The following is a 56,433-nucleotide window of genomic DNA, read 5'->3' as shown; positions in this document are numbered from 1 at the left end:
CTGCGACTTCGCGCGCTTCGCGCCCGACTACAAGACCGTCAAGCGCGGCAACTTGTGGGGCCTGCCCTTCAACTCCACCGCCTTCGTGATTGTCTCGGTCATCGTCACGGCCGGTTCGATCGAGGTGTTCGGCGAGGCCATCACCGACCCGGCGGAACTGGTCGCCAAAGTCGGCAACACCTGGGTACTGGCGCTGGCCGCCCTGACCTTCGCCATCGCCACCATGGGCGTCAACATCGTCGCCAACTTCGTCTCACCCGCGTACGACCTGGCCAATGTCTGGCCGCAGAAGATCACCTTCAAGATCGGCGGCATGATCAGCACGGTGGCCGCGCTGGTGGTGACACCGTGGAACCTCTTCTCCAACCCCACGGTCGTCCAGTACTTCCTCGGCGGCCTCGGCGCCTTCCTGGGACCGCTGTTCGGCGTGATCATGCTCGACTACTTCTGGGTCAAGAAGGGCCGCATCGACGTCGACGAACTCTTCGACGCCCGGCCCGGATCCCGCTACTACTACCGCAAGGGCGTCAACCCCAAGGCTCTGTGGGCCTTCCTGCCCGCGGCCGGCGTCGCGGCGGTGTTCGCCCTGGTGAAGGACTTCAGCGACGTGGCCCCGTACTCGTGGTTCATCGGCACGGCGCTGGCGGCCGGGCTGTACGCACTCCTGTGCCGCGACGAGCGGGCCGAGTCCGCCAACGCTTCTGCGGCGGGCTGAGCGTGCGGATCGTCGTCACCAACTGCAACACGACGCAGGGGATGACCGAGGAGATCGTCCGAGGTGCCCGGGCCGCCGCAGGCCCGGGCACCCGCGTGCTCGGACTCACCCCCGCGTGGGGCCCCGAGTCGGCGGAGGGCTGGCTCGACAGCTATCTCTCTGCCGCCGCCGTCCTCGACACCCTGCGGACCTACGAGGGTCCGTACGATGCCGTCGTCATGGCCGGGTTCGGCGAGCACGGGCGGGAAGGCGTACGGGAGTTGGTGGACGTACCCGTCGTCGACATCACCGAGGCCGCCGCGCACCTCGCCTGTCTGCTCGGCCGGCGGTACGGGGTCGTCACCACCCTCGAACGGTCGTGCGGCCAGATCGAGGACAGCCTCGACACCGCCGGCGTCGGCCGGAACTGCGCCGTTGTCGTCGGCACCGGGCTCGGCGTCCTTGACCTCGGCGACGACCGGCGGACAGAGGAGGCGTTCGTCGCGGCGGCCGAGCGGGCGGTGGCGGCGGGGGCCGAGGTACTGGTCCTGGGCTGCGCGGGGATGACGGGGCTGCAGCGGGCGGTGGGGGAGAAGCTGGGGCTGCCCGTGGTCGACGGGGTGGGCGCGGCGGTCAAGCTGGCGGAGTCGCTGGTCTCCCTGGGACTGACGACGAGCAGGGCGGGGAGCTATGCGAAGCCGTTGCCCAAGAGGCGGGGGTGGGGGCGGCCGGTGGAGTGAGCGCGGGGCGCGTGGGTGGGGTGATCCTGGCTGGGTGGCTGGGTGGCTGGGTGGCTGGGTGGCTGGGTGGCGCTGTGCGCGGTGGTGGACGGAGGTGACCGCAGACTCCGGGGAGGTCGGATCGTCGTCATGGCCCGTCGGCTACGGGAACGGGGGCGCCTGTACCCAGGTCGCCCAGCTCGACGCGGGCAACTCCGGCTGGATTCTGCAGCCGACGGGTGTGGAGTGGGCCGACGGGTTCGCCCTCGGTGCGGACGCGGAGACGTGGTGCAATCCACCGGCGCGGGTCCTGGGGACACCGCCCACGACGGTGACTGGTCGTCGCCCGCTCGTGGCCGTCGTACGCCCTCGAACTCGCCCGCGACGCACGGCCGTGAGCGTTACGCGCGCGGCTGCCAGACGTACCGCACATCCGGCTCGCGCTCCTCGTTTCCGCTGCCGTCCGTGTGCTCGGCGGCGACGAAGCCGTGGCGTTCGTAGAAGCGGTGGGCGGGCTTGTTGATCTGGAAGGTCCACAAGGACAGGCCGCCCGGAGCGCGTTCCTTGGCGAGGGCGACGAAACGGTCACCGATGCCGCGCCCCCGCCAGTCCGGAGCGAGGTACAGCTGGGACAACAGGTCGCCGGCCAGCACCATCATCCCCACGATGCCGTGCCCCTCCGACTCCGCGACCCAGGTCTCGCGGTCCGGCACCACCACGTCCCGGACGTGGTTCCGTACGGCGTCGTCTGAATGCGGCCTGACCACGGTGGGCAGGGCGGCGTCGAAGGAGCGCAGCCAGACGTCGGCCACCTGGGAGGCGTCGTCGGCGGTGGCACGGCGGAGGGTGATCTCCGGATCCGGGACGGCGGCTGTCGCCGTGATCTCCACCAACTGCCCCTGGTATCCCAGGCATGCCACTCCGATCAGCGTCGACGAATGCGGTCCGACGGCCAGGCCGGACGCCTCGACGACCTCCCAGACGGCGGACAGCACCTCGGGCTTGCTGCTCACGACGTACACATCGGTCGACAGAACATGCGTGAAGTCGCTGCCCACCGACCGCAGTTGCTCGCCCAGGTTGGCGATCACCTGTTCCGCCTGCCGTACCGGATCGCCCGCGCCGACGATCCGTCCCTCCGCGTCCAGCGGCACGGAACCGGCGAGAAACGCGAGGCGCGTGCCCGCCTCGACGACGGAGGCGTGGGAGTACGTGGGCGGCGGAAACAGGCCGGGGACGGTGACGCGCTTGACCATGGCGGGCTCCTGGGGTGCGAGATGAGGCGAGGCGGCGGATCACGGTTATGCGGAGAGGGCGCGCCGTCCTCGGGGCAACCTGCTGATCATGCGGGGCGAAGGGTGGCGGACGCACCCGGATTTGGCATCGCCCGGCGTCCGGCTACCGCTGTGCCGGCGCCTGTCAATCGGGGCGCGGGCGCGACGACGGGCCGTACAGGCCCGACAGCCGCCAGCCGTCCTCGCGTGCCACCCGTTCGAAGACCTCGATCTTCCGCGCGAGCCCCTCCGGCTCGCCGATGTCGCACCACCCGCCCGCGACGGCCTTTGTCCATTCCTCTTCCCCTCTCACCAACGGCCGTCCGCGCACGGCGAGATGCAGTGCGAGCGTCGACCGTGCGTAGTGCCGGACCACGTTCCGCTCGTTGCCGATACGGCTGTACTGCTCGGTCTCGCGCAGCCGCAGCCGTCCGTCGACGGCATCGGCCACCAGCAGCGGGACCATGACACCTGCCTCGCGCTGTTCCGGTTCGCGTCCCGTCACGAGGAACGTCAACTCGCCCCCGTTCTCCCTGACTTCGTACCGGGGCAGGTACGAGAGCCGGGCGAGTCCGAGCGCGTGCTTCCACGACGTCACCCACAGGCCCCGGTTGAGGTAGTAGCGAACGCTGCGCTGCCAGGTCCAGCACGTGTCGAGGCGGAAGCCGTGCAGGTTCTCGGCGCGGCACGCCTCGTACACCGTGTCCAGCGTCGCCGAGGCGAGGCCGCGGCGCCGGGCGACGGGGTGGATGTACAGCGACGAGACGCGCAGCGAGCCCACGCCGCTCGGCCAGGTGTCGACGGCGACCGTCCCGAGCGGCCCCCTCGGCAGTCCGGCCCTTCCCATGAGGGCCGGGTCCCAGATCCAGTACCTCCTGCAGTAGTCGTCGTTGTGTTCGTACGCCCGTCCGGACGCCCCCAGCCGGACGCGCAACCGCTTCTCGTGCGAGCCCGTGAGCGAGTCCGGGTCGGCGCACTCGCCGAGGGCGCCCTCGGCGAGTGAGGCCAGGTCCCAGCGTCCGAACCGGTGCCCTTCGGTGTGCCCGACCGGGCGCAGGCCGGGGCAGACCGACAGACGTTCGTGCACACGTCGGGCGTGATCGTCTTCCATGGCCGGAGCGTATGGACGTGGGTGGTACGCCTGTACGGCTCGGGGAGGGATCTCATGGAGGGGTTCACCTTCGCGGCGTACCCGCTCATTGATCGCGCGTTTGCCTCTCGCACTCCTGTTCAAGTGGCGGGTATGCCTCGGCGATGGCCGCGCAGACCCGCCGGCGGAGCAGTTCCTCGGCCTCGGCGCGGCCGGAGTCCTGCTCCCCTCCGGGCAGACCGTCCAGGAGCTGGTCGTAGTGACTCATCCGATACCGCAGATAGTCGACCTTCCACGGAGCCAGCGAGACACGGCCGGCACAGCCGGTGTCCTGCACGGAGTTGTCGCCCGCCAGCTCGATCGGGCCGCCGGTCGCCGCCTCCCGTCGTGCCCGGTGCTCCACCGCCCGGAGGGCCAGCTTGCCCGGATCCAGTCGCGGTACGTCGATCGGCTCGGTCCTGATCCGCTCCAGGATCTCCAGTCGCCGTCGGAGAACCGCGTTCCGCACGGCTTCCGACCGTCGTGCGGAGGACTCCGCCACCCTCCGGAACTCGTCGGTGCGTTCGGCCGTGTCGACCCGCTCGACCCGGTACAGCCGGACCTGCGGCGCGGCCCTGAGCCGCGGATTGACGCTGAGCCGGTCCGGTGTCCCGAGCAGGCGGTGCACCATTGCGCCGGTCCACCCGCGAGCCCGTAGCCCCGCCAAGGAGACGTACCGCTGCCCGTCCTCCTCATAGCCCTCATAGCCCTGATCACCGGCATGGCAAGCCATGGCCACCTCCCCCGTAGCACTCGGTCGTGACGCTCTGTGACGACACCTCCCATTGAAGCGCCCCCCACTGACAATCGGTCCCGGCGTCCCCTCCTGTTGCGTTCATAAAGAAACCGCCTCTCCCGCGAACCGTCACACCCCCGAAATGATTGGGCCCCTTCTCCTGCGGCAACCCGATCTACGGTGAACACCACAGCCCGGCCGACGTCGCCCGAAGGCAGCACCCCCGCCCTCGCCCTGACAGGAGCCCCGTGCCACGCCCCAGCAGTACGCGCCCGCGTTTCGCCCTGCCGCCCTGGCTCGCCCACGCGCTGCGCGCGCAACGCGGGCCCGTTCCCTGGAACGCGGTCATCCGGGGTGCGCTGGCCGCCGGGCCGTTGCTGCTGGCCGGAGTGCTGGCCGACCGCACCTCCCTCGGCGTCGTCGCCGCGCTCGGTGCCATGCTCGCCGGGATCAACGACCGACCGGGCAGCCGGCGTTCCTCCGTCAGGCGGCTCGGCGTACCCGCGCTGGCCGGGGCCGTCGGGCTGGTCGTCGGGACGTACGCCGGGCAGCATGTCGGAGCCGTGGTACTGACCCTTCTCCTCACCGGCCTCGGACTCTTCGCGGGCGGCATCAGTGCCATCGGGCCCGTCGCATCCGGCGCCGGTACGCAACTGCTCGTCGCCGCCGCCATCGGGGCCGGGATGCCGTTGCCCGAACCGGGCTGGCAACGCGCCCTGTTCTTCGTCGCGGGCGCCGGCTGGCTGCTCGTCCTGCGGCTCGCGCTGCCCACACCCGGCGCCACTGCCGGTGACTTCCGCTTCGACGGGGAACGCGCCGCCGTCGCCGCCGTGTACGACGCCGTCGCCCACCTCCTCGACGCCGCCGGAACCGACGAGGCCGGCACCCGGCGCGCCGCCCTCACCGCCGCCCTCGACCACGCCCAGGACGCCCTCGGCGGGCCCCGGCTGCGCCAGTACGCCAGTTCGGCGGACGAGCGGCGCCTGCGCACCCAGTACGCCGCCGCGCTGCCCCTCGCCGAGGCCGCGACCGCCCTCGCCTGGACCGGCGACGCCCTGCACGCGCGCGCGGGAGAAGGCCCCCGGCGCCTCGCCGCCGCCGTACGGACCAACACGCACACCGGGCCGCTGCCCGCGCCCGCCCGCAGCGCGCCGGGGCTGCGCGCCCTCGACGACGCGCTGCTGCACGCCGCCGACGCCTTCGACCGGGGCGGCGACGCGCACGACCTGCACACCCGGCGCCGTAGCGTCGCGTTTCTGCTCCGCACGGCCGTCGACTCGGGTGGGCGCGAGTACGGGCTGCGGGTCGCGCTCTGCTTCGGGGCCGGTGCGGCCGTCGCCCAGGCGTCGAACCACGCCCACTGGTACTGGATTCCGGCCACCGCCGTCTTCCTCGTCAAGCCCGATCTCGGGCCGCTCGTCTCGCGTGTCCTGTGCCGGGCGGCCGGGACCGTCCTCGGGGCCGTCGTCTTCGCCGGGCTGGCCGCCGTGCTGCCCAGGCCGGAAGGGCTGGTCGCCGTCGTCGCGGTCAGCGGGGCGCTCATCCCCGTCGCCACCCGGCACTTCGCCGCCCAGACCGCCGTCGTCACTGTGCTCGTCCTCGCCCTCGTGATGGCGGGCGGGGAGCCCCAGGCCTCCTGGAGCCGGATCGTCGAGACCCTGGTGGCCTGCGCGATCGTGCTGATCGTGGGGCATCTGCCGATGCCCGGACAGCGCGGCGGGGCCGTCAAGGCGCGGCTGGCGAGGGCCGCCGAGGCCGCCGAGGCGTACCTCCAGCAGGTGATGAGCGGCTCCGACGACCGGCACGCGCGCTGGGTGCTGCGCCGCGAGGCCTATCGCGCGCTCGCCGAGGCCCGTACGGCCATCGGGCACTCCGCGGCCGAACTGCCCGCCCTGGCACGACACACCGAGGGCACGGGGGACGTCGCCGCCACCCTCGAACGACTTGTCGACACCACGACCGCCTGCGCCGTGCACCTCGACGACACCGGCCGCCTCACCCGCCGGCACACCGAACACCTCACCGAACTCCTGGACGAACTCGCCGAACGGCGGGAGCGCGCCGGGCTGCGGATGCGGATACCGGCAGCGGACGAGACGTCCCTCGCCGGTTGACGGCAGCCGGGGCCCGCCAGGGTCAGTCGATCCGTGCCCACACCGGCGCGTGGTCCGAGCCCGGTGCCCCTTGTCGCGCATCCGGGTCCGGGCCGACCGAGGGGAGGACCGGCGCCCCGTTCCTCGGCAGGCCGGTGCCCGCCTCCGTCGTGCGGTGGACCAGACGGTGGCTCAGGAGGACGTGGTCGATCAGTTCGCGGCGGCCCGAGTTGACGCGGGAGTACCGCTGCCCGGCAGGGATGAGCGGGGCCACGTCCCACAGCCGTGTCGCGTCGTCGTGGTCGTAGCCGGGCGTGCCGATCTCCGAGCCGGGCGGGCCGAGGAGGATCTGCGTGGTCGCGGCCTGCACCTCGTCGTTCAGATCGCCCAGGACCGCCACGTCGCGTGTGCGGCCGGCGCCGGCGAGCAGACCGTCGGCCAGGGCCCGCAGCCCGGCCGCCTCGGCGGTCCGCCGGTACAGGGCGTACGCGCCGTAGCGCGCCCGTTCGCCCTCGTCGAGCGGATGGAAACGGCCGTTCGGATACGACAGCAGCTTGGACTTGAGATGGGCGACGGCCGCCCGCAGCGGCCCGCCCTCCGTGTCGGCCTCCACCGCCAGGAAGCCACGGCCCGCCTGCGAGACCTCCAGGCCCGAGTCGTCCACCTGCACCGGATCGAGCTTCGCCGGGAACGCGTTGGTGTCGGCGAGCACCTCGAACGGCACCCGGCCGAGGAACCCGACCCGGATGCCCCGGTTGTCCGGGAGCCGCGAGGTCGCGACGGTCCAGCCGCCGCCCAGCAGGCCGACCAGATCACTCAGCGCCTCGGTGTCCCCGACCTCCTGGACGGCGAGCAGCGTCGGGTCGAGCTCCGTGATCACGGCGGCCAGAGCGGCGAGTTTCGCCTCGTACGCCGCCTTGTCCTGCGGCCCGAACGGGCCGCCCGGGCGGTAGAGGTTCTCCAGGTTCCAGGTGGCGACGATCATGCCGGGCTCCCCCTCAGGTTCCAGCAGGTTCCGGCAGTTCTGGATGCCGTGCGTCCAGGGTGCCCACGCAGCGGCCCTCGGCGACAGAGCCGCGCCGGGATGCGCGGTTCACGTCACCCACCGGCACGACCGCGTCGTACGGTGGCCGTATGACGCCTTCTCCCGCTGCTCCCGCGGACCTCGTCATCACCGGCTGCACCGCCCTTCTGCACACGGGAGGGCAGGACGCGGACCAGCGGATCGAGTTCGTCGAGGACGCCTCGATCGTCGTACGCGGAGGGATCATCGAGGCGGTCGGCGTGGGTATCGATCTCCCGGACGCCGTCGAACGCATCGACGCGCACGGGCAGTTGGCCATGCCGGGGCTCATCAACTGTCATACGCACGCCCCGATGGTCGCGCTGCGTGGGATCGCCGAGGACCTGCCCACCGAGGAGTGGTTCAACGACGTCGTGTGGCCGATCGAGTCCAACCTCACCGCCATCGACGTGGAGTTGGGCGCGCGACTCGCCTGCGCCGAGATGATCCGCGGCGGTGTCACCTGCTTCGCGGACCACTACTTCTCGATGGACACCGTCGCCGCGGTGGTCGAGGAGTGCGGGATCCGGGCGCACCTGGGAGAGGCGTACTTCTCCTCGCAGGGGCCTCAAGGGCGGGAGAAGTCACTGGAGTTCGCGCTGCGGCACCGCGGTGGCGCCGACGGCCGCATCACCACCGCCCTCGCCCCGCACGCCCCGTACACCGTCGACGACACCGACCTCGCCGCCACCGCCCAACTCGCCCGCGAACACGGCCTGTCCGTGCACATCCACGCCGCCGAGAACCGCGATCAGACCGACACCAGCCTCGCCCGCCACGGCCTCACCCCCATCGAGGTCCTGGCCCGCACCGGCGTCCTGACCGGCGACCTCGACGTCCTCATCGCGCACGGCACCGGCATCATCGAGCGCGACCTCCCCGTACTGGAGCGCACGAACGGACGTACCGCCGTGGCGACCGCGCCCCGCGGATACCTCAAGTTCGCCTGGCCGACCACCACTCCGGTTCGCGCCCTGCGCGAGATCGGCGTCCCGGTCGGGCTCGCCACCGACGGCGCCGCCTCCAACGGCTCGCTCGACGTGTGGGAGTCCATGGCGCTCACCTCGCTCATCCAGAAGTCGACCGAGGGCGACCCACGCTGGCTGACGTCCCGTCAGGCCCTCGACCACGCCACGTCGCAGAGCGCGCGGGCGGTGGGCCTCGGCGAGCAGCTCGGCAGCCTCGCACCCGGCCGGAAGGCCGACATCGTCCTCGTCGACCTCACCGGGCCGCACACCCAGCCCGTGCACGACCCCGCCGCCACCCTCGTCCACAGCGCCCGCTCCTCGGACGTCCGTACGACGATCGTCGACGGCCGTGTCCTCATGCGCGACCGCGAGCTGCTCACCCTCGACGTGCCGGGAATCGTCCGGGAGTTGGGGGAGCGGCTGCCCGCGCTCGTCGACCGGAGCCACGGCAGGCGGATCCAGGAATACGACACCTGAGCCGTCGCCGGAGATATTTCCCCAGCGGCGATGAGTTCCGCGCGCCCCGCCGGTCCACCCCTGAGAACGGACCGTTCCACAACGGGGCCTGGAGGGGCGATGACACTTCCGCGGATCGTTTCGCGCGACGAATGGCGGGCGGCACGCGAGGCGTTGCTGGTCAAGGAGGAGGTCGTCACGCGCGCGCGTGACGCGCTGAACGCCGAGCGGCGCACCCTGCCCATGGTCGAGGTCGGCGCGGAGTACGTGTTCGAGGGCGGCGACGGCAAGGCGACGCTCCTCGACCTCTTCGAGGACCGCCGCCAACTCGTCGTCCACCACTTCATGTTCGCCTCCGAGTGGGACGAAGGCTGCGCCGACTGCTCGGAGTTCCTCGACAACGTCGGTCACCTGGCGCATCTGCGGGCCCGCGACACCTCCTTCGCCGTCGTGTCACGGGCGCCGTACACCAGGATCCTGCCGTTCAAGGCGCGGATGGGGTGGACGGTGCCCTGGTACTCGTCGTACGGCAACGACTTCAACCACGACTTCCTGGTGACGTCCGAGAGCGCGGGGGAGGTCGTCGAGCGGGCCGGCGTGAGCTGCTTCCTGCGGGACCGCGACCAGGTCTTCCACACGTACTCGGCATACGGACGCGGCCTCGACGGCCTCGGCTCGGCCGGCAGTTTCCTGGCCCTCACGGCCCTGGGGACGCCCGTCGACGGGGAGCGCGTGCGCCATCACGACGAGTACGAGGACTGATGCGGAGGGTGATAAAAGGGGCGTAGTGGATGTAACAGGGTGAGGCGATCCTCACATCTGTCGGTGAACGAGTGTCAACTACGTCTCAGTACGGTCACTTGGCGAGGCCCTTTCCCCATGATGAGCGTTTAACTCTATGAGATCAGCGCTACATGGAGGTTCAGGGTGAACGGGCGAAAGGTGCTCGAACGCTTTCCGGCCGGCGGACCACGCGGTTCCTGGCCGGCGGAGGAGTTCGCGCAGATGCGACGTCTGGAGGGCCAGGCCGCGGAGGTCGTCATGGACCTCGCGACGGACACGTTCCTGGTGATCGTCCGGGGCGGGTCCATGGGGGAGTGACCTCCGCCATGTCCTGACTTCGGTCGTCAGCTGGGCCGGTTCTGTCGTACCGCCAGCCGCCACAGCGAGGTGACCTCGGCGGAGCGCGCGGCATGCAGCGGGTCGCTCGCGTCGTGCGCCCGGGGATGCCGGGGCGTGGTGTCCAGGCGGCCCACAACGTCGAGCCCCGCCTTTTCGAAGAGCTCCAGCAGATCCTCCCGGGTGCGCAGCCCGAGGTGCTCGGCGAGGTCCGACAGTACGAGCCACCCCTCACCGCCCGGTACGAGGTGCCGGGGCAGCCGGCGGAGGAACTCGCGCAGCATCCGGCTGCCGGGGTCGTACACCGCCGACTCCAGCGCGGACGTGGGCTTCGCCGGGACCCACGGCGGGTTGCACACCGCCAGCGAGGCACGCTCGCCCGGCGGGAAGAGATCGGCCTCGACCAGCCGTACCCGGTCGGCGAGTCCCAGGCGCTCCAGGTTCTCCGTGGCGCAGGCCAGCGCACGCGGGTTCTGGTCCGTGGCGACGACCTCGGACACCCCGCGCCCGGCCAGCACGGCCGCCAGGACACCGGAACCGGTGCCGATGTCGAAGGCGGTGACGGCGCCACCGGCACCGGTGGCGACGGGCAGCGGAGCCTCGGCCACCAGGTCGACGTACTCCCCGCGCACGGGGGAGAAGACGCCGTAGTGCGGATGGATGCGGGCGCCCAGCGCGGGTACCTCGACGCCCTTGCGGCGCCATTCGTGGGCTCCGGTCATGCCCAGCAGCGCGGTGAGCGAGCAGACGAAGGGCCGGTCGAGAGGGCAGCCGGCCTCCGCGCACGCATCCCGGACGTCGGGGGCGCGCCGCAGGGGCAGCACGGCGCCCTCGTCCACGGCGACGAGCAGCCGGCCCAGCAGCCGGGAGCGTACGGCCCGTGACTGGCGCTGCTGGTTGAAGGCGGTCGCCGGGTCGTCCGCGAAGGGGCGGCGCTTGCGGTCGGCCCGGCGGCCCAGCGCCGACAGCAGCTGCCGGGCGTTCTGGAAGTCGCCGGTCCACAGGATCGCCGTACCGCCGAGGACCGTGCGGTAGGCGGCGTCCGCCGTCATGCGGTCGTCGGCGACCAGAACCTCACGCGGTGGAGGGGTCCCGTTCTCGCTGTGCCACCAGGCGGTACGGGCGCGGCCGTCGCCGTCCGTCCAGGAGATCTGCTGTTCGGCGGTGGTGGGACGGGTGGTGTTCGCCTGCTCGGACTTCGCCATCGGACTCTGTTCGTTTCCCTTCGTGACCGACTGTCCAAGGTACGCGAGCGGAGGACGGCCGAAGGGACGGCGGAGGCGGAGGGGTGGGGCGGGGACTCAGGCGCTGATCGGCCTCGACCACGTCGGAGTCGTCCCCGTCACCTGGCACAGGGCGAGGTAGAGCGGTATCGGCGGGGTGTACGGGAGGGTGTCGTCCGGCCGGTGCAGGAGCGGCGGGACGCACGGGGCATCGAGGACCACGGCTCCGGTGGCGTAGTGCGCCGGGGCCGGCCACTCCAGGGCGTAATCGGAATCGGCGGGGACGAGCCACCACCAGTGGTCCGCGTCGGCGTACACACAGCCCAGGCGTGGCAGCCGGGGCAGCACCCGGGGGCCGAAGCGGGCGGGTACGGACACCGCGTCGTATCCCAGGGGGGCGGTCATGCCGTCCGGTATCGGAAGGTGCAGGGGGGTCCTGGGGCTGCGCAGGGCACGCTTCGTGCGTATCAGCGTGTCCATGGTGATGACCCGGCCCCCCGGTGACGTACCCCTCACACCCATTCGGCCTCTGCTTCCGTCCCCGTTGTCGCCGTTGCTGTGTGCCCGTGGACCCCCCGGAACCCATGGCGCGCGTGCGTGTCGTCGGCGGGCTCCGGTTCCGGGTCGCCGACCGGGGCGGGGCGGGGCGGTGGCGCGCCCCAGCCGAGGTCGCCGCGGGCCTCCGAGCCGCCGTGGGCATCGGTGGCCGTGTCGGCGGCACGGGAGAGTTCGGCCCAGACCAGCAGGCCCGGGCCGTGTTCCTGGGCACCCCAGGCCCTGCACATGGCCTCGACGAGGAACAGCCCCCTCCCCTGTTCCTCCTCGGGCCGCTGCGGGGACTGGTGGGGCACACCGGGCGCGCAGCCCTCGTCGCGCACGGCTATGCGCACCAGGTCGTCACCGTCGTGCAGCTCGCAGACGATGTGGCTGCTCGCGGTGTGCACGATGGCGTTGGTGACCAGCTCGGTGACGACCAGGGCCGCCGTGTCGCACGTGTCCTCGCAGACCGACCAGCCCGTGAGCCGGGCGCGCGTCAGGCGCCTGGCCTGCGCGGGCGAGCCCGGATGGGCGGCCAGCTCGAAGCGGAACCGGCGCTCGGCAGCCGTGCCGGGGCGCGGCACCGCTGCGGCCCCGGGACCGGAGCGGTCCGCGGAGGCGTCTGTTCCTAAGGGCGGGGACGGAATCACGCTTGCCACTATCTCCCCGCCGTGAACACTTGGCAAGTGTCACTCTGAAAAATGCAGAGTGCGGTGTGACGGAGTGAAACGGCGTGGCACACTGCTCGCAACAGCACGCGGAGCGGCGCCAGTTGGGACTTTCGGCAGATTTTCGAATAAATCTTCGAACAGAGTCTCCAGGTGGCGCCGCCGGGCTGTCAGGAATCTTCACCGGACTGTGCCGGTGCTCGATGGAGGTGGAGCGTGAGCGAACCGCGGTCCGCGCCGACGGTCGGACAGGTCGTCCTCGGCCGGCGCCTGCTGGACCTGCGCGAGCGTGCGGGCCTGCGGCGCGAGGAGGCCGCGCGCATCCTCCGGGTCGCCCCCGCCACCGTCCGCCGCATGGAGATGGCCGAGGTCGCTCTCAAGATCCCGTACCTCCAGCTCCTCCTGAAGTCGTACGGCGTCTCGGACGAGGAGGCCGACGGGTTCGTCCAGCTGGCCGAGGACGCCAACCAGCCCGGATGGTGGCAGCGGTTCCACGACGTGCTGCCCGGCTGGTTCTCCATGCACGTCAGCCTGGAGGGCGCGGCGAGCCTCATCCGCCAGTACGAGCCCCACTTCGTCCCCGGACTGCTCCAGACCGAGGAGTACGCCCTTGGTGTCCTGAAATCGGGCGCCATCGGCCAGACCAGACCCGAGGACATCGAGCGCCATGTCGCGCTGCGCATGGAACGCCAGGGACTGCTCACTCGGGAAGGCGCGCCCCGGCTGTGGGTCGTGATGGACGAGACCGTCCTGCGCCGTCCGGTGGGCGGCCCGGAGGTGATGCGTGCGCAGATCGACAAACTGCTCGAAGCCACGAAGCTGTCCAACGTGACGCTCCAGGTCGCCCCCTTCTCCTCGGGGCCGCACCCGGGCACGTACGGACCCTTCGTGCTCTTCCGTTTCGCCGTGCCGGAACTCCCGGACATGGTCTACAGCGAGTACCTGACCGGCGCCGTCTATCTGGACTCGCGCACCGAGGTGGCCACCCACCTGGAGGTCATGGACCGCATGGCGGCTCAGTCCGCTACGGCACATCGCACGAAGGAGATCCTCCGGGATCTCCGCAAGGAGCTCTGAATCTCTGCATGGATCGCATGACGTCCAAGACCCGGATACGCCACGAGCGGATCAATGAGCTGACCACTGAACGGGTCACCGAGCGGGCGTGTGCCCGCATCTACAACGGCATGCCCGCCGGTGAGCTGGGCAGCGAGGGCTGGCACAAGCCGTGGAGCGGCGGCAACGGCGGCAACTGCCTGGAGGCGATGAAGCTCGCCGACGGCCGGATCGCCGTCCGCCAGTCCACCGACCCCGACGGCCCGGCGCTGATCTACACCACCGACGAGATGCTCGCCTTCATCGAGGGCGCGAAGGCCGGGGAGGCCGACTTCCTGCTCTCCTGAGGTTCGGTTCCGGCCGTTTGTGTGCCATCGGGTCCGTTGAGTTCAGTCGATTCCCCTAATTTGGTGCTCAGTTGATCACTTGCCACGCCAGACCCCGAAGAGACTTACGGAGTTCGTCATGACCGGGCAGCCCTCCATCGAGATAGACACCAGCAAGCCTCATCCCGCGCGGATGTACGACTGGTATCTGGGCGGCAAGGACAACTACCCGGTCGACGAGGCGATGGGCCGGCAGATGCTCGCCCTCGACGCGCGCGTGCCGGTGATGGCGAAGGTCAACCGTGCCTTCATGCACCGCGCCACGCGCTGGCTGGCCGGGCACGGCGTCCGGCAGTTCCTGGACATCGGCACCGGCATCCCGACCGAGCCGAACCTCCACCAGATCGCCCAGGAGACCGCGCCCGACGCGCGGGTCGTGTACTGCGACAACGACCCCATCGTGCTGGCCCACGCGGCGGCCCTGCTGCGCGGCACGGAGGAGGGCGTCACCGAGTACCTCCAGGCCGATGTGCGCGACCCGGACGCCATCATCGAGGGAGCGAAGAAGGTCCTGGACCTCACCAGGCCCGTCGCGCTCTCCCTCGTCGCCCTGCTGCACTTCGTCCCCGACGAGGACGGCGCGCACGACCTGGTCGGCCGGCTGCTGGCCGCCCTGCCCACCGGCAGCTACCTGATGATGACCCACGCGACCGCCGACTTCTCCCCGGAGGAGTCCGCGGCCGCGACGGCGAAGCTCAAGGCCGCCGGAGTCACCCTCGCCCTGCGCTCCCGCACCGAGTTCGCCCGCTTCTTCGACAGCCTCGAACTGGTCGAGCCCGGCGTCGAGGTGGTCGACAAGTGGCATCCGGAGCTGGGCGAGCCGATCCCGGGCCAGGAGGACGGGGTGATTCCGGGATACGGGGCGCTGGGCCGCACGTCCTGACAGGGACTCACGGCTCGGCGGTGACGGTCCTACGGGTTCACACCCACGACCACATGCGGCGCGGCGCGTCCACCAGCCGGCTGACCGCCACCACCGCGAGCGGCGGCTGCTCCGCCTTCTCCCGGCCGAGGCTGAGCCCGTAGTAGATCTGCTCTATCGACGGTGGTCCGACCGCGAGGTTGCGCCGGACCGCCGCGGACGGCGACTGCTTCTCGGTCTGGACGAGATACGCCGCCGCCATCGTCCCGGTACGGCCGACGCCGGCGCCGCAGTGCACGAACACCGGCCCGGCGGACGAGGCGACGACATCGAAGAACTGCTGCACCTGCTGCTCCGTGGGCGTCTGCCCGTCACGGATCGGCAGGTGTACGACGTTCAGGCCGGCCTTGGCCGGTTCGGCGAGCTGGGCCGCGCTCAGGTCCTCGGCGCGCAGGTCGACGACGGTGGTCATGCCGAGGCCTTCCAGTGCCCGGTAACCGGCCGGCGAGGGTGCCGCTCCGCGCCACAACTTCCCCTGCGCGTCCACGGGTTCGAAGTGGTGGACGCCCTGGACCGTACGGGTCCCCGGTGGCGCCTGCGTCTCCGCGCCGACCCAGTGCGACACCGCCAGGATGCCCAGCGCGCCGGTGGCCCACAGCGCGAGATAGCCGATGACGACTCTGCTGAGAATCCGCAGGGTGCGGCGCGCCGCGCGGCGGGTGGTCAGGGGGAGCGGGGGCGGGGGAGCGGTGATGACAGCCATGGAGGACCCGGGGGTTGGGGGACGGGGGCGTTTTCGTGCATTCGTGCAGGGGACGAGAACGCTTTTGCATCGTAACCCGGGCCGCTGACAGTGAAGTCTTTACGTGATGAATGACTCTTTTTTGCCATTTCGGGCTCTTTTGCCCAGATCGGGACGTTCTCAGCCTTTGTCTGCGTTCGCGTCCCCGATGCCGACGACCGTGAGGTGGGCGCGGTCGATGGTGGCGTCCTCCAGGCAGCCGCGCAGCCGCATCCGGTCGTGCTCGGTGAGCGCGGGCCGGACCACCCCGGCGAACACGCCGTCGCCGAGATCCCCGAGGGTCGCGCGGTTGAGCGGTACGGAGGTGGAGTCCCGGCACTGTTCCCAGATCTGGTGCGCGGCGAGGGAGCGCCGCTCGTCCGAGATGAGGCTGCCGCCGCCGCGCAGGTCGACCTGGACGAGGACCGAGGTCGCCCGACTGTCGTCCTCGGCCTTCTGCTCGCGGGTCTGGGTGAGGTCGGCGAGCCCGACGACGAGCGCGCCGAGCAGTGCGACGCCGACGACACCGGCGGTCGCCATGCGCGCGACCTGGCCCGGTGAGCGCCGGCCGCCCGCCGGGGGCAGATCCTCCAGGTCGGTGTCGGCGGCCGGATCGGGCGCCGACAGGACGGCAAGGCGTCCCGCGAGCCGCCGTTCGGCGGGCTTGGCGGTGACCGACGCGACCCGCTGCACCACCCAGGCGAGCCCGGACAGCAGCACACCCGTGACCATGAGCACCGGCACAAAGACGTACGTACGTTCGGCGGGCTCGTCCAGCCAGCGGAACCGTCCGGCGCTCTGTTGTTCCGGCGTCTCCCGCAGCCGGGTCAGGACGTCCTGCTGTCTCCGGCCGTTCTCCCGCACCTGGTCCTGGGTCTCGCGCACCTGCTCCTCGATCCGCGAGAGCCGCCCGATCAGCATGATCCCGAGCAGCATCACTTCGACGACGAGCAGGAGTACGCCGCACAGGACGGCCCGCTGCCACTGCCACCGGTAGAGATAGATGACGACGTAGGTGCCCGCCCCGGCGGCGGCCAGCCACCCGAACACGTATGCGACGCGCCTCACCGTCCGTCCTCCGTTCCGGCCTCGGCCCCGGTGCGTACGTCGCCGGTGGTGCCGTCGACCGTGAGGCGGGTGCCCGGCGGGAAGCGGCTCACGGCGTCCGTCGCGCCGACGACTGCGGGGAGCCCGAACTCCCGTGCCAGTACCGCGAGATGGGACAGCGGACTGCCGGTCTGCGCGACCAGTCCGGTGAGCCCGGGCAGCAGCGGGGCGAGAGCGGGATCGAGGGTGCGTACGACGAGGACCGCGTCCGGCGGCGGGGTGCCGGCGCCGTCCCAGGCGGTCCCGGCGGCCCGTCCGCCGGAGACGCCCCGGCCGCCGTCACCGTCGGTCCCGGCGGTCCGCTCGGCGACCACCGTCCCGTCGTCGGCGACCCGGAAGGCGTCCGGCAGCGGGGCGGACGCGGGCTGCGGCAGCCTCTCCCGCACGTCCGAGGGCAGCGGCCCGCCCTCCAGCGCGGTCATGAACTCCGGCCACCGCAGCAACCCGACCCGGCCACCGTCGTCCAGCCCTCCCCGGACGACCAGCCGGCGCGCCCCCTCCCGTACGAGCCGCACCTGCAGCTCCTGCACCCACCGGACCCGCAGCCGGAGCGCCTCACGGGGCGGAAGCACCGGCACGGTGGCGGAAGGCCTGTCGACGGGGTGCCGCAACGGTCGTACGACGGCGACGGTCGCCGTCCGCGGGTATTCGTCCAGGCCGGGACGGTGAGCGGCCCGGGCGCCCGGCGTGTGCTCCGTGCCGTCCTGCGACCCGGGCGCCGGCTCGGGCAGCCGTATCCGCCCGCGCAGACTCGGTGCGGTGAGCGCCAGGACCACCGGTTCGGCGGTCACGACGTGGTCGTCGGGCAGCCCCTGGGCCCGGGCGTCCGCGAGCGCGGTGAGAGCGGCACCGGCCGCCGTACGGCTTCTGCCGGTCCCCTTCTCCGGGCTCTTCGGCAGCAGCGCACCGGCCAGCGCCTCCTGGGCGTGCAGCGCGACCAGCGTCGTACGGGTCCAGCGCAGGGTGGACGCCAGCGCGGTGGACGGGAGGTCGGCGGGCGGCGGGGTCTCGGCGAGGCGGCGGTCGACGTCGGCCACGAGGTCCACGGCGAGACCGGGCAGCGCCGAGGCCAGCCGTCCCGTCCGCCAGGCCGCGGCGAGCCGGCGCCCGCCCGGCCCCGGGTTGAGCAGCGCGAGCCACGGGTGCCGGGGCGGGACGGCGCCGAGCAGCCGCAGGTCCGCCGCGGCCCGGCCGCCGACCGCCGTGACCACCGGCGCCTCGCGCAGTCGGCGCCGGGGCGCGGTGCCGCCGATGTCGAGCGCGGCGGCGAGCCCGCGGGCCATCGGGGCCACCCACAGGTCCTCCTCCAGCGGCTCCAGTTGGTCCGGCAGGGTCTCCGCGACCGGGCCGGGACCGAGCAGCCGGGCCCCGCGCGGCGGCCGGGCGGCCATCGCGGTGATCGGCCGGCTCTGGAACAGCCACAGCTGTCCGTGGTCGTCGAACCCGAACTCGATGTCCTGCGGCCCGTCGAAGACCTCACGGGCGCGCCGCGCGAGACGGGCGAGGCGGCGCAGTTCGAAGGCGCCGAGGAGCGGCTCGGCGTCCGCCGGTTCCGTGCGCAGCATGCGGCCGCGGAGGCTCAGCCAGTAGTTGGTGCCGGCCTGTTCCCCGCTGACCAGGCTGTCGGGACCACCGCGCACCGCGCTCACCAGCATCCGGTCGGCGCGCCCCTCGACGGGATCGGCGCCGAACATCACGCCTCCCACGCGCGCGGTGAGCATCGGCTGCACCAGCACCGCCATCGGCGCGGGCGGCCCGTCGGACCGGCGCGCCGAGTCGAGCACGGTCCGTACCGCCGTACGGAAGTCCGCCCAGCCGCGTACGTCGAGCACGGACGCGAACCGGCCCGCCAGGGACGAATCCTGGGTGTCCTCCTGCGGGGAGGACGAGCGGACGACGAGCGGACGCTCACCGCCGTCGGAGAGCGCGTCCCAGGCGTGCCGCAGGGCGGACGGGCCGTCGGCCGGGTCGGGGGCCTCGGGGTCGGGAGCAGGGTGCGGTATGACGAACCCGGGCAGCACCGGAAGGCCGGCACGGGCCGCGCGGGCGAGGTTCGCCGCCTTGGAACCGGCGAGCAGGGGGAGTGAGGCAGCGGGCTGGTCAAGGGGCACGGCTTCCCTGCCCTGGGCCCCGGCCAGGTCGAGGCCCTGCGGCCCCACCGCGTCGAGGACACCCCCGCCGCCGGGGTCGTCCCCGTCGCGCGCGCCTTCTCCGTGACGTTCATCGAGCGTCGTCATCGAACACCCTCCAGGACCGACCGCCAACAGGGGGGACGCGTAGGGTTGGTCCTGCGCCTGACGACGGAACGAAGGATTTTGGCGGCGGGCCTCAGGACCCGTCTCCTGCCGTCAATGATCCCACCGCCGGTCGTATTCCACGTCCGCTGGAAGACGTTTTCGGGTCAGCCGTGAACAAGGTCACCCAGGGCAACCATGGGCTCGCCGTTCGCGTTGCCCCGTGCTCCCTCATTCCGGAGGAAGTGCCTGGCAGAGCGCCTCCAGCGCGGCCCCATAGGCATGCTCGGAGGGGGCCGCATACCCGACGACGAGCCCGTCGTGCGCGACCGTGCCCGGCCCCTTCCCGGGGTTCTCTTCCGGATGACGGAACTCCGCGAGCCCGTCGAGGGCGATTCCCCGCCAGGCCGCCGCCTTGACCGCCGACCGCTCCGTCCCGGGTGGCAGCCGCAGCACCGCGTGCAGCCCGGCCGCGACACCGGTGACCTCGACGTGCGGCGCGTGCGCGGCGAGCGCGGCGACGAGCCGGTCACGGCGGCGCCGGTACCGCTGCCGCATCCGCCGCACATGACGGTCGTACGACCCGGAGCCGACGAAGTCCGCGAGCGCCAGCTGATCGAGCGCGCTCGCCCACCCCTCGCGCTCGCCCTTCGCCGCGAGTACGGGTTCCACATACCGCTCCGGAAGCACCATCCAGCCCAGTCGCAGCGCGGGGGACAGGCTCTTGCTGACCGAGCCGGCATAGATCACGCGCTCCGGGTCGAGCCCTTGTACGGCGCCGACGGGCCGGCGGTCGTAGCGGAACTCCCCGTCGTAGTCGTCCTCCAGAACCAGTCCGCCACGCGCGCGTGCCCAGTCGATCACGGCGGCACGGCGTTCGGGGTGCAGCGGGCCGCCGGTCGGGAACTGGTGTGCGGGCGTGAGCAGTACGGCCCGCTCCCGGTCGAGCAGGTCGACCCGCGCACCGTCCTCGTCGAGGGGCAGCGGCACGGTCCGTACCCCGGCCGCGGTCAGCAGCTCGCGGTGGAAACCGAGTCCGTACTCCTCCACGGCCAGCGGCCCGCGCAACACGGCGTCCGCGCCACCGCTGCCGCTCGCGTGGCCGAAGAGGAGCCGCAGGGCGTGGGCGAAGCCCGAGCAGACGACGATCCGCGCGGGCTCGGTACGGACACCACGCGCGCGTGCCAGGTACTCGGCGAGCGCCTCCCGCAACTCGATCCGGCCGGCCGGATCCCCGGGCCCGAACGCCTCGTTGGGCGCCTGCTGGAGCGCCCGCCGGTAGGAGGCCAGCCAGGCGGCACGCGGAAACTCCGACGCGTCCGGCTTGCCCTGGCGCAGATCGTGCCGTGGTCCACGCGCGCGTGGAGGCGCTTTTACGGGGACACGGGAGGGCGCCTTGAGGGGTTCGGCGCGCTCGGCGACCCGGGTGCCCGAACCCTGGCGGGAGGTGAGCCAGCCCTCGGCGACGAGTTCGGCGTACGCGGCGGCCACCGTGTTGCGGGCCACGCCGAGATCGGCGGCGAGGGAACGGTACGGCGGCAGCAGGGTGCCGGGCGCGAGCCGGCCGCTGCGGACGGCGTCCCGGAGCGCCCGGATCAGCGCGGTCCGCCGCCCGCCCGGCCCCGACAGTTCCAGATGGAGGTCGGCGCCGATGCGCTCAGCGGAATTGACCCATGTTTCTGCCACAGAAATGCACCCTACAGCCGGTCTTTCCGGCCCGTAGATTCATGGTCATGACGACGAACACGAACACCGCGAACCCCACGACCGCCCACTTCACGGGAGCCGCCGAAACCCCCCGCGTGAACTTCGCGAAGGCGGCCCCCAAGGTCTTCCGCGCCCTCATCGGCTTCGACGCGGCGGCCCGCGAGGGCCTCGACCCGGCGCTGGTCGAACTGATCCAGATCCGCGCCTCGCACCTCAACCACTGTGCGTACTGCCTCCACATGCACACGAACGACGCGCGCAAGGCGGGCGAGAGCGAGGACCGGCTGCACCTGGTCGCGGTATGGCGCGAGGCGCGCCGCTTCTACACCCCGAGGGAACAAGCCGCGCTGGCCCTGACGGAGGCGGTCACCCTGGTCGCCGACGCCGGTGTCCCGGACGACGTCTACACCGAGGCGGCGGCCCATTTCGACGAGCGGGAACTGGCCCAGGTCCTGGCCCTGATCCTCGCGATCAACACCTGGAACCGGGTGGCCCTGGCGACCCGCAAGGTGGCGGGCACGGACGAGCGCTGACCACCCGGGGGCGTCACACGATCAACGGCCGGTCGTACGGCCCGATCGGTGCCGGCAGCTGTGTGGTGCCCGTCAGCCGGCGGTCCACGGCTGCCGCCACCGCCCGCCCCTCCGCGATCGCCCACACGATCAGCGACTGCCCACGGGCCGCGTCCCCCGCCGCGTACACGCCGGGCACGTTCGTCGCGAAGTCCACGTCGCGGGTGATCGTGCCGCGCGGATCGAGGGCGAGCCCGAGCTGGTCGACCAGACCGTCCTCCCGGTCGGGGCCGGAAAAGCCGAGGGCGAGCAGGACGAGGTCGGCGGGGAGCGTCCGCTCGGAGCCGGGCAGCGGACGGCGCCCCGCGTCCACCTCGACGACGTGCAACTCCCGTACGTGCCCGTCCGCGTCGCCGGTGAAACGGAGCGTGGACGCCGCGAAGAGCCGTGCGTCGGCGTCGGCCGCGGGCGCCGACTCCAGGTCGCGGGCCTCCTCGTGCGCGGCCGACAACCGGTAGATCTTCGGGTACGTCGGCCAGGGATCGGAGTCCTCGTCGCGCTCCTCGCCGGGCTGGGCGTAGATGTCCAACTGGGTGACGGAGGCGGCCCCTTCACGCACCGCGGTGCCCAGACAGTCGGCCCCTGTGTCACCGCCGCCCACGATGACGACATGCTTCCCGGCGGCCGACATCGGAGACGACTCCAGGTCTCCCTCGCGCACCCGGTTGGCCAGCGGCAGATACTCCATCGCCTGGTGGACGCCGGCCAACTCCCGCCCCGGCACCGGCAGATCACGCCACGCCGTGGCCCCCACGGCCAGCACCACGGCGTCGTAACGCGACCGCAGATCGGCGGCCCCGACATCCCGCCCGACGGCGGTCGACGTACGGAACTTGGTTCCCTCGGCCCGCATCTGCTCGACGCGCCGCTCCAGATGGTGCTTCTCCATCTTGAACTCGGGGATGCCGTACCGCATCAGCCCACCGATCCGGTCGTCCTTCTCGTACACGGCGACGGTGTGCCCGGCCCGGGTCAACTGCTGGGCGGCGGCGAGTCCCGTCGGCCCCGATCCGATCACCGCGACCGTACGCCCGGACAGCCGGTCCGGCGGCCTCGGCGGCGCGAAGCCGTCCGACCAGGCCCGGTCGGCGATGGCCACCTCGACGTTCTTGATGGTCACCGCGGGCTGGTTGATGGCCAGCACACAGCCCGCCTCGCACGGCGCCGGGCACAACCTCCCCGTGAACTCGGGGAAGTTGTTCGTGGCGTGCAGCCGGTCGCTCGCCGCGCGCCAGTCCTCCCTGGAGACCAGGTCGTTCCACTCGGGGATCAGGTTCCCCAGCGGGCAGGCGTCGTGGCAGAACGGGATACCGCAGTCCATGCAGCGGTCGGCCTGCTTGCTGATGATGGGGAGCAACGCCCCCGGGACATACACCTCGTCCCAGTCACGGACCCGCTCCCCGACTGGCCTGCGAGGCCAGTCCTGGCGTGATGTGGTGAGAAAACCCCTGGGATCGCCCATGGCCGTGTCCTTGCCGTCTTCCATGCGTACGCGTGATGGAGCCGTGCGTCATCGGGCGGCACTCCCTTTCGGCCACGATACGTCCCATCGGCCCCGCACGCCGAGCGGGGCGCCGTCTCCGAAGGGCCTGCGGGGGCTCAGGCAAGGGCCAGGACGTACAGCACCGAGGCAGCCGCCGAGGCGACCGCGCGTATGTGGTTCCACAGGGTCCACTCACGCACGTACACGGGCCAGTACGCGGCGGCCTCCGCAGAGGCCGGTTCCAGCTTCATCAGCGCGTTGTTGCGCGGCACGTTCGCCGCCATGGTGAGCGCGAACGTGCCGACCAGATACAGCGCGCTCGCCAGTATCAGTTCCACCGCGCCCTCGTCCGGCCACACCACGAACGTGACCACGAGGATCGCCACACACAGGGCGGCCGGCCCGATGAACACGAGCATGAAGGGCGGCTGCAACGCGGTGACGTTGACCGCCTGCATCGCGGCGACACCCTGCGCGGGAGGCAGCGCGGCAAGCCCCCTCATCACGAACGTCGAGAACCCACAGAACACCCCCGCCACAACCCCGGTACCGAGCACACCCAGCACCACGAGGACGAAATACGCCCCATCGATCATGCCGACTCCCAGGTCGATCCCCATCCGTCACCACCAGTGAACCTCCTGCCACTGACAACGCCCATGGCCGAACGACGCGGAGCCATACGCGAGCGTCCAGGGGGGACACGCCAGGGGGCGTGTGGGATCAGGCCTGCTGCCCACCGCCGGCCCCGATCCACTCCCGAAGCCTCGCCTCGACGACGCCGGCGATCCGCCGCCGGGCCTCGTGCCGTGCGATCCCGCTCATCAGCAACTGGTCGTACGACGTGTCCACATGCCGTACGGACGCCACCACCGCCGAGACCACCGCCCCCTCGGACAACGCCCGCCCCGCCGCACTCCGCCCCACCCGCCCACTGCCACGCACCGAGGCGTGCGCGGCGATCGCCTCCGCCCGGTCCGCCGGGCAGCCGGGAAACAGCCGGCGGATCTCCCGCGCGAACGCCTCCGTGAACCCCAGATCCTCCGCGTCCCGCCGTCGCGCGTCCCGTACCCGGCGCCGCCGCCGCACCTCGGCGTCTGCCAGGCACCGTGCCTCGGCCCGAGCGAGCCCCGCCTCCTCGACCAGGACACCCTGCCGTTCGTACCGCCCCCGCCGCCGGTCGAACCGCACGACCACGGCCGACAGCCCGCTCTCCTCCCGCGACCTGCGCGTCAACGCGGTGTCGCCGCTCGGCAGGAACACCAGATGCCCGAGATCGGCACAGTCAAGACACCGGGGCGCCCCCTCCTCCAGTACGAGCAACGCCAACGGCCCCCGCCGGCACTCGGCACAGTGCCGCCGCCTGAGCGGCTGCACGACGAGAAGTCCGGCGCGGTGCGAGGGAGTTGTACGGCCTGTCACAGGTGCTTGATGCCCACCTGGCGCCCAGGAATCCCTGGGCGCGACCCCACCGCCCGCCCCGCTCGCCATACGGGCATCATGGGCCGTGTGCGACTGGAACCGATCACCTGGGACCGGCTCGGCGACCACCTCGCCGACCGCGTGCTCGACCTGAAACCGGACGACGGCAGCCCCTGGCCGCGCATCGCCTTCGACGGCGCCCCGGCCGCCCGCCCGGGGGACCTCGCCGAGCGTGTGGCCGAGGCGCTGCGCGTACGCGGCCGGTCCTCGCTCGCCATCGGCGCCGCCGGCTTTCTGCGGCCCGCCTCCCTCCGGCTGGAGTACGGCCACGAGGACGTGGAGGCCTACTACGACGGCTGGCTCGACACCGGCGCCCTCTGGCGTGAGGTCTTCGGCCCACTCGAACCCGGCGGCGACGGCCGCGTTTTGCCCGACCTCCGTGACCCGCTCACCGACCGCTCCACCCGCAGCCCCTACGTCCAACTCCCGCCCGGTGGCCTCCTGTTGCTGCACGGACCCTTGCTGCTCCGCCACTGGTTCCCGTTCGACCTGACCGTCCACGTCCTCCTTTCCCCGGCAGCCCTGCGCCGCCGTACCCCCGAGGCCGAGCACTGGACCCTGCCCGCCTTCGAGCGCTACGAGAGCGAGACGGCCCCCGCCACCACCGCCGACGTCCTGGTACGCGCCGACGACCCCCGGCATCCGGCGTGGAACGGCTGATCCGGCGGTCCGAATGCCGCGGCCTTCCGGGTGCGCATCCCCCGGCGCGCGGCGAGAATGTAGGGCGCCGGGACTAGCGGTGCCTTCTGCGCCGCGCCGGCCGTCCGGCACCGGGAGGTACTTCATGACCACCGCCGGAGACATCATGCACCGCGGCGCCCAGTGGATCCCCGCCCATCAGACCCTTGACCGGGCCGCCCAGATGATGCGCGAACTCAACGTGGGCGCCCTGCCCATCAGCGACGAGAACGAACGCCTCTGCGGCATCCTCACGGACCGCGACATCGTCGTCGGCTGTGTGGCCATGGGCCACGATCCGGCGAAGGTCACCGCGGGCGAGATGGCCCAGGGGACCCCGCGCTGGATCGACTCGAGCGCCGACGTCAGTGAAGTGCTCGAAGAGATGAAGGGCCACCAGATCCGCCGGCTTCCGGTGATCGAGAACAAGCGTCTGGTCGGCATGATCAGCGAGGCCGATCTGGCCCAGCACCTCACGGACGACCAGATCGCGTCCTGGGCCGAGAGCGTCTACGCCAGGACCACACGCTGATCCCACCGCCCTCCCGCCACGCACCCTCGTCCGGCCGGCCGTGCCGGGCGGGGAGTGTGCCGGGCCGGGCCGTGTCAGAGCCAGCCGTTGCGCCGGAAGCTCCGGTACAGCGCCAGGCAGACGACGGATATCAGGCCGATGACCATCGGGTAGCCGAACTGCCAGCGCAGCTCCGGCATGTGCTCGAAATTCATGCCGTACACACCGCAGACCATCGTCGGCACGGCGATCATCGCCGCCCACGCGGTGATCTTCCGCATGTCCTCGTTCTGGGCGACGGTGACCTGCGCGAGGTGCGCCTGCAGAATCGAGTTGAGCAGCTCGTCGAACGCGGCGATCTGCTCCGTCGCCCGCAGCTGATGGTCGGAGACATCCCTGAAGTAGGCCTGTATCTCCGGGTCGATCACCCGTATCGGCCGCGTCGCCAGCTCCTGTAAGGGGCGGTGCAGCGGAGCCACGGCCCGCTTCAGCTCCAGGAGTTCGCGCTTGAGCTGGTAGATCCGGCCAGGGTCGACCCGGGCACCGTTCGCCGCGAACACATCGGTCTCGACCTGGTCGATGTCGGCCTGCACCGAGTCCGTCACCTGGAGGTAGTCGTCGACCACGTGGTCCGCGATCGCGTGCAGCACGGCTGCCGGGCCCTTGGCGAGTTGCTGCGGGTCGCCTTCCAGGCCTTCGCGCAGCGGACCGAGTGAGCCGTGCCGTCCATGTCGCACCGTGATCACGAAGTCCTGGCCGACGAAGACCATGATCTCGCCGGTGTTCACCACCTCGCTCGTCGCCGTCAGTTCGGTGTGCTCGACGTAGCAGACCGTCTTGAACACCGCGAACAGGGTGTCGCCGTACCGTTCCAGCTTCGGGCGCTGGTGGGCGTCGATCGCGTCCTCGACCGCGAGCGGGTGCAGGTCGAAGAGCTGGGCGATGCCGGCGAACTCCTGGTCCGTCGGCTCGTGGAGGCCGAGCCAGACGAAGCCGTCGTCGCTCTTGCGGACCCGCCGCACGGCGTCGACCAGATCCTGGCCGGCCGGGATCCGGACACCGTCCTCGTACGCCACGCAGTTCACCACTGCGGATCCCAGCGGTGACCGGGCGTGGTGACTCAGGTCGACCCGCGGGCGCCGTCGTGCCAGCCGTGCCACCTTGCGGAGGCCGCCGACCCTGCCGAGGCTGGTGACCTTCCGCAGATTCCCTGCCATGGACATCCGGATCTCCTTCGGGTCTCCTTGCGCGGCTCTCCTCGCGCCGTGCTGTCCGCACCGTGCGCCTGGCTCGCCAGTTTGCCAGCCCTTCGCGAACGCCGGAGGAGCCTGTGGGAACGGAACGTTCCGCTTCACTTGTGTCGGCGGGAGCGTCGACCCGGCCGAACAAAGCGACCAACTGGGATGATCTCGACATGACGCGAACCGACGGGTACCTCCTCGACAACCGCCAGAACGAAGCGGGACAACGCTTCGACGCTTTCGCCGCCCTCTTCGATCCCACGACCTTCCGGCACCTCGAAGGGTTCGGCGTCGGACCCGGCTGGCGCTGCTGGGAGGTCGGCGTCGGCGGTACCTCGGTGATGTCCTGGCTGGCGAAGAAGGTCGGCCCGACCGGGAAGGTCGTCGCCACGGACCTCGACACCTCGTGGGCCGCCCCGGCCGCCCGTCCGCCGGTGGAGGTACGCGTCCACGACGTCGGCGCGGACGAGCCGCCGGGGGAGGGGTTCGACCTCGTGCACGCCCGCCTCGTACTCGTCCATGTACCGGACCGGGAAAGGGCGTTGCGCTCGATGATCAAGTCGCTGCGTCCCGGCGGACGGCTCCTGGTCGAGGACGCCGATCCCGCCCTTCAGCCCCTGCTCTGCCCCGACGAGCACGGCCCCGAGCAGCAACTCGCCAACCGGTTGCGGCACGGCTTCCGCCAGTTGCTCGCGGAGAGCGGCGCCGACCTGGCGTACGGCCGCAAACTCCCGCGGCTGCTGCGCGAGGCGGGCCTGTGCAACGTCCAGGCCGACGCGTACTTCCCCGTCACCTCGCCCGCCTGCGCCGCGCTGGAGTCCGCGACGATCCGTCAGATCCGGGAGCGGCTCGTCACCGAGGGCATCGCCACGGACCAGGACATCGACCGGCACCTGGCCAATGTCGCCACGGGCGGGATGGACCTGACCACGGCACCGATGATCTCGGCGTGGGGACGCAAGGGGTAGCCGGCGGCCACGACAGCCGACGGCCACACGGATTCCCGCCCACCGCGGCACGCCGTTCCCCCTCCCCCCGGACCCGCCCGGAGCCCGCCGCCTCCTCAACCGGAAACCGGCGGCCTCCCGCCGACCCGCTCCACTGCTCGCGCGCCCGCCCGGCACCCTTCCGCCGCCGCGTCCTCGGGCCCGGCGCCGGTCAGCAGGGCGGCGAGGAACGCGCCGGTGAAGGCGTCGCCGGCGCCCGTCGTGTCCAGGGGCGTCGCGGGTACGGCCGGGACACGGGCGCACACGGTCCCCGACCGGGCCACCAGCGCACCCTCGGCACCCTGCTTGGCGACCACCAGCGGGACGTGGCGGCTCAGCTTGGCCGCTGCGTCCGCATGGTCGGGCAACCCGGTGAGCAGGCAGGCCTCGTCACGGCTCGGCAGCAGGATGTCCACCCCGGAGACGAGGTCCAGGAAGCGGTCGACACCCAGTTCGACGAGGAACCCCGCCGACGCGGGATCCAGGCTCACCGGTACGCCACGCGCGCGTGCGGACTCCAGAGCCACCGCCACGAACGCCCGGCTCGGCGCCGAGAACAGCAGATACCCCGAGAGATGCAGACGCGCGACACCGTCGAGCAGCGCCTCCGACCAGTCGGCGGGCTCCAGCCGCAGCGAGGCACCGCTCTGGGTCAGAAACGTGCGCTCGCCCGCCGCGCCCGTGTCCACCAGGCAGATCACCGTCCCGGTCGGCGCCTCGGGATCGACGACGAGGCGGGGCCGTACCCCGCAGGCAGTCAGCTCGCGCTCGTGCCAGTCGGCCGAGTCCGCACCCACCCGCCCGAGCAACCGCACCTCGGAGTGGCCCCAATGGGCCGCCCAGCAGGCCACGTTGGCCCCCGCGCCGCCCGGCAGGGTCCGGATCGCGGAGGTCGTGTCGGTCCCGGCCGCGAGTGGCCCCCGATGCCGGGCGACGATGTCGGTGATCACGTCCCCGACGACGAGCAGCGCCCCGCCCGGCTCCGTCACGCCTCGGCCCAGGCCGCCGCGATCCGCCCCGCGAGCCGTACGTTGCCCCGGACCGCGGCCAGATTGGCGCTCAGCGAGGCGCCGTCGGTGTGCCGCACCAGGTAGTCGAGCAGGAACGGCGTCACGGCCTGACCGCTCACGCCCTGCTCGTCGCACGCGTGCAGCGCGTCGGCGAGCACGCGCGCGTGGAGCCCGGGATCCAGTTGCTCCTCCGCGGGCACCGGATTGGCGACGATGAACGCCGACTCCGGGGAATCGAGGGCGTCCTGGGCCCGCATCACAGCCGCGACCTGTTCCGGTGTGTCGAGCGTCCAGTCCACCGGGTGCCCGGAGTCGGAAAGGTAGAAGCCGGGGAAGTTGCCGGTGCCGAAACCGGCCACGGCGACCCCGAGGGTCTCCAGTCGTTGCAAGGTGGCCGGCACATCCAGAATCGACTTCACGCCCGCGCAGACGACCGTGATCCGCGTGCGCGCCAGCAGCCCCAGGTCGGCGGATTCGTCCTGGGTCACCGTCCACTCCCGGTGCACCCCACCGAGCCCACCCGTGGCGAACACCCGTACGCCCGCGCGGGCGGCCAGCAGCGCGGTCGCCGACACCGTGGTCGCCCCGCTCGCCCCGGCGGCCACCGCGAGCGGCAGATCGCGGTGACCGAGTTTGCGGATCCCGTCCTCGTTCGCGACCCGCTCCAACTGCTCCTTGTCCAGGCCGACATGGGGCCGCCCGTCCAGCACGGCGATCGTGGCCGGTACGGCGCCCTCCTGCCGTACGACGTCCTCGAGTTCCAGCGCCACCTGGAGATTGCGCGGGCGCGGCAGCCCGTGCGCGATGATCGTGGACTCCAGGGCCACCACGGGTCGACGCGCGTCGACCGCCGCCCGCACTTCTTCGGACACCACCAGCATCACGCGCCTGCTTCCTGTCGTTCGGTCTTCCCTCATCTCTGGCGGGCGGGGCGCGTGGTCAAACCCTTGCGGCCTGTGGAAGAGGCCACCAGCCTGGGGTGTATGACGGACAACTCGACGCGTCTCGACCATGTCGTGCTCTGGGTGCGCGACCCGCTCGCAGCTGCCGACTTCTACGCGAAGGCGGTCGGCATGGAGCCCCTGAGGATCACCGAATTCGCTGTGGGGACGGTGTCCTTTCCCTCCGTACGCCTCAACGACGAGACCATCTTCGACCTCGCGCCGCTCTCCCTCGCGGAGCGCATGAACATGCTCCCCGGGTCCGCCGACAGTGCGGGCCACCCCGTGAACCACGTATGCCTGGCCCTGTCCGCGGACGCCTTCGACGCCCTGCGAACCCGCCTGGAGGAACGGGACGTACCCGTGTCGGACTTCTCGTACGACTCCTACGGCGCCCGCGGTATGGCGAGGCGCAGTTTCTACTTCCGCGACCCCGACGGCAACATCTTCGAGGCGCGGCACTACAGGTAGGGCACGGGAGCCGCGGGAAGGGGGTGCCCGCGCGCGGGCACCCCCTTCCCGGCCTCAGGAACTCAGACCGGTCGTACGCCGGTCAGCGCCCCGTGCGGATCGAGGACGTACTTGCGGCTCGTGCCCTGGTCGAACTCGGCGTAGCCGCGCGGTGCGTCGTCCAGGCTGATCACGGTCGCGTTGACGGCCTTGGCGATGTGCACGCGCTCGTGCAGGATCGCCCGCATCAGTCCCTGGTGGTACTTCATCACCGGGCACTGTCCGGTGGTGAAGGCGTGACTCTTCGCCCAGCCGAGACCGAGCCGCATCTTCAGGGTCCCCGATTTCGCGTCCGCGTCGATCCCGCCCGGGTCGTCCGTGACGTACAGCCCCGGTATGCCCAGGGCGCCACCCGCGCGCGTGATGCCCATCAGGGAGTTGAGAACCGTCGCCGGAGCCTCCGGGGAGTCCGGGCCGTGCGCCCGGGCCTCGAAGCCGACCGCGTCGACCGCCGCGTCCACCTCGGGCTCGCCGAGGATCTGGGCGAGCTGCCCCTCGATGTCGCCGCGCGAGACGTCGACGGTCTCGCAGCCGAAACTCCGCGCCTGGGCGAGGCGTTCGGCGTTGAGGTCGCCCACGATGACGACCGCTGCGCCCAGCAGCTGCGCCGATGCCGCCGCGGCCAGACCGACCGGGCCCGCCCCTGCGACGTACACCGTCGAACCGACGCCGGCGCCCGCGCTGACCGCGCCGTGGAAGCCGGTCGGGAAGATGTCCGACAGCATGGTCAGATCGAGGAGCTTCTCGCGCGCCTGGTCGCGGTCCGGGAACCTCAGCAGGTTGAAGTCCGCGTACGGCACCATCGCGTACTCGGCCTGGCCGCCGACCCAGCCGCCCATGTCGACATAGCCGTAAGCCGCCCCGGGACGAGCCGGGTTGACGTTCAGACAGATGCCGGTCTTGCGCTCCTTGCAGTTGCGACACCGCCCGCAGGCGATGTTGAACGGTACGGAGACGATGTCCCCGACGTCGATGGACTCGACGTCCGGCCCACGTTCGACGACCTCTCCGGTGATCTCGTGTCCCAGGACCAGCCCTTCGGGTGCGGTCGTACGGCCCCGCACCATGTGCTGGTCACTTCCGCAGATGTTGCTGGCGAGCACCTTGAGAATCACCCCGTGCCGGCACTTCCGGCCGACGTTCTGCGGTGCGACTCCCGGCCCGTCCTGAAGTTCAAGCGTCGGGTAGTCGATGGTCCTGACTTCGACCGCGCCCGGCTTGAGATACGCGACTGCCCTGTTCCCGCTCATACGTGATCGCCGTCCCTTCGGCCCCCGTGACTTCGGATGCCAGCGGCTGTGCGCACGGCGGAGTCTGCTACCGCCTCCGCGTCCCGGCCACCCCTCGCGCGAAGACCGGCACGAGGAACTGCCCGGCGGCACAGGTGAGCTCCGCTCGGTGCGCCGAGCCGCGAGACGGTCCCGACAAATCCCAGCCGGCCCCACCCGGATCAGCCGCTCGCTGTCGCGCCCCGGACCCGATTCCCGTTCCGGGTGAACAACGCCAGCGCGCCCACGGGTATCAGCAGGCACGCGGCGCCGAGGTTCAGCCACCCGTACCCCGCCTTGGCCATCACGAGCCCGGCGGCTGCCCCGCCGAGGGCCGCCGATGCGTTCATGGCGAGGTCGGACAGCCCCTGTGCCGCAGCACGCGCGGCCTCGGGCACGGAGTCCGTGAGCAGGGCTGACCCGGAGACCAGCCCGGCCGACCAGCCCAGCCCCAGGACGAAGAGCCCCACCGCGGTACGGCTGTGACTGCCGTCGGCGGTGCCCGCGAGAAACGCGGCGCAGACCAGCAGCCCTGCGGCGAGCCCGATTCCGGAGAGCCGTCCCACCCGGTCGGACAGGCGCCCCATGAGCGGCGAGAAGGCGTACATGCCCGCGATGTGACCGCTGATGACCAGCCCGATCAGGTCGATGCTCGCGCCGTGGTGCCCGAGCGCTACCGGGGTCATCGACATGACGGCGACCATGGCCGTGTGGCACGCGGTCACCGTCACCAGCGCGAGCCGGGCACGCGGCGAGGCGGCGACGGCGGCGAGCCCCGCACGCAGGGAGCGGCCCTCGGCCGACCGCTCCTCCACCGGGGCGAGTTCACGGGCCGTGAGCAGCGGATCGGGGCGCAGCAGGACGGCCACCGTCACCGCCGCGACCAGGAAGATCCCGGCCGCCCACAGAAAGGGGCCTGCCGCCGTCGGTATCCCGAGTCCGGAAACACTGCGTCCCGCGGGCGCGGCGATGTTCGGCCCGAGGACCGCCCCTATGGTCGTCGCCCACACGACGTTCGAGATGGCCCGGGCCCGCCGGTCCGGCTCGGCGAGATCGGCGGCCGCGAACCGGGCCCCCAGATTCGCCGACGAGGCCGCACCGAACCCCGCCATGCCGCACAGCAGCAGCGGAAAACTCCCGATGACTGCCGCGACCACGACGACGCCCGCACCCAGGGCGCCGACGAGATAGCCCAGAACGAGTCCGGGGCGCCGCCCGCGCGCGGTCATCAGCACCGCCAGCGGCAGGGACGCCACGGCCGTGCCGGTGACCATCGCGGTGGGCGCGAGCCCGGACAGCGACTCGGTGCCGCTGATCTCCTGCGCCAGTACGGAGGCGAGCGCGATACCGGTGGCCACACCGAGCCCGCCGAGGATCTGGCTCGCGATCAGCACACCGGAGATCCGGCGCCGGAGCGCGTCCTTCTGCCCGCCCGCCGTGGGCACGCCGACCCCCCGCTCCACGGCGGTCACGGTGTGCCCCGACCCGTACATCGCACCGAGCGCGCGGCCCCGTGCGGATGCGCGGCGCTTCGCGCGTGAGAGCGGCTCGGCCCGCCCGCGCGGGCAAAGGATGTGGTCACTGGCGCGGTCCCCCCTGCTTGCGCACAGCATCCCCGTACGGAACCTCTTCCCGTACGGGAGTGTCTCCTCGTACTGATGAACCTTCCCGCTGTGGGAATCCCCCTCCGGTCCCGCGGCCGGAACCCTCAGAACAACGGCTCGGGCAGTACCCCTTCGAGGGCGAGCAGCTTCCGCTTCGTCTCCAGGCCGCCGCCGAAACCGCCGAGGCCGCCGTCATTCTCGACGACCCGATGGCACGGCACCACGACCGGCAGCGGATTGGCGCCCATCGCCGCGCCCACCGCCTGGGCCGCACCGGGCCGGCCGACCCGGCCGGCCAGATCGCCGTACCCGACGACCGCTCCGTACGGCACACCGGACGCCAGTTCGCGCAGCACCTGGCGGTTGAAGCCGGAGATCAGGGACCAGTCGAGCGGCAGTTCGAAGTCGTGGCGCTCGCCCGCGAAGTACGCAGTGAACTGGCGTATCGCCTCGGCCAGGAGCGGGGACCCGGGCGCCTCGACGGGCTCCGAGCCCAGCCGGGAGGCGAGCCGCTCGACAGTCTTCTCGCGCACCGGCTCCGTGGCATGGAACACCACGTTCACCAGGCCCTCGTGCGTCGCGGCCAGCAGCAGCGGACCGATGCCGGTGCCGACGACGGCCCACACGACCTGCTGCCGGTTCTCCGGGTCCTGCCGCTCGTCCCGCCCATGGCTGTCCATGCGCCCCACCGTACGACCCGTCACTGACAACGCCCGGCGAGCGGGTCCGGAGCGGGCCCGGGCCGGTTCAGGTGTGACAGCAGCGGGGCAACGGAAGACGGGGGTACGGGACGGACACAGATTGAAGGGAGTTGCCCGAGTCCGCACACTCCTGCCGCACAAGTGGGGCAAGGCCGTGTTTCTTTGCCGGAAAATCGTTCGACCCTTCCGGAGCCAGTCATACTCTCTGCCACAACCCTGACCGATGGCGGGTCCTGGGGCAGGGGCGCATTTCAGGGAATTCCGGGACGCAACAGGGCGGAAGGGCAGCCGCGCATGCAGGGCACGGTCGACGGATTCAGCTACGGACTCGTCACTCCGCTGGTGGCCTACGTCATGGCCTGCCTGGGCGGCGCGCTGGGCCTGCGTTGCACCACCAGATCGATGCTGGTCGCCCGGTCGTGGCGGCCGCAGTGGCTGGCGCTCGGCTCGGCCGCGATCGGCTCGGGCATATGGACCATGCACTTCGTCGCGATGATGGGGTTCACCGTCCGGGAGACCCCGATCCACTACGACATGGGGATGACCTTCGCGAGCCTGGGTGTCGCCATCCTCATGGTCGGCATCGGGATCTTCATCGTCGGCTACCGGGGCGCGAGCGGAACGGCACTGTTCACCGGGGGCACCATCACCGGCCTAGGTATCGCCTCCATGCACTACCTGGGCATGGCCGGAATGCGCCTCAACGGGAAGCTGGAGTACAACACCCTCACCGTCTCCGCCTCGGTCGTGATAGCTGTCGTGGCCGCCACCGCCGCCCTGTGGGCGGCCGGGCAGATCCGCGGCTTCCTGTGGAGCGTGGGCGCCAGCCTCGTCATGGGGCTGGCCGTCAGCGGCATGCACTACACGGGTATGGCCGCCCTGAGGGTCCACCTCCACGTCTCCTCCGAGGCCCCGGCCGGAGACTCGCCCGCGGCCCTGCTCGCCCCCTTGATGATCGGCCCGCTGGCCTTCCTCCTGCTGGCCGGCGTCGTCGTGCTGTTCGACCCGCTGATGGTCATGGGCAAGCCCGACCGGTTCCCCGCCGACAACAAGCCCGGTATCCCCGCCCACCCAGCCGTCCCGCACCCCGGCCGACGCCCCTTACCGCGCCCCGGCCAGCGCCACGGACAAGGCAGCCCCCGGACCCCGCAGAACCGGTGATCCGGGCCCGTTGTCAGTGGGTGGTCGTACGGTGGATGTCATGCGGCCAGTTTCCAAGATCGAACGCACGGTGGCGCCCTTCGAGGTCGTCAGCCCCTACCAGCCGAGCGGTGACCAGCCGGCGGCCATCGCCGAGCTGACTCGGCGCATCGAAGCAGGTGAGAAGGACGTCGTGCTCCTCGGCGCGACCGGCACCGGCAAGTCCGCCACCACCGCGTGGATGATCGAGAAGCTTCAGCGCCCCACCCTCGTCATGGCGCCGAACAAGACCCTGGCCGCCCAGCTGGCGAACGAGTTCCGGGAACTCCTCCCGAACAACGCCGTCGAGTACTTCGTCTCGTACTACGACTACTACCAGCCCGAGGCGTACGTCCCGCAGTCGGACACCTACATCGAGAAGGACTCCTCGGTCAACGAGGAGGTCGAGCGCCTGCGCCACTCCGCGACCAACTCGCTGCTCACCCGGCGGGACGTCATCGTCGTCGCCTCCGTGTCCTGCATCTACGGCCTCGGTACGCCGCAGGAGTACGTGGACCGGATGGTCTCCCTCAAGGTCGGCGAGGAGGTCGACCGGGACCAGCTGCTGCGCCGCTTCGTCGACATCCAGTACACGCGCAACGACCTGGCCTTCACCCGCGGGACGTTCCGCGTCCGCGGCGACACCATCGAGATCTTCCCGGTCTACGAGGAACTGGCCGTCCGCATCGAGATGTTCGGCGACGAGATCGAGGCCCTCTCCACCCTCCACCCGCTCACCGGCGAGATCATCAGTGAAGACGAGCACATGTACGTCTTCCCGGCCACCCACTACGTGGCAGGGCCGGAGCGCATGGCACGGGCAGTCAACGACATCGAGAAGGAACTCGGCGAACGCCTGTCCGAACTGGAGAAGCAGAACAAGCTCCTGGAGGCCCAGCGACTGAGGATGCGGACGACGTACGACCTCGAGATGCTCCGCCAGATCGGCTCCTGCTCCGGCGTCGAGAACTACTCGATGCACTTCGACGGCCGCCTCCCCGGCTCCCCGCCGAACACCCTGATCGACTACTTCCCGGACGATTTCCTGCTCGTCATCGACGAGTCGCACAACACGGTCCCGCAGATCGGTGCCATGTACGAGGGCGACGCGTCCCGCAAACGCACGCTCGTCGACCACGGCTTCCGGCTGCCCTCCGCGCTGGACAACCGCCCCCTGAAGTGGGAGGAGTTCCAGAAGCGCATCGGACAGACCGTCTATCTGTCGGCGACCCCCGGCAAGTACGAACTGTCCCGTGGCGACGGCTTCGTCGAGCAGATCATCCGACCCACCGGCCTCATCGACCCCGAAGTCGTCGTCAAGCCCACCGAGGGCCAGATCGACGACCTGGTGCACGAGATCCGCACGCGTGCCGAGAAGGACGAGCGCGTCCTGGTCACCACGCTCACCAAGAAGATGGCCGAGGACCTCACCGACTACTTCCTGGAACTCGGCATCCAGGTCCGCTATCTGCACAGCGACGTCGACACCCTGCGCCGGGTCGAGCTGCTGCGTGAACTGCGCTCCGGCGAGTTCGACGTCCTGGTCGGCATCAACCTCCTCCGGGAGGGCCTCGACCTGCCCGAGGTGTCCCTGGTGTCGATCCTCGACGCCGACAAGGAGGGCTTCCTGCGCTCCGGCACCTCCCTGATCCAGACCATCGGCCGCGCGGCACGCAATGTCTCCGGCCAGGTCCACATGTACGCGGACAGGATCACCCCGTCGATGGAGAAGGCCATCGAGGAGACCAACCGCCGTCGGGAGAAGCAGGTCGCCTACAACAAGGAACGGGGCCTCGACCCGCAGCCGCTTCGCAAGAAGATCAACGACATCGTCGCGCAGATCGCCCGCGAGGACATCGACACGGAAGAGCTGCTCGGCTCGGGCTACCGCAAGTCGAAGGACGGCAAGGGCGCGAAGGCCCCGGTGCCCTCGCTCGGCGGCAAGGCGGCCAAGGGCGGCAGGGCGGCCAAGGGCAAGGCGGGGGAGACCGTACCGACCGACCGCCCCGCGGCCGAACTCGCCGGCCAGATCGAGGAGATGACGGCACGGATGCGCGCAGCGGCGGCCGACCTCCAGTTCGAGATCGCCGCCCGGCTGCGCGACGAGGTGTCGGAGATGAAGAAGGAACTGCGGCAGATGAAGGAGGGGGGCCTGGCCTGACGGATGTGCTGGGTGCCGGCGGTGGTACCGGTCAGGCTCCGGCCCGGCGCGGCCCGCACGAGCTGCGGCGTACGCGCAGTGTTGCAACACCGACACAAAGTGCGCCCGAGGCTTCGGCACTGTCAGTGCTCCTGCGTAGGGTTCAGGTCAGTCGCGGACTCCGCGGCGAACAGGGGACGGCTCGAGAGGGGAACAGCGCGTGGTGGACGTATCCAAGGGTGGAACGCCCAGTGGCAGCGTCAATCTGACCAAGGGTCAGGCCATCAACCTGCAGAAGAACGACGGGGGCGCTCTGACGGCGGTGCGCATGGGCCTCGGCTGGCAGGCGGCTCCCCGGCGAGGTCTGTTCGGCTCGCGTACGAGGGAGATCGACCTCGACGCCTCCGCCGTACTGTTCGCCGACAAGCAGCCCGTCGACGTCGTGTTCTTCCGCCATCTCGTGAGTGACGACGGTTCCGTGCGGCACACGGGTGACAACCTCGTCGGTGGTGTCGGCCAGGGCGGTGACGACGAGGCGATCCTCGTCGACCTGCCGCGTGTGCCGGTCCACATCGACCAGATCGTCTTCACCGTGAACTCCTTCACGGGCCAGACGTTCCAGGAGGTGCAGAACGCGTTCTGCCGTCTGGTCGACGAGACCAACGGCGACGAACTCGCCCGCTACACACTGGACGGCGGCGGCCAGTACACGGCCCAGATCATGGCGAAGGTGCACCGCGCGGGCACGGGCTGGCAGATGACCGCCCTCGGTACGCCTGCCAACGGCCGCACGTTCCAGGACCTGATGCCGGCGATCCTGCCGCACCTGTAGCGGGGCCCGGGCGGCCCAGGGAACAAGAAGAGCGACACGGGGGGACGAAGGCGATGACGGCCGAGCTGGTCCGGGGACAGAACCATCCCCTCTCCCAGGTCCGCCTGGAAGTGCGGGTGTCGGCCGGCGCGCCGATCGTGGCCGGGGCCACGATCGGCGACGAGCAGGGCAAGGTCCACGGTGTCGAGTGGGTGGCCCACCCCGGTGCTCCCACGCTCCCCGGCCTGGAAGTCTCCAAGCAGGCGGCGGCCGACCACCGGCTCGCCGTCGACCTGGGCGCCATGCCGGAGTCCGTGCACCGGATCAGCGTGCTGCTCGCCCTGCCGTCCGGCGTGGGCGGCCCGGCCCGCTTCGGCGCCGTCGCCGCCCCCTTCGTCGCCGTGACCGGCCTCGACGGCGCCGAGGTCGCCAGCTACACGATCACGGGCCTGGAGGCCGAGTCGGCGGTCGTCGCCCTGGAGCTCTACCGCAGACAGGGCGCCTGGAAGGTACGCGCCATCGGCCAGGGATACGTCGGTGGCCTCGCCGAACTCCTCACCGACCAGGGCCTTCCCGAGGCCGGACAGCTCGCTGCCGTCATCAACGAGGCGGTGTCCCAGGCCCATTCCCGCTCGGTGGCACCCCCGCCACCCCGGACCCAGGACAGCGACCGCGCCCGCCGGACCACACCCCCCGCCTCGCCGTACGCAGCTCAGGGCCCCGAAACCGGCCCCGCCGCCGGCATGTCGGACCACACGGGCCCGAGCCTCGGGGGCGGCCAGACGCCCGCCCCCGCGCCTTCGTCGCCGTACGCGGGTCAAGGGCCGCAGGACAGCCCGGCCACCGGCGCACCGGGGCAGGTCGGGTCCACGGGCCGGGACGGCCAGGGCCCTGCCTCCGCGCAGCCTTCGTCGCCGTACGGAGTCCAGGACACGCAGCACACCGCGGCACCCGGCGCGCCGTCGCCGACCGGCCACCCGGACGGCTCGCCTCCGGCGGGTCACGCCGGGGAAGCCGCGCAGGTCGACCCCTCCGCCACCGTGCAGCCGACCGCCCCCGCCACCGGCGGGCCGGTCGACTACAGCCATCCCCGGCGCCGTACCGCCGCTCCACCACCGGCCCCGCCGGCCGCGATCCCAGCCCGGTCCGGACAGTCCGCGCAGCCGGTCGCGGGTGACGCGACGGGCTGGTCCATGGACGAGCGGCTCTACAACCAGGTCTGGGGCATGTTCGAGGACCTGGCCCGCGCCGCCGCCGCGTACCGCAGCGCCGTGGACTTCGCCGACTCGCGCCTGGAACAGGAGATCGACAAGGCGCTGGACGATCCGCGCAGCCGGATCGGCGGCCGGGGTGACGCCGCCCGGGAAGCGGCCCGCGCCAAGCACGCCCAACTCGTCGACCAGGCACGGGCCGCCCTCGACCGCGACCTCTCCCAGCTCATCGCCGAGGCCCACGTCGTCGAGCCCGCACTGCCCCTGGCCTACGCGCGCTGGGACAACCCGGTCTGGCACGGGTACCGCGTACCGATGGAAATGCCCATGGCGCTGCGGCTGGGCGACCTGCGGCTGCCCGAGAGCGCCGACCTGAGCATCCCGATGCTCGTTCGGCTGCCGTTGGAGCGCGGCCTGTGGATCGACAGCGGCGGCGAGTCCCTCGACGGTTCGCTCGTCGACTCCGACGAGCTGCGGCGACTCGCCATGGACACGGCGGTGACCCATGCGGCCCGGCTGCTCGCCGTCCATCCGGCGGGGGAATTCGCCGTACACGTCATCGACCCGGCGGGCTCGGGCGCCGCTGCCCTCGCGCCGCTCGTGCGGACCGGTGTGCTCGCGACTCCGCCCGCCGCCGGTGCCGCCGGTGTCGCGGACGTCCTGGGCCGGCTGACCCAGCGCGTCGACCTGGTGCAGATGGCGGTGCGCGGCGGTGCGGCCGACTCGCTGCCGCCCGACCTCGACACCGCCCAGCAACTGCTGATCGTCAACGACTTCCCGCACGGTTTCGACGACCGGGCGGTGACCCAGCTGCGCTATCTCGCGGACGAGGGCCCGGCCGTCGGTGTCCACCTGATGATGGTCGCCGACCGTGAGGACGCTGCCGCCTACGGACCGCTGCTCGATCCGCTCTGGCGTTCGCTCATGCGACTCACCCCGGTCCCCGACGACCACCTGGCCGACCCTTGGGTAGGTCATGCGTGGACGTATGAGCCGTCGGTCGTGCCGGACGGCAGCCAGGTGCTCCAGCAGGTGCTCAGTCAGGTCGCGGCAGCCCGCCGCTCGTGGAACCGCTGACGCCCGCAGCCGCTTTACCAAGTAACCGCAAAGTCCTCTGACCTGCGGACTTGAGGCTTATTTTACTAATCCCTTTACCTTTCCTTGGTGATTGGGGTACTGTTCTTCCATACGGAGGGGAGTACTCCCTACCTGCTGCGGCGTACCCGTCAATACGGATCAAGCCAGATCCCGGGGCGTCGGCCCGTCGGCATCGGACGCGTCAAGGAGTCCGGCTGTCGCGGGTGGAAGAGACCTCCGGTAGCGACGACGCTGAAATTTGCCGTTACGTACTGCCGGAGGCGCAGTGAATGTTTCCATGGGCCTATGGGTCCTGACCATCGTTGGTCTCGCCGCTCTGATCGCGGTGGACTTCTTCATCGGGCGCAAGCCCCACGACGTATCGATCAAGGAAGCCGGAATCTGGACGGTCGTCTGGATAGCCCTCGCCGGACTGTTCGGTCTGGGCCTGCTCGTCTTCAGTGGCGGTGCGCCCGCCGGTGAGTTCTTCGCGGGCTTCATCACCGAGAAATCGCTGAGCGTCGACAACCTCTTCGTCTTCGTCCTGATCATGGCGAAGTTCGCGGTGCCCTCGCAGTACCAGCAACGCGTACTCCTCGTCGGCGTTCTCATCGCGCTCGTCCTGCGCGCGATATTCATCGCAGCAGGCGCCGCGATCCTCGCGAGCTTCGCGTGGGTGTTCTACATCTTCGGCGCGTTCCTCATCTACACCGCCTGGAAGCTGATCCAGGAGGCCCGGGCCGACGACGAGGACGAGGAGTTCGAGGAGAACAAGCTCCTCAAGGCTGCCGAGAAGCGGTTCGGCGTGGCCGATCGTTACCACGGCACCAAGCTGTGGATCGAGGAGAACGGCAAGCGAGTCATGACGCCGATGCTGGTCGTGATGCTCGCGATCGGTACCACGGACGTCCTGTTCGCCCTCGACTCGATCCCGGCGATCTTCGGCCTGACCCAGGACCCGTACATCGTCTTCACCGCCAACGCCTTTGCGCTGATGGGTCTGCGCCAGCTGTACTTCCTCATCGGCGGTCTGCTGAGGAAGCTGGTGCACCTCAGCTACGGCCTGTCGGTCATCCTCGGCTTCATCGGCGTCAAGCTGGTGCTGCACGCGCTGCACGAGTCCGGCGTCCATGTTCCGGAGATCTCCATACCGGTCTCCCTCGGCGTGATCTGCGGGGTCCTGGTCATCACCACGATCACCAGCCTGATCGCCTCCAAGAAGCAGGCGGAGGCCGAGGCGGCGCAGCACAAGAGCGACGACGCTCCGAAGGACAGCATCGAGGCCTGACCAGGCCCGACGTAGGAACAACCACCATCGGGAGCGGTGCGCCGGCGAATTGCCGGCCACCGCTCCCGACCGTGCGTCGGGCAGGTCACTCCGTGGCGGGTACGGCGGCGAGGCGCGGCACCGGCCGTGTCTCGGGCAGCAACGCGAAGCACCCCAGACTGAACAGCGCGATCCCGGTCAGATACACGCCCACACCCCAGGGGACCCGGCCCCCCTGCTCGGCGATCGCCGTCGCCACGATCGGCGTGAGCGCGCCGCCGAGAACCCCGCCGAGGTTGTAGCCGACCGCGGCGCCCGTGCACCGTACGCGGGGCTCGTACAGCTCGGGCAGATAGGCGGCGATCACCGCGAACATTGTGACGAACGCGATCATCGCCACCAGGAAGCCGAGGAACATCAGCAGCGGTTCGCCGGTCGACAGCAGCGCGACCATGGGGCACATCCACAGCGCGGCGCCCGCGCAGCCGGCCAGACACAGCGGCCGACGACCGTAACGGTCCCCCAGGAGAGCCGCCACAGGCGTCAGGGCGCCCTTGACCACCACCGCGGCCATGATGCAGGCCAGCATGACGGTACGGCTGACACCGAGCCGTTCTGTCCCATAGGCGAGGGACCAGGTCGTCACCGCGTAGAACACCGCGTACCCCACCGCGAGCGCGCCCGCCGTCAGCAGGACCAGCCGCCAGTGGTCGCGCACCACCTCGGCGAGCGGCACGCGCGCGTGGTCGTCGATCTCCAGAAAGCTCGGGCTTTCGGCGAGCGAGGAACGCAGCCACAACCCGGCCACGGCGAGTACCCCGGCCGCCCAGAACGGCACCCGCCACCCCCACGAGGCGAACTGCGCCTCGGTGAGGGACGCCGAAAGCGCCAGCATCACGCCGTTGGCGAGGACGAAGCCCACCGCGGGACCGATCTGCGGGAAGCTCGACCACAGGGCGCGCCGTTCGGCGGGCGCGTGCTCCGCGGTCAGCAGGACCGCCCCGCCCCACTCCCCGCCGAGCCCGAGCCCCTGGAGAAAACGCAGCACAAGGAGCAGCACGGGCGCGGCCGCGCCGATCGATTCGTACGTCGGTACGCAGCCGACCGCGACCGTCGAGGCACCGGTCAGCAGCAGCGAGGCGACGAGGACCGGCCGCCGCCCGCGCCGGTCCCCGATGTGCCCGAAGAGCACCGCCCCCAGCGGCCGGGCGACGAAGCCCACCCCGAACGTCCCGAAGGCGGCCAGCGTCCCGGCCAGCGGCGAGAACGTCGGGAAGAACAGCGGCCCCAGGACCAGCGCCGCCGCGGTTCCGTAGACGAAGAAGTCGTAGAACTCGATGGCCGTCCCCGCGAGCGAGGCGGCGGCCAGCCGCACCATGGAGGGGGCCTTTGCCGTGCGTACGTCGTGCATGTCGCGTCAACTACCCACGGTGATCGCGGGTTACGGGGGGCGCGCGGAGGCCGATCGGGTCAGTACGTCACGGTGATGCGCCGGGCGGGGCCGTCCACCCGTATCGACCCTCCATAGGGGATGACGATCTGCGGATCCGTGTGTCCGAAGTCCACGTCGAAGACGGCCGTCGTGTCCGGGGCGTAGGCGCGCAGCGCGCGTTGCACCGCCTCCCGCTGCTCGACGGCGTAACGGGCGGCTTCCTCGGGGCTGTTGGGGCACTCGAAGGACCAGGTCTTCGCCCGCCCCATCAGCAGCGCGGAGAAGCGCTGGAGCAGCCCGCGCTCGCCCATGTTGCGCAGGGTGCGGAAGACCTCCTCACCGCTCGGCATCTCCTCCGAGGTCTCCAGGAACAGCACTCCGCCGTCGTACTCGCTCAGGTCGTGGGAGATCTCGCGGTCGGCCATCAGCAGCCAGCCGAGGATCTCCAGGCAGCCTCCCCAACCGCGGCCCTCCACCACGCGGTCGGCGTTCTGCCAGATCCAGCCGGTGCCGGGACGGGTCTCCGGTTCCGCGTCGAAGGTGGTGGGGTCGGCCCAGTCGCGGTTGACGTCGTTCCAGCGCTCGGCGGGCCGCAGTTCGTACTCGCCCGAGGTGAACAGGGCGGCCCGCAGGGACTCGGCGGTCAGCGCGTCCATGGCCACGGGACGCCCGAGTGCCGTCATCACGGTCGCGCCGTGGAATCCGACGATCCCGGTGTTGTACAGGTACGCCAGCAGGTTCGTGTTGTCGCTCATCCCGAAGAACGGCTTCGGGTTCGCGCGGATCAACTCCCGGTCCAGCAGCGGCAGCACGGTGATCTGGTCGTCGCCGCCGATCGTCGCGATGACCGCCTTGACGTCCGGGTCGGCGAACGCGGCGTGGATGTCGTCGGCGCGCTCCTGGGGCGTCGAGCCCATCTTGCGCGTCGCCGGATACTCGACCGGTTCGAGCCCGAACTCCTTGCGCAGCCGCTCCAGTCCCAGCTCGTGCGGGCGTGGGAAGAGCCCGGGCAGTCCGGCGCCCGGCGAGATGACGGCTATGCGGTCGCCGGGCGAGGGCTTGGGGGGGATGGACGGGGGTTGTCATGCCGGGAGCGTAAGGGCCGCCGCGGTGTCGGCGCACCGTGATAAACCGGGTCTGAGCAGCGGTCCTCAACGGGCCGTCACCCTGAACGGACCGGAGGAACCGTGCCCAGCACCCGCACCCTCGCCAACGCCCCGATCATGATCCTCAACGGCCCCAACCTGAACCTCCTGGGCCAGCGCCAGCCGGAGATCTACGGCTCCGACACGCTCGCCGACGTAGAGGCCCTGTGCGCCAAGGCCGCGGCCGGGCACGGCGGCACGGTGGACTTCCGCCAGTCCAACCACGAGGGCGAGTTGGTCGACTGGATCCACGAGGCACGCCTGGGCCACGCCGGCATCGTCATCAACCCCGGCGCCTACTCGCACACGTCCGTCGCGATCCTCGACGCGCTCAACACCTGCGACGGCATGCCGGTGTTGGAGGTCCACATCTCCAACATCCACCAGCGCGAGACGTTCCGGCACCACTCGTACGTCTCCCTGCGGGCCAACGGCGTCATCGCGGGGTGCGGTGTGCAGGGGTACGTGTTCGGGGTGGAGCGGGTCGCCGCACTGGTGGGAGCGGCGACCGCGGAGGCGTGACGAACCGCGTGCCGTCGGCCGCAACCGCCCTTACAACCGTCCCGCCTCCACGATCCGCCGCAGGAACTGCTGGGTGCGCTCCTGCTGCGGGTCGCCGAACACCTGATCGGCTGTGCCGCGCTCCAGGACCACGCCGCCCTCCAGGAAACAGACCTGGTCCGCGACATCGCGGGCGAAGCCCATCTCGTGGGTGGCGAGCACCATGGTCATGCCGTCGCCCTTCAGGTCCCGGACGACACTGAGGACCTCGCCCACGAGTTCCGGGTCGAGGGCCGCGGTGATCTCGTCGAGGAGCAGCAGCCGGGGGCGTACGGCCAGAGCGCGGACGATCGCGGCCCGCTGCTGCTGGCCGCCGCTCAGCCGGTCCGGATACTCTCCCGCCTTCGCGCCAAGACCGAGCCGCTCCAGCAGCTCACGGGCGTACTGCTCCGCCTCCGCGCGATCCACGCCGTGCACCCGGCGCGGGGCGAGGGTGATGTTCTCCAGGACGGTCATGTGCGGAAAGAGGTTGTACGCCTGGAAGACCACGCCGATCCGGCGGCGCACCGCGTCCTGGTCGGTCCGCGGGTCGGTGATCTCCTGGCCGTCCAGCCAGATCGCACCGTCGTCGATCTCCTCCAGCAGGTTCGCGCACCGCAGCAGCGTCGACTTGCCGGAGCCGGACGCGCCGATCAGAGCGGTCACCGTGTGGGAGGCGACCTCCAGATCGACGTCCCGCAGCACCACCGTCTCGCCGAAGGTCTTGCGCACGGACTCCATACGGAGCACGGGGGAGGAGACGGGCTGGTTGTCGGGGATGTCGCTCACAGGTTTCCTCCCTGCGCCCGCTGCCGGTCCATCCGGGCCGTCACCCAGTCCGTGAAGCGGGTCATCGGAATGGTCAGCGCGACGAAGACCAGTCCCGCGACGATGTACGGCGTGTAGTTGAGGCTGCGGCCGACGATGATGTCGGCCGCGCGCACGGCGTCGACCGCGCCGCCGATCGAGACGAGCCCGGTGTCCTTCTGGAGCGACACCAGGTCGTTCAGCAGCGGCGGCACCTGGCGGCGTACGGCCTGGGGCAGCACGACGTGTCGCAGCGTCTGCCGGTTGGTCAGCCCGAGCGAGCGCGCCGCCGCCCGTTGCGACGGATGCACGGACTCGATGCCGGCCCGGAACACCTCGGCGACGTACGCCGAATACGTCAGCGTCAGCGCCGTACCGCCGAGGATCACCGGGTCGACGGTGATGCCCGTCAGCCGCAGCGCCGGGACACCCAGGACGACGATCATCAGGTTGATGATCAGCGGGAGGCCGCGGAAGAAGTCCGTGTACGCGGCGGCCAGCGCGCGCAGCGGGAAGAACACCGGGCCGCGCAGCGTACGGGCGATCGCGATCAGCATGCCCAGGACGAGCACCGCGACCCCGCAGACCAGCAGCAGCCGTACGTTGAGCCACAGCCCTTCGAGGACCTTGGGGAACGCCTCGCGCGCGTACTGCGCGTTGAAGAACGTCTCCTTGGTGCGCGGCCAGCCCGGCGCGTTCACGACGACCAGGTAGAGGACGACCCCGGTCACCAGGGTGGACACCGCGGCGATCGACGTGGCACGGCGCGCGCGGGTGCGCTTGTACCGCTCACGGTCGATCCGCCGTTGCGAGGGGACGTAACCGTCTCCCCGGTCCGGCAGGTCGCCCGGGTCCTCCTGCGCGGACTCCTCCTTCACTGCGGTCACTTGAGAACCGGCGCGTCGACGGCGTCCGACAGCCACTGCTTCTCGATGGAGGCGAGCGTGCCGTCCTTGCGCAGGGCATCCACCGCGGTCGTCACGCACGAGGTGAGCGCGCTGCCCTTGTCGAGCACGAGCCCGAACTGCTCCGGCGTACCGCCCTGGTTCTCGAACTGTCCGACGATCTGCGCGTCGGTCAACTCGGCGGCGGTGATGTAGAAGGCGGTCGGCAGGTCGACGACGATGGCGTCGACCTGACCGTTCTGCAGCGCGGCCTTGGCCTGGTCGTTCTTGGCGTACGCGGCCGGCTCCTGCGTCGGCTTCACCACATCGTTGATGTAGTTGAGGCTCGTGGTGCCGACCTGGGCGCCCAACTTGAGGCCCTTGAGGTCCGCGATGCTCGTCGCCTTCGCGGCCTTGGAGCTCTTCAGCGCGATGACGGCCTGGCGCACGTCGTAGTAGCCGGACGAGAAGTCCACGGCCTTCTTGCGCTCGTCGCTGATCGACACCTGGTTGATGTCGAAGTCGAAGGTCTTCTCCCCGGGCGCGAACGCCTTGTTGAAGGGCACGCTCTGCCACACGACGTTCGCCTTGTCGTAGCCGAGCTGCTGTGCCACGGCATACGCGACCGCCGACTCGAAACCCTCACCGCTGGCGGGCTTGTCGTCCTTGAACCACGGCTCGTACGCGGGTTCGTCTGTGGCGATCGTCAACTTGCCCGAGGTCTCGGTGGCCAACTTGCCCTTGGCGCAGGTGGCTCCGGCCGTCCCGGTGGGTCGGGCGGCGCTCTCCTCCTCCGGCTGCGGGGCACAGCCGACGGCGGTGGCGAGCAGGGCGACGGTGGCGGCGGAGACGACCCGGCGCACGAGGTGAGGGGCAACATGCATGGCGGGAGAGTGGCAGCGGAGCGTGCCATTTGTCCAGGTCACAGGCGGAAATGTCCGCATGGTGGGAACGTGTGTTGCGTTCTTGTGAACGCCGGGGCCGCCGGCCGAGGGCGGGGATCGACAGGCCGGCGGCCCGTGCCGCCCAGGAGCCGTCATCCTGTGCGGGGCTGCCTCCAGTGGACTGCGCCAGGGCGCACGCTGGGAGCGCGTGCGCGACACCAGCATGTGTGTTCGCTTCACACGGGGCACGCGGTCGTCAACTGCACGCCCCTGGAACGAGGTTCACCACCGTGCGTGCGAGGTTTTCTCCGGCGGGCTCACCAGCCCCGTGCGTGCCACTCCGGCAGATGGGGCCGCTCCGCCCCCAGCGTGGTGTCGCTGCCGTGGCCCGGATAGACCCAGGTCTCGTCCGGGAGCGGGCCGAAGATCTTCGTCTCCACGTCGTGGATCAGGCTGGCGAAGGCCTTCGGGTCCTTGCGCGTGTTGCCCACACCACCGGGGAAGAGGCAGTCCCCGGTGAACACATGGGGATGCCCGTGCGGGTCGTCGTAGACGAGGGCGATCGAGCCCGGCGTGTGCCCGACCAGATGGCGCGCGGTGAGCTCGACGCGCCCCACGCGGATCGTGCCCCCGTCGTCCATCGGTACGTCGGTCGGCACGGGGATGCCCTCGGCGTCGTCCCGGCCCGCGTACGTACGGGCACCGGTGGCCGCCACGACCTCCGCGAGCGCCTGCCAGTGGTCCCCGTGCTGATGCGTGGTGACGACCGACGCGATGCCGTCGTCGCCGATCAGTGTGATCAACGTACGGGCATCGTTCGCCGCGTCGATCAGCAGCTGCTCGTCCGTGGCCCGGCAGCGCAGGAGATAGGCGTTGTTGTTCATCGGGCCGACCGCGACCTTGGTGATCATCAGGTCCTGCAGCTCGTGCACATCGGCAGGGCCGCCGACCTTCACCGCTCCGCTGTACGTCATGGCGTTCAGCCTATAGCGGCGCCGGTGACCCTAGAGCGGGGGCAGCGCGGGCAGGACCCCGCCCGAGACGTCGAGCCCCGATCCGTCCCGGCGGCCGCACAGCCACCCCAGCAGGGCGGGCGCCGGCCCGGTGACCGTGACCTCGGGTGCGGTCGCCGCGCTTCCCGTGCTCCACGCGCGCGTGCCGTCCGTGATCGTGGTGGCAGGCACCTCGGGGTGGCCTGCGAACCGGTCGGCCAGGAACGCGATCTCCCGCTCGACGAACTCCGCCGGGAGGTCTTCGAGCTCGTACCCGATCCCCAGGTCCACGTGGTGCAGCTCGACCTCGGCCCAGCGGCGGAACGGCACCCCGGAGGCGCTGTCGGTCACCCCGTTGCGCAGTTCCACCGTGCGTGACCAGTCCGCGGTGGCGGCCCACGACCGGAGGAGGCGGGCCGCGCTCTCGCGTACGTCCGTGAGGTGCACGTCGAGGGGGCGCGGAGCGTCCCGCTCGATGTCGCCGTCCCTGGCCTCCGCGGACGCGTACATGGGGCGGCCCGCGAAGACGTTCACGAGAGCGTCCGCGTTGCGGGCGAGATGGGCCAGGACGTGGCCGCGCGTCCAGCCCGGAAGTCGTGACGGCTCGGCCACCGAATCGTTGTTCAATTTCGCGGCTGCGGTGAGCAGCCGTTCCGTCGCGTCACGTACAGATGCCAGGTCGCGCACATGATCGTTCATGGTGTCGACGATAGCTCCGCCACACGTTCGGGTGAAGGCGGTGGACCGGACCCGCAAATCGAATGTGCGTGCTATATGGTCGGGCGTGGCGTCGGGCATGCTGGATGGCCGGGGATTGTTTACCAACCCAGGGATCCGACCGGCGTTGTCAGTGGCTCCCCCTAGTCTGAGAAAGCACGGGGGCCCCGCCCCTGTCACTTCTCCCAAGAAAGGTGCGGACCGGCGTGGCCGACCGTCTCATCGTCCGTGGCGCGCGCGAGCACAATCTCAAGAATGTCTCGCTCGACCTCCCGCGCGACTCGCTCATCGTCTTCACGGGCCTGTCCGGGTCGGGCAAGTCCTCCCTGGCCTTCGACACGATCTTCGCCGAGGGCCAGCGCCGTTACGTCGAGTCGCTCTCGTCGTACGCCCGCCAGTTCCTCGGCCAGATGGACAAGCCGGACGTCGACTTCATCGAGGGCCTCTCCCCGGCCGTCTCGATCGACCAGAAGTCGACCTCGCGCAACCCGCGCTCGACGGTCGGCACCATCACCGAGGTCTACGACTATCTGCGCCTGCTCTTCGCGCGCATCGGCAAGCCGCACTGTCCCGAGTGCGGTCGGCCCATCTCGCGCCAGTCGCCGCAGGTCATTGTCGACAAGGTCCTGGGGCTGCCGGAGGGGAGCCGCTTCCAGGTGCTGTCGCCGCTGGTGCGCGAGCGCAAGGGCGAGTTCGTCGACCTCTTCGCGGACCTCCAGACCAAGGGGTACAGCCGCGCGCGGGTGGACGGCGAGACCATCCAGCTCTCGGAACCGCCCGTCCTGAAGAAGCAGGAGAAGCACACCATCGAGGTGGTCGTCGACCGCCTCACGGTGAAGGACACCGCCAAGCGCCGCCTCACCGACTCCGTGGAGACCGCGCTCGGCCTCTCCGGCGGCATGGTCGTGCTCGACTTCATCGACCTCCCCGAGGACGATCCCGAGCGCGAGCGCATGTTCTCGGAGCACCTGTACTGCACGTACGACGACCTGTCCTTCGAGGAACTGGAGCCCCGCTCCTTCTCCTTCAACTCGCCCTTCGGCGCCTGCCCCGACTGCTCGGGCATCGGCACGCGCATGGAGGTCGACCCCGAGCTGATCGTCCCGGACGAGGACAAGTCCCTCGACGAGGGCGCCATCCACCCGTGGTCGCACGGCCACACCAAGGACTACTTCAGCCGCCTCATCACGGCCCTCGCGGACGCGTTGGGATTCCGTACCGACATCCCCTTCGCGGGCCTGCCGCAGCGCGCCAAAAAGGCGCTCCTGTACGGGCACAAGACCCAGATCGAGGTGCGCTACCGCAACCGCTACGGCCGGGAGCGCGTGTACACCACGCCCTTCGAAGGGGCCGTCCCCTTCGTGAAGCGGCGGCACAGCGAGTCCGAGAGCGACGCCAGCCGGGAGCGCTTCGAGGGTTACATGCGCGAGGTGCCCTGCCCCACCTGCGAGGGCACGCGCCTCAAGCCGATCGTCCTCGCGGTCACGGTCATGGAGAGGTCCATCGCCGAGGTCGCCGCGATGTCGATCAGCGACTGCGCGGACTTCCTGGGCGAGCTGAAGCTCGACGCCCGCGACAAGAAGATCGCCGAGCGGGTGCTCAAAGAGGTCAACGAGCGGCTGAAGTTCCTGGTCGACGTCGGCCTCGACTACCTCTCGCTGAACCGCGCGGCCGGCACTCTCTCCGGCGGCGAGGCCCAGCGCATTCGCCTCGCGACCCAGATCGGCTCCGGACTCGTCGGCGTCCTGTACGTCCTCGACGAGCCGTCCATCGGTCTGCACCAGCGCGACAACCACCGGCTGATCGAGACCCTGGTCCGGCTGCGGGACATGGGCAACACGCTCATCGTCGTCGAGCACGACGAGGACACCATCAAGGTGGCCGACTGGATCGTCGACATCGGCCCCGGCGCGGGCGAGCACGGCGGCAAGGTCGTGCACAGCGGCTCGCTGAAGGAACTGCTCGCCAACGACGAGTCGATGACCGGCCAGTACCTGTCCGGCAAGAAGGCCATTCCGCTGCCCGACATCCGGCGCCCGCAGGACCCGTCCCGCCGGCTCACCGTGCACGGCGCCCGCGAGAACAACCTGCAGGACATCGACGTGTCGTTCCCCCTGGGTGTCCTCACGGCGGTCACCGGGGTGTCCGGCTCCGGCAAGTCGACGCTGGTCAACGACATCCTGTACACGCACCTGGCCCGCGAGCTGAACGGTGCCAGGAGCGTGCCCGGCCGCCACACGCGCGTGGAGGGCGACGACCTCGTCGACAAGGTCGTGCACGTCGACCAGTCGCCCATCGGCCGCACCCCGCGGTCGAACCCGGCGACGTACACCGGTGTGTTCGACCATGTCCGCCGGCTGTTCGCGGAGACGGTCGAGGCGAAGGTGCGGGGTTATCTGCCCGGCCGCTTCTCCTTCAACGTCAAGGGCGGACGCTGCGAGAACTGCGCGGGCGACGGCACCATCAAGATCGAGATGAACTTCCTCCCGGACGTGTACGTCCCGTGCGAGGTCTGCCACGGCGCCCGTTACAACCGGGAGACCCTGGAGGTCCACTACAAGGGCAAGTCCATCGCCGACATCCTGAACATGCCGATCGAGGAAGCCTGTCACTTCTTCGAGGCCGTTCCGGCGATCGCCCGCCACCTGAACACGCTGCACGACGTCGGCCTCGGCTACGTCAGGCTCGGTCAGTCCGCGACGACCCTGTCCGGCGGCGAGGCCCAGCGGGTGAAGCTCGCCAGCGAACTTCAGAAGCGCTCCACCGGACGCACGGTGTACGTCCTGGACGAGCCGACCACCGGTCTGCACTTCGAGGACATCAGCAAGCTCCTCAGGGTCCTGTCCGGCCTGGTCGACAAGGGCAACACGGTCATCGTCATCGAGCACAACCTCGACGTCATCAAGACCGCCGACTGGGTCGTCGACATGGGCCCCGAGGGTGGCGCCGGCGGCGGTCTGGTCGTCGCCGAGGGCACGCCCGAGGAGATCGCCGGGGTCCCCGCCAGCCACACCGGCAAGTTCCTGCGCGAGGTCCTGGGCGCCGAGCGGGTCAGCGACGCCTCCTCGGTGAAGGCCCCGCGCAAGACGGCTGCCAAGAAGACGGTGGCAGCCAGGTCGACGGCGAAGAAGACGGCCACGGCGAAGACCGTCAACAGCACGGCGACGAAGAAGACGGCCGGGGTCACGAAGAAGACGGCTCCGGCAAAGAAGACGACGACTCGCGCCCGTAAGGCCTGAGCGTCCGGGTGACAGGTCCGGTGAACACGGTGGCCCGCGGGAACTCCCCGCGGGCCACCGCACGTTGCACAGTCAGCCGCCGTGCCCCTGCTGCTGTCCCTGCCCCTGCGGCTCGACGGACTGGCCCTCCAGCGCGCCCAGTTCGGCCGCGTACGGCGGTTCCGCTCCCGCTCGTGAGCAGGTGATCGCCGCCGCGTGGGCCGCGAGGCGGAGCAGGTCGGTCCAGCCGTCGCGGCCCAGGCCGGCCAGAGCCGTCGAGGACAGGGCGTCCCGGGCCGACAGGCCGTGCAGCAGCGCCGCGTTCACGGTGTCGCCGGCGCCGATCGTGTCCACGACGTCGACCTTCTCGCCGGGTACGGAGTGTTCCGAGCCGTCACGGGTGAAGACGGTCAGCCCGGCGCCGCCCCGCGTCACCACGACGGCAGCGGGGCCCGCGGCCAGCCATTCGTCCGGAGTTCCACCGAGCCACTTCGCGTCCTCCTCCGAGAGCTTGAGCAGCGACACGGAGGGCAGCCAGCTCTTGAAGCGGGCCCGGTAGGCGTCCGCGTCGGGGATCAGGCCCGCCCTGATGTTCGGGTCGAGCGCTGTGAACACGCCCTGCGCGGCGGCGCTCCGGAGCAGTTCCTCGTACGCGCTCGCGCCCGGCTCCAGGACCAGCGAGCAGGTGCCGAAGGACACAGCCCGTGCCGCGGCGGGGAGTTGAGCGGGTGCCGTGAACAGCCGGTCGGCGGTGCCCTCGACATAGAAGGAGTAGGCGGCCGAGCCGTCCACGCCGATCGAGGCGACCGCGAGCGTCGTGGGCTCGGTGCCGCGCTGTACGGACGACACGTCGACGCCGGCCTCGCGCAGCCCGTCGAGCAGCGCCTCGCCGAAGGCGTCGGACGAGACCCGGGAGCAGAACGCGGTGCGGGAGCCGAGGCGGCCGAGGGCCACCGCCGTGTTGTAGGGCCCGCCGCCGAGCGCCGGCCGCAGATCCGCGAGGGCGCCCGCCTTCCGGGGTACCAGGTCGATCAGGGCCTCACCGGCGACGACGATCATGAGACGGGGCCTTTCGCGTCCTGGGGGGAGTTCTCGGAGTGCGTGGAGTTTCTGGATGTCCCGGGCTGGCGGGAAGTCCCGGGTGGCCCGGACTTCGCCGCCGCCCGTGTCACCGGTCGCCGGCCGCGCCGCTCGTCACATCCGCACGACTCGCGATGGACGAACGCGCACGGGAGCCGCACGGTCCGGGTCGGCCGGTCCGGGTCGGCCAGGCGGTCCAGGAGCAGACGTACCGCCTGGGCGCCGATGTCCTTGCTGGGCTGGGCGATCGCGGTGAGTCCGGGGGAGAAGAGGTCGGCCCAGGCGAAGTCGTCGAAGCAGCACAGCGCCAGGTCGCCCGGCACGGACAGGCCCCGCTCACGCAGGGCGCGCAGGGTGCCGATGGTCATCGCGTTGTTGGCGGTGACCAGGGCGGTCGGGGGCGCCGCGAGGGCGAGAAGGGCTGCGGCGGCTCGTTCGGCGCCCTCCGACTCGGAGTCGCCGTGCGCCACCAGCCGTTCGTCGTGGGGGAGCCCGGCGTTCGCGAGGCCGATGCGGTAGCCGGCGATCCGTTCGACCGTGGTGCTGAGGCCGGGGCGGCCCGCGACCAGACCGATGCGCTTGTGGCCGAGCGCGGTGAGGTGGGCGATCAGCCGGGCCATGGGTTCGGCGTTCTCGGCGCACACCTGGTCGAAGCGAGGGGTGCTCTCCGAGGGGGTGTCGAGCAGCCGGTCCAGGAGCACGGTCGGTACGTCATGCCGGGTCAGGTAGGCGACCAGTGCGCCGGGGTCCGCCGAGGGAGCGACGATCATGCCGTCCACGCGTCGTTCGTGCAGCAGCTGGACGACCTTGCGTTCGTGCTCGGGGTCGTCGTGCGGGTCGGCGATGAGGAGGCTGTAGCCGTGTTCGATAGCGCCGGCTTCGACGCCCTGAAGGATCTCCGTGAAGTACGGGTTGCTGATCGCCGACACCGCGAGTCCGATGGACCGTGTCCGCGCGGTGACCAGGGAGCGGGCCAGCGTGTTCGGGGTGTAGCCCAGCACCTCGATGGCGTCGAGGACGGCCTGGCGGGTGGCGGGGCGCACGGTACGGGTGTCGTTCAGGACATGGGAGACGGTCGCCACGGACACACCCGCGTGCCGCGCGACGTCGGCCATCGTCGCCATGGAGTCCCCGCCTTCCGTCCCGGTCCGGCTCGATGGCGGCAACGTACCGTATCCGAAGGAGGACGTAAACGCTTGCGTAAGCGTTTACGTAAACGCTTACGTCTCGTGCGGGAAACGGCGGTCGGACCGGGCGAGAGCCCGACCGGTCACTCCCAGTCCCAGCCGATGCCGAGAATGCCCGGTCGCAGCCTCGGTTCGACGAGATGGACCGAGCGATGGCGGGCGCTTATCGGCAGGTCCTGGCGGCCGTTGCGGGGCGCCGCCGCCGAGTGCTGGGCGAACCGGTGGCAGCGCACCGGCAGGGAGCCGTCGTCGAACCGGACCTGGAGCGCGTACTGGCCGCCCGGGACGCCGAACCCGCGGACGTACTCGCGGGACACGCCGGCGGTGCCGTCCTCGACGCCGTAGCGGAAGAGGAACGTATCGCCTGTGTGCAGCCGAGTGTCGAAGAGCAGTTCGGTGACGAGGACCCCGGTGTCGTGGTGCCGGCGGACCCGTCCCGTGCGGCAGTTCTCCAGGGCGTGGACCGACATGCGGTCCGGCGCGCACCCCGGGTCGCCGTGGTGGACGGCGACGAAGCGGTCGGTGCCGTCCCGGTGGGCGCGCACGATGTGGTGGGACTCGCGGGCGAGGAGCTCGCGCCGCGTGCCGATCCGTATCCGTTCGTGCAGGCCGAGGGTGTGCAGATCGCCGTCGGGCGGCGCCTCCAGCTCCGTCAGCAGCTGTTCCAGGACTCCGGAGGCCTCCACCAGGGAACGGTACGAGCGGGCGCCGGGACGCTGTGCGCCGGAGCGCTCGTCGTCCTGGGCGAGCAGTCGGATCAAAGATTCGTCCGGCAGTTCGAGGATCTCCTCCAGAGCTCGTACGGCCCGCAGCGACTCGGGGCGCTGCGGGCGGCGGGCGCCCTGCTGCCAGTAGCTCAGGCTGGTGACGCCGACCTTCACCCCGTACCGCGACAGATGGTGCTGGACGCGTTGCAGCGACAGACCGCGGGCGGTGATCGCGGCCCGCAGGGCCACATGGAAGGGGCCGCTCCGCAGGGCCGTGTCCAGTTCCGCGCCGGTGTCCTGCGCGACGACGTCCGCGTGCGGTGTGCCTTGGCGCATGCAGGGGCCCTTCTGTGAATGGTCGCGGCAGCTGGTCGGACCGCGCGCGTGGGACGAGCCGGGGTGGTCCGGCGGGCGTGTGAGGCGTCCTCGCCCCCCGTGTTCTCACCTGCGTACGCGGCCGTTCACCGCCCCGAGTTCCCCCGCATTGAAGCGTGTTGACCAAGACGGGACAACACCTGAGGCGCAACATGCGCAACTGCCGCGGCTCTCCGTCCCGCCCGCGCGGTCCGGTCCCGGCGGCGACGAGTTCCCGGTCCCCGGGCGGCGGCCGTCCACAGGGTCACCTCGCTGTCACACCCCGCCAGTAGGGTGTGAGACATGGCCGACCCCTCCAGCTACCGCCCCAAGCCGGGACAGATCCCGGACTCTCCAGGGGTGTACAAATTCCGCGACGAGCACCGCCGGGTGATCTACGTCGGGAAGGCGAAGAGCCTGCGCCAGCGCCTCGCCAACTACTTCCAGGACCTGGCCGGCCTCCACCCGCGCACCCGCACGATGGTCACCACGGCCGCCTCCGTGGAGTGGACGGTCGTGTCCACGGAGGTCGAGGCGCTCCAGCTGGAGTACTCCTGGATCAAGGAGTACGACCCCCGCTTCAACGTCAAGTACCGCGACGACAAGAGCTACCCGTATCTCGCGGTGACGATGAACGAGGAGTTCCCGCGCGTGCAGGTGATGCGCGGTCAGAAACGCAAGGGCGTCCGCTACTTCGGGCCGTACGGGCACGCCTGGGCGATCCGCGACACCGTGGACCTCCTGCTGCGCGTCTTCCCGGTGCGCACCTGCTCGGCCGGCGTCTTCAAGAACGCCGCCCGCACCGGCCGCCCCTGCCTGCTCGGGTACATCGGCAAGTGCTCGGCGCCCTGTGTGGGGCGCGTCTCGGCCGAGGAACACCGCGACCTGGCCGAGGACTTCAGCGACTTCATGGCCGGCCGGACGGGCACGTACATCCGTCGGCTCGAACAGCGGATGACGGAAGCGGCCGAGGAGATGGAGTACGAGCGGGCGGCCCGCCTG

General features: G+C 71.0%; 52 protein-coding genes and 1 pseudogene (2 of these 53 cut by a window edge). 22 read left to right on the top strand and 31 right to left on the bottom strand.

Translation table 11 applies throughout. From position 1 onward, the window contains the following. Positions 1-715: the final stretch of an NCS1 family nucleobase:cation symporter-1 gene (locus ACH4TV_RS00635; protein WP_398392750.1), read on the top strand. The gene continues 752 nt to the left of window position 1, outside the view; only the last 715 of its 1,467 coding nucleotides appear in the window; its start codon lies off the left edge, out of view; it ends in the stop codon at positions 713-715. A gap of 2 nt (positions 716-717) precedes the next feature. Further along, positions 718-1,434, top strand: coding sequence for an aspartate/glutamate racemase family protein (locus ACH4TV_RS00630; protein WP_398392748.1), 717 nt, complete (start codon positions 718-720; stop codon positions 1,432-1,434). A gap of 380 nt (positions 1,435-1,814) precedes the next feature. Here the strand turns inward: ACH4TV_RS00630 and ACH4TV_RS00625 are convergent, their stop codons facing one another. The 4 genes and pseudogenes from ACH4TV_RS00625 to ACH4TV_RS00610 form a co-directional block, all read right to left on the bottom strand. Beyond that, positions 1,815-2,264 (bottom strand): GNAT family N-acetyltransferase, encoded by a 450-nt coding sequence (locus ACH4TV_RS00625; RefSeq protein WP_398395283.1) that lies wholly within the window; start codon positions 2,262-2,264, stop codon positions 1,815-1,817. Positions 2,265-2,267: 3 nt separating this feature from the next. Further along, positions 2,268-2,669 (bottom strand): annotated as a pseudogene (locus tag ACH4TV_RS00620) (RidA family protein); the annotation flags it as partial. 163 nt (positions 2,670-2,832) lie between these two features. Further along, complete coding sequence (locus ACH4TV_RS00615) at positions 2,833-3,798, bottom strand: GNAT family N-acetyltransferase (RefSeq protein WP_398392747.1); 966 nt, start codon at positions 3,796-3,798, stop codon at positions 2,833-2,835. A gap of 85 nt (positions 3,799-3,883) precedes the next feature. After that, positions 3,884-4,549: a hypothetical protein gene (locus ACH4TV_RS00610; RefSeq protein WP_398392745.1), complete on the bottom strand. Its 666-nt coding sequence runs from the start codon at positions 4,547-4,549 to the stop codon at positions 3,884-3,886. Positions 4,550-4,800: 251 nt separating this feature from the next. Here ACH4TV_RS00610 and ACH4TV_RS00605 point away from each other — a divergent pair, with 251 nt between their 5' ends. Next, positions 4,801-6,666, top strand: a complete 1,866-nt coding sequence (locus ACH4TV_RS00605) for an FUSC family protein (RefSeq protein WP_398392743.1) — start codon at positions 4,801-4,803, stop codon at positions 6,664-6,666. Between the two features lie 22 nt (positions 6,667-6,688). Here ACH4TV_RS00605 and ACH4TV_RS00600 read toward each other — a convergent pair whose 3' ends face one another. Beyond that, positions 6,689-7,630, bottom strand: coding sequence for an endonuclease/exonuclease/phosphatase family protein (locus ACH4TV_RS00600; RefSeq protein WP_398392741.1), 942 nt, complete (start codon positions 7,628-7,630; stop codon positions 6,689-6,691). A 149-nt stretch (positions 7,631-7,779) separates the two neighbouring features. On the opposite strand from ACH4TV_RS00600, the gene ACH4TV_RS00595 reads away from it, so the two are divergent. From ACH4TV_RS00595 to ACH4TV_RS00585, 3 genes are all read left to right on the top strand, one after another. Then, positions 7,780-9,153 (top strand): amidohydrolase, encoded by a 1,374-nt coding sequence (locus ACH4TV_RS00595; RefSeq protein WP_398392739.1) that lies wholly within the window; start codon positions 7,780-7,782, stop codon positions 9,151-9,153. Positions 9,154-9,252: 99 nt separating this feature from the next. Then, complete coding sequence (locus ACH4TV_RS00590; RefSeq protein WP_398392738.1) at positions 9,253-9,894, top strand: DUF899 domain-containing protein; 642 nt, start codon at positions 9,253-9,255, stop codon at positions 9,892-9,894. Between the two features lie 165 nt (positions 9,895-10,059). After that, positions 10,060-10,233: a hypothetical protein gene (locus ACH4TV_RS00585; protein WP_398392736.1), complete on the top strand. Its 174-nt coding sequence runs from the start codon at positions 10,060-10,062 to the stop codon at positions 10,231-10,233. Between the two features lie 26 nt (positions 10,234-10,259). Here the strand turns inward: ACH4TV_RS00585 and ACH4TV_RS00580 are convergent, their stop codons facing one another. From ACH4TV_RS00580 to ACH4TV_RS00570, 3 genes are all read right to left on the bottom strand, one after another. Further along, positions 10,260-11,456, bottom strand: a complete 1,197-nt coding sequence (locus ACH4TV_RS00580) for a methyltransferase (RefSeq protein WP_398392734.1) — start codon at positions 11,454-11,456, stop codon at positions 10,260-10,262. A gap of 96 nt (positions 11,457-11,552) precedes the next feature. Then, positions 11,553-11,996, bottom strand: coding sequence for a hypothetical protein (locus ACH4TV_RS00575; RefSeq protein WP_398392732.1), 444 nt, complete (start codon positions 11,994-11,996; stop codon positions 11,553-11,555). After that, positions 11,987-12,670, bottom strand: coding sequence for an ATP-binding protein (locus tag ACH4TV_RS00570; protein ID WP_398392730.1), 684 nt, complete (start codon positions 12,668-12,670; stop codon positions 11,987-11,989). Before ACH4TV_RS00570 ends, ACH4TV_RS00575 begins: the two co-directional genes overlap by 10 nt. A 225-nt stretch (positions 12,671-12,895) precedes the next feature. Between ACH4TV_RS00570 and ACH4TV_RS00565 the strand changes: the two genes are divergently transcribed. From ACH4TV_RS00565 to ACH4TV_RS00555, 3 genes are all read left to right on the top strand, one after another. Further along, positions 12,896-13,756: a helix-turn-helix transcriptional regulator gene (locus ACH4TV_RS00565; RefSeq protein ID WP_398392728.1), complete on the top strand. Its 861-nt coding sequence runs from the start codon at positions 12,896-12,898 to the stop codon at positions 13,754-13,756. A gap of 110 nt (positions 13,757-13,866) precedes the next feature. Beyond that, positions 13,867-14,082: a DUF397 domain-containing protein gene (locus ACH4TV_RS00560; RefSeq protein ID WP_398395281.1), complete on the top strand. Its 216-nt coding sequence runs from the start codon at positions 13,867-13,869 to the stop codon at positions 14,080-14,082. A gap of 118 nt (positions 14,083-14,200) precedes the next feature. After that, positions 14,201-15,004 carry an SAM-dependent methyltransferase gene (locus tag ACH4TV_RS00555; protein WP_398392726.1) on the top strand — a complete coding sequence of 268 codons (804 nt, stop codon included), beginning with the start codon at positions 14,201-14,203 and terminating at the stop codon, positions 15,002-15,004. 37 nt (positions 15,005-15,041) lie between these two features. Here ACH4TV_RS00555 and ACH4TV_RS00550 read toward each other — a convergent pair whose 3' ends face one another. The 4 genes from ACH4TV_RS00550 to ACH4TV_RS00535 all read right to left on the bottom strand — a co-directional run bounded on the left by ACH4TV_RS00550 (position 15,042) and on the right by ACH4TV_RS00535 (position 20,791). Continuing rightward, positions 15,042-15,746 carry a tyrosine-protein phosphatase gene (locus ACH4TV_RS00550; RefSeq protein WP_398392724.1) on the bottom strand — a complete coding sequence of 235 codons (705 nt, stop codon included), beginning with the start codon at positions 15,744-15,746 and terminating at the stop codon, positions 15,042-15,044. 159 nt (positions 15,747-15,905) lie between these two features. Further along, positions 15,906-16,832, bottom strand: coding sequence for a hypothetical protein (locus ACH4TV_RS00545; RefSeq protein WP_398392722.1), 927 nt, complete (start codon positions 16,830-16,832; stop codon positions 15,906-15,908). Continuing rightward, complete coding sequence (locus ACH4TV_RS00540) at positions 16,829-19,108, bottom strand: PEP/pyruvate-binding domain-containing protein (protein ID WP_398392720.1); 2,280 nt, start codon at positions 19,106-19,108, stop codon at positions 16,829-16,831. The genes ACH4TV_RS00545 and ACH4TV_RS00540 overlap by 4 nt, the downstream gene beginning before the upstream one ends. Positions 19,109-19,336: 228 nt before the next feature. Then, positions 19,337-20,791 (bottom strand): PLP-dependent aminotransferase family protein, encoded by a 1,455-nt coding sequence (locus tag ACH4TV_RS00535; protein ID WP_398392718.1) that lies wholly within the window; start codon positions 20,789-20,791, stop codon positions 19,337-19,339. Positions 20,792-20,832: 41 nt separating this feature from the next. On the opposite strand from ACH4TV_RS00535, the gene ACH4TV_RS00530 reads away from it, so the two are divergent. Beyond that, the gene (locus ACH4TV_RS00530) at positions 20,833-21,345 is read left to right on the top strand and encodes a carboxymuconolactone decarboxylase family protein (RefSeq protein ID WP_398392716.1); all 513 of its coding nucleotides are present in this window, start codon (positions 20,833-20,835) and stop codon (positions 21,343-21,345) included. Positions 21,346-21,358: 13 nt separating this feature from the next. On the opposite strand, the gene ACH4TV_RS00525 is transcribed toward ACH4TV_RS00530, so the two are convergent. From ACH4TV_RS00525 to ACH4TV_RS00515, 3 genes are all read right to left on the bottom strand, one after another. After that, entirely contained in the window at positions 21,359-22,846 is a 1,488-nt protein-coding gene (locus ACH4TV_RS00525; protein WP_398392715.1) for a glutamate synthase subunit beta, read from the bottom strand. A 137-nt stretch (positions 22,847-22,983) separates the two neighbouring features. Continuing rightward, positions 22,984-23,463: a DUF1772 domain-containing protein gene (locus ACH4TV_RS00520; protein ID WP_398395279.1), complete on the bottom strand. Its 480-nt coding sequence runs from the start codon at positions 23,461-23,463 to the stop codon at positions 22,984-22,986. 127 nt (positions 23,464-23,590) lie between these two features. Beyond that, entirely contained in the window at positions 23,591-24,289 is a 699-nt protein-coding gene (locus tag ACH4TV_RS00515) for a DUF2293 domain-containing protein (RefSeq protein ID WP_398392713.1), read from the bottom strand. A 78-nt stretch (positions 24,290-24,367) separates the two neighbouring features. On the opposite strand from ACH4TV_RS00515, the gene ACH4TV_RS00510 reads away from it, so the two are divergent. Next, on the top strand, positions 24,368-25,009 hold the full coding sequence (locus tag ACH4TV_RS00510; protein ID WP_398392711.1) for a uridine kinase: 642 nt from the start codon (positions 24,368-24,370) through the stop codon (positions 25,007-25,009). Positions 25,010-25,133: 124 nt separating this feature from the next. Next, a complete protein-coding gene (locus tag ACH4TV_RS00505) occupies positions 25,134-25,559 on the top strand; it encodes a CBS domain-containing protein (RefSeq protein ID WP_398392709.1) in 426 nt (141 codons plus the stop codon). A gap of 74 nt (positions 25,560-25,633) precedes the next feature. Here the strand turns inward: ACH4TV_RS00505 and ACH4TV_RS00500 are convergent, their stop codons facing one another. Continuing rightward, entirely contained in the window at positions 25,634-26,761 is a 1,128-nt protein-coding gene (locus tag ACH4TV_RS00500; RefSeq protein WP_398392707.1) for a magnesium and cobalt transport protein CorA, read from the bottom strand. Positions 26,762-26,952: 191 nt separating this feature from the next. On the opposite strand from ACH4TV_RS00500, the gene ACH4TV_RS00495 reads away from it, so the two are divergent. Further along, complete coding sequence (locus ACH4TV_RS00495) at positions 26,953-27,747, top strand: methyltransferase domain-containing protein (protein WP_398392706.1); 795 nt, start codon at positions 26,953-26,955, stop codon at positions 27,745-27,747. Positions 27,748-27,842: 95 nt separating this feature from the next. Here the strand turns inward: ACH4TV_RS00495 and ACH4TV_RS00490 are convergent, their stop codons facing one another. Both ACH4TV_RS00490 and ACH4TV_RS00485 read right to left on the bottom strand, forming a co-directional pair. After that, positions 27,843-28,754, bottom strand: a complete 912-nt coding sequence (locus ACH4TV_RS00490) for a carbohydrate kinase family protein (protein ID WP_398392704.1) — start codon at positions 28,752-28,754, stop codon at positions 27,843-27,845. After that, positions 28,751-29,659: a pseudouridine-5'-phosphate glycosidase gene (locus ACH4TV_RS00485; RefSeq protein WP_398392702.1), complete on the bottom strand. Its 909-nt coding sequence runs from the start codon at positions 29,657-29,659 to the stop codon at positions 28,751-28,753. Before ACH4TV_RS00485 ends, ACH4TV_RS00490 begins: the two co-directional genes overlap by 4 nt. A gap of 99 nt (positions 29,660-29,758) precedes the next feature. Between ACH4TV_RS00485 and ACH4TV_RS00480 the strand changes: the two genes are divergently transcribed. Then, entirely contained in the window at positions 29,759-30,187 is a 429-nt protein-coding gene (locus ACH4TV_RS00480) for a VOC family protein (RefSeq protein ID WP_398392700.1), read from the top strand. A 62-nt stretch (positions 30,188-30,249) separates the two neighbouring features. Here the strand turns inward: ACH4TV_RS00480 and fdhA are convergent, their stop codons facing one another. From fdhA to ACH4TV_RS00465, 3 genes are all read right to left on the bottom strand, one after another. Beyond that, entirely contained in the window at positions 30,250-31,476 is a 1,227-nt protein-coding gene (fdhA, locus tag ACH4TV_RS00475) for a formaldehyde dehydrogenase, glutathione-independent (protein WP_398392698.1), read from the bottom strand. 200 nt (positions 31,477-31,676) lie between these two features. Beyond that, entirely contained in the window at positions 31,677-32,966 is a 1,290-nt protein-coding gene (locus tag ACH4TV_RS00470; RefSeq protein WP_398392696.1) for an MFS transporter, read from the bottom strand. Between the two features lie 236 nt (positions 32,967-33,202). Continuing rightward, complete coding sequence (locus tag ACH4TV_RS00465; protein ID WP_398392694.1) at positions 33,203-33,778, bottom strand: methylated-DNA--[protein]-cysteine S-methyltransferase; 576 nt, start codon at positions 33,776-33,778, stop codon at positions 33,203-33,205. A gap of 315 nt (positions 33,779-34,093) precedes the next feature. Between ACH4TV_RS00465 and ACH4TV_RS00460 the strand changes: the two genes are divergently transcribed. The 5 genes from ACH4TV_RS00460 to ACH4TV_RS00440 all read left to right on the top strand — a co-directional run bounded on the left by ACH4TV_RS00460 (position 34,094) and on the right by ACH4TV_RS00440 (position 41,505). Continuing rightward, the gene (locus tag ACH4TV_RS00460) at positions 34,094-34,960 is read left to right on the top strand and encodes an MHYT domain-containing protein (RefSeq protein WP_398392692.1); all 867 of its coding nucleotides are present in this window, start codon (positions 34,094-34,096) and stop codon (positions 34,958-34,960) included. A gap of 40 nt (positions 34,961-35,000) precedes the next feature. Beyond that, the gene (gene uvrB, locus ACH4TV_RS00455) at positions 35,001-37,139 is read left to right on the top strand and encodes an excinuclease ABC subunit UvrB (protein ID WP_398392690.1); all 2,139 of its coding nucleotides are present in this window, start codon (positions 35,001-35,003) and stop codon (positions 37,137-37,139) included. Positions 37,140-37,383: 244 nt separating this feature from the next. Continuing rightward, positions 37,384-37,950: a TerD family protein gene (locus tag ACH4TV_RS00450; RefSeq protein ID WP_398395277.1), complete on the top strand. Its 567-nt coding sequence runs from the start codon at positions 37,384-37,386 to the stop codon at positions 37,948-37,950. Between the two features lie 53 nt (positions 37,951-38,003). Then, on the top strand, positions 38,004-40,217 hold the full coding sequence (locus ACH4TV_RS00445; protein WP_398392688.1) for a TerD family protein: 2,214 nt from the start codon (positions 38,004-38,006) through the stop codon (positions 40,215-40,217). 286 nt (positions 40,218-40,503) lie between these two features. After that, positions 40,504-41,505 carry a TerC family protein gene (locus tag ACH4TV_RS00440; protein WP_398392686.1) on the top strand — a complete coding sequence of 334 codons (1,002 nt, stop codon included), beginning with the start codon at positions 40,504-40,506 and terminating at the stop codon, positions 41,503-41,505. 85 nt (positions 41,506-41,590) lie between these two features. Here the strand turns inward: ACH4TV_RS00440 and ACH4TV_RS00435 are convergent, their stop codons facing one another. Beyond that, a complete protein-coding gene (locus ACH4TV_RS00435; protein ID WP_398392684.1) occupies positions 41,591-42,895 on the bottom strand; it encodes an MFS transporter in 1,305 nt (434 codons plus the stop codon). 59 nt (positions 42,896-42,954) lie between these two features. Next, positions 42,955-43,986, bottom strand: coding sequence for a S66 peptidase family protein (locus ACH4TV_RS00430; RefSeq protein ID WP_398395275.1), 1,032 nt, complete (start codon positions 43,984-43,986; stop codon positions 42,955-42,957). Between the two features lie 153 nt (positions 43,987-44,139). Here ACH4TV_RS00430 and aroQ point away from each other — a divergent pair, with 153 nt between their 5' ends. After that, on the top strand, positions 44,140-44,583 hold the full coding sequence (gene aroQ, locus ACH4TV_RS00425; protein ID WP_398395273.1) for a type II 3-dehydroquinate dehydratase: 444 nt from the start codon (positions 44,140-44,142) through the stop codon (positions 44,581-44,583). A 30-nt stretch (positions 44,584-44,613) separates the two neighbouring features. On the opposite strand, the gene ACH4TV_RS00420 is transcribed toward aroQ, so the two are convergent. The 5 genes from ACH4TV_RS00420 to ACH4TV_RS00400 all read right to left on the bottom strand — a co-directional run bounded on the left by ACH4TV_RS00420 (position 44,614) and on the right by ACH4TV_RS00400 (position 48,867). Next, entirely contained in the window at positions 44,614-45,342 is a 729-nt protein-coding gene (locus tag ACH4TV_RS00420; protein ID WP_398395271.1) for an amino acid ABC transporter ATP-binding protein, read from the bottom strand. Between the two features lie 44 nt (positions 45,343-45,386). After that, entirely contained in the window at positions 45,387-46,295 is a 909-nt protein-coding gene (locus ACH4TV_RS00415; protein ID WP_398392682.1) for an amino acid ABC transporter permease, read from the bottom strand. Further along, positions 46,292-47,176: an ABC transporter substrate-binding protein gene (locus ACH4TV_RS00410; protein ID WP_398392680.1), complete on the bottom strand. Its 885-nt coding sequence runs from the start codon at positions 47,174-47,176 to the stop codon at positions 46,292-46,294. The genes ACH4TV_RS00415 and ACH4TV_RS00410 overlap by 4 nt, the downstream gene beginning before the upstream one ends. 317 nt (positions 47,177-47,493) lie before the next feature. Then, on the bottom strand, positions 47,494-48,150 hold the full coding sequence (locus ACH4TV_RS00405; protein WP_398392678.1) for an MBL fold metallo-hydrolase: 657 nt from the start codon (positions 48,148-48,150) through the stop codon (positions 47,494-47,496). Positions 48,151-48,180: 30 nt separating this feature from the next. Continuing rightward, entirely contained in the window at positions 48,181-48,867 is a 687-nt protein-coding gene (locus tag ACH4TV_RS00400) for a maleylpyruvate isomerase family mycothiol-dependent enzyme (protein ID WP_398392676.1), read from the bottom strand. A gap of 224 nt (positions 48,868-49,091) precedes the next feature. Between ACH4TV_RS00400 and uvrA the strand changes: the two genes are divergently transcribed. Further along, positions 49,092-52,124, top strand: a complete 3,033-nt coding sequence (gene uvrA, locus ACH4TV_RS00395) for an excinuclease ABC subunit UvrA (RefSeq protein WP_398392675.1) — start codon at positions 49,092-49,094, stop codon at positions 52,122-52,124. A gap of 72 nt (positions 52,125-52,196) precedes the next feature. On the opposite strand, the gene ACH4TV_RS00390 is transcribed toward uvrA, so the two are convergent. The 3 genes from ACH4TV_RS00390 to ACH4TV_RS00380 all read right to left on the bottom strand — a co-directional run bounded on the left by ACH4TV_RS00390 (position 52,197) and on the right by ACH4TV_RS00380 (position 55,413). Beyond that, entirely contained in the window at positions 52,197-53,162 is a 966-nt protein-coding gene (locus ACH4TV_RS00390) for a carbohydrate kinase (protein WP_398392673.1), read from the bottom strand. After that, a complete protein-coding gene (locus ACH4TV_RS00385) occupies positions 53,159-54,307 on the bottom strand; it encodes a LacI family DNA-binding transcriptional regulator (RefSeq protein WP_398392671.1) in 1,149 nt (382 codons plus the stop codon). The genes ACH4TV_RS00390 and ACH4TV_RS00385 overlap by 4 nt, the downstream gene beginning before the upstream one ends. 146 nt (positions 54,308-54,453) lie before the next feature. Next, a complete protein-coding gene (locus ACH4TV_RS00380; protein WP_398392669.1) occupies positions 54,454-55,413 on the bottom strand; it encodes a hypothetical protein in 960 nt (319 codons plus the stop codon). 321 nt (positions 55,414-55,734) lie between these two features. On the opposite strand from ACH4TV_RS00380, the gene uvrC reads away from it, so the two are divergent. Then, positions 55,735-56,433, top strand: partial view of an excinuclease ABC subunit UvrC gene (gene uvrC, locus ACH4TV_RS00375; RefSeq protein ID WP_398392667.1) — the 5' portion only. 1,398 nt of this gene lie beyond the right edge of the window; 699 of the gene's 2,097 nt are visible here — the first part of the coding sequence; the start codon lies at positions 55,735-55,737; its stop codon lies off the right edge, out of view.

This window comes from Streptomyces sp. NPDC020898 (assembly GCF_044333925.1).
Classification (GTDB): Bacteria; Actinomycetota; Actinomycetes; order Streptomycetales; family Streptomycetaceae; genus Streptomyces.
Note: the sequence above shows the minus strand (reverse complement) of the source record. Positions and strands in the feature narration are given on the sequence as shown.

Excerpts from the sequence above, each read along its gene's own strand:
- ACH4TV_RS00615 (WP_398392747.1), bottom strand. The coding sequence starts at position 3,798 with ATGGAAGACGATCACGCCCGACGTGTGCACGAACGTCTGTCGGTCTGC.
- ACH4TV_RS00610 (WP_398392745.1), bottom strand. The coding sequence starts at position 4,549 with ATGGCTTGCCATGCCGGTGATCAGGGCTATGAGGGCTATGAGGAGGAC.
- ACH4TV_RS00600 (WP_398392741.1), bottom strand. The coding sequence starts at position 7,630 with ATGATCGTCGCCACCTGGAACCTGGAGAACCTCTACCGCCCGGGCGGC.
- ACH4TV_RS00595 (WP_398392739.1), top strand. The coding sequence starts at position 7,780 with ATGACGCCTTCTCCCGCTGCTCCCGCGGACCTCGTCATCACCGGCTGC.
- ACH4TV_RS00590 (WP_398392738.1), top strand. The coding sequence starts at position 9,253 with ATGACACTTCCGCGGATCGTTTCGCGCGACGAATGGCGGGCGGCACGC.
- ACH4TV_RS00580 (WP_398392734.1), bottom strand. The coding sequence starts at position 11,456 with ATGGCGAAGTCCGAGCAGGCGAACACCACCCGTCCCACCACCGCCGAA.
- ACH4TV_RS00575 (WP_398392732.1), bottom strand. The coding sequence starts at position 11,996 with ATGGGTGTGAGGGGTACGTCACCGGGGGGCCGGGTCATCACCATGGAC.
- ACH4TV_RS00560 (WP_398395281.1), top strand. The coding sequence starts at position 13,867 with ATGCCCGCCGGTGAGCTGGGCAGCGAGGGCTGGCACAAGCCGTGGAGC.
- ACH4TV_RS00555 (WP_398392726.1), top strand. The coding sequence starts at position 14,201 with ATGACCGGGCAGCCCTCCATCGAGATAGACACCAGCAAGCCTCATCCC.
- ACH4TV_RS00550 (WP_398392724.1), bottom strand. The coding sequence starts at position 15,746 with ATGGCTGTCATCACCGCTCCCCCGCCCCCGCTCCCCCTGACCACCCGC.
- ACH4TV_RS00540 (WP_398392720.1), bottom strand. The coding sequence starts at position 19,108 with ATGACGACGCTCGATGAACGTCACGGAGAAGGCGCGCGCGACGGGGAC.
- ACH4TV_RS00530 (WP_398392716.1), top strand. The coding sequence starts at position 20,833 with ATGGTCATGACGACGAACACGAACACCGCGAACCCCACGACCGCCCAC.
- ACH4TV_RS00525 (WP_398392715.1), bottom strand. The coding sequence starts at position 22,846 with ATGGGCGATCCCAGGGGTTTTCTCACCACATCACGCCAGGACTGGCCT.
- ACH4TV_RS00520 (WP_398395279.1), bottom strand. The coding sequence starts at position 23,463 with ATGATCGATGGGGCGTATTTCGTCCTCGTGGTGCTGGGTGTGCTCGGT.
- ACH4TV_RS00510 (WP_398392711.1), top strand. The coding sequence starts at position 24,368 with ATGGGCCGTGTGCGACTGGAACCGATCACCTGGGACCGGCTCGGCGAC.
- ACH4TV_RS00505 (WP_398392709.1), top strand. The coding sequence starts at position 25,134 with ATGACCACCGCCGGAGACATCATGCACCGCGGCGCCCAGTGGATCCCC.
- ACH4TV_RS00500 (WP_398392707.1), bottom strand. The coding sequence starts at position 26,761 with ATGTCCATGGCAGGGAATCTGCGGAAGGTCACCAGCCTCGGCAGGGTC.
- ACH4TV_RS00495 (WP_398392706.1), top strand. The coding sequence starts at position 26,953 with ATGACGCGAACCGACGGGTACCTCCTCGACAACCGCCAGAACGAAGCG.
- ACH4TV_RS00480 (WP_398392700.1), top strand. The coding sequence starts at position 29,759 with ATGACGGACAACTCGACGCGTCTCGACCATGTCGTGCTCTGGGTGCGC.
- fdhA (WP_398392698.1), bottom strand. The coding sequence starts at position 31,476 with ATGAGCGGGAACAGGGCAGTCGCGTATCTCAAGCCGGGCGCGGTCGAA.
- ACH4TV_RS00465 (WP_398392694.1), bottom strand. The coding sequence starts at position 33,778 with ATGGACAGCCATGGGCGGGACGAGCGGCAGGACCCGGAGAACCGGCAG.
- ACH4TV_RS00460 (WP_398392692.1), top strand. The coding sequence starts at position 34,094 with ATGCAGGGCACGGTCGACGGATTCAGCTACGGACTCGTCACTCCGCTG.
- uvrB (WP_398392690.1), top strand. The coding sequence starts at position 35,001 with ATGCGGCCAGTTTCCAAGATCGAACGCACGGTGGCGCCCTTCGAGGTC.
- ACH4TV_RS00445 (WP_398392688.1), top strand. The coding sequence starts at position 38,004 with ATGACGGCCGAGCTGGTCCGGGGACAGAACCATCCCCTCTCCCAGGTC.
- ACH4TV_RS00435 (WP_398392684.1), bottom strand. The coding sequence starts at position 42,895 with ATGCACGACGTACGCACGGCAAAGGCCCCCTCCATGGTGCGGCTGGCC.
- aroQ (WP_398395273.1), top strand. The coding sequence starts at position 44,140 with ATGATCCTCAACGGCCCCAACCTGAACCTCCTGGGCCAGCGCCAGCCG.
- ACH4TV_RS00420 (WP_398395271.1), bottom strand. The coding sequence starts at position 45,342 with ATGGAGTCCGTGCGCAAGACCTTCGGCGAGACGGTGGTGCTGCGGGAC.
- ACH4TV_RS00410 (WP_398392680.1), bottom strand. The coding sequence starts at position 47,176 with ATGCATGTTGCCCCTCACCTCGTGCGCCGGGTCGTCTCCGCCGCCACC.
- ACH4TV_RS00405 (WP_398392678.1), bottom strand. The coding sequence starts at position 48,150 with ATGACGTACAGCGGAGCGGTGAAGGTCGGCGGCCCTGCCGATGTGCAC.
- ACH4TV_RS00400 (WP_398392676.1), bottom strand. The coding sequence starts at position 48,867 with ATGAACGATCATGTGCGCGACCTGGCATCTGTACGTGACGCGACGGAA.
- ACH4TV_RS00390 (WP_398392673.1), bottom strand. The coding sequence starts at position 53,162 with ATGATCGTCGTCGCCGGTGAGGCCCTGATCGACCTGGTACCCCGGAAG.
- ACH4TV_RS00385 (WP_398392671.1), bottom strand. The coding sequence starts at position 54,307 with ATGGCGACGATGGCCGACGTCGCGCGGCACGCGGGTGTGTCCGTGGCG.
- ACH4TV_RS00380 (WP_398392669.1), bottom strand. The coding sequence starts at position 55,413 with ATGCGCCAAGGCACACCGCACGCGGACGTCGTCGCGCAGGACACCGGC.